Raw genomic sequence first — 57300 nt, forward strand, 5'->3', positions numbered from 1 at the left:
GTCGCGAGTTCGATTCTCGTCACCCGCTTTGAACGGAGATGTTCACACCAAGTTTTTGAACTTGGGCGCGTAGCTCAGGTGGTTAGAGCGCACGCCTGATAAGCGTGAGGTCGGTGGTTCGAGTCCACTCGTGCCCATAATATTTTTGGAGAATTACTCAAGAGGCTGAAGAGGACGGTTTGCTAAATCGTTAGGTCGGGTAACTGGCGCGGGGGTTCGAATCCCCCATTCTCCGTATGTAAGGAGTGTAGCGATAGCTATCTCCTTTTCTGTTATCTGTGAATCTTGTGTGATAGATATTGTATCTATTTTGGAGTAGAGTGAATCATATGAAAAAATCCAAATTTCTTATTATGACTGCTGTTTTGATAATAATAACTTCTGTACTTTTGGTTACTACTCGTTCTTTAGGTGTGGTGAATGCAACTTCTAATGTTGTTTCTATTTTGGATAATATTATTTCAAAACCATTTAATTTTTTGGTGGATGTTAAATCGGATTTGACTGATTTATCACGGACATATAAAGAAAACAAGCAATTAAAAAAAGCTTTATTTAAAGCAGAAGAACAATCTGCTGATTCAGCTTCATTAAAAGATGAAAATGCTCAATTAAGACAGCTATTAGAAATGAAAAATCTTTATGAGTCAAAAAAAACGGTTTCATCTGATGTTATTACGCGTATGCCGGTTTCTTGGTTATCTGAATTAACTGTCAATGCTGGTCGTCAAAATGGGATTCAAAATACAATGCTAGCGGTGGCAAATGGTGGCTTGATTGGTAGTGTGAAAGATGTCGCTTCTCATTCTAGCCGAGTAAATCTTTTAACCAATAATAAAAATGTTGATAATATTTCAGTAAAAATTCAAACGGAGACAAGCACAATTTATGGTGTGATTGTTGGCTACAGTAAAGAAAAATCTGCTTTTATTATCAGTCAGTTAAATAGTTCGGATACCATTAAAAAAGGTGAGAAAGTTGTGACCAGTGGTTTAGGAACGTACAACATTCCTAATATTCCGGTTGGAACAGTCCTTTCTGTTACTGAAAAATCGGACCATTTAACAAAAGAAGTCTTTGTAAAACCAAGTGCGGATTTGTCAGATATTCGTGTGGTGACATTAGTAGGAAATTGATATGAAATTTTTTAAAAGCTACATTTTACCCTTTTTGGCTTTATTTGTTGTGATGTTAGTAGATGGCCATCTTTCAAATCTTTTGACTAATTTATTTCCAAATAATATCCACTTACTAAGTCATCTTTTGCTTATCTTTATTTTGTATATTTCGATAAATCTTTCAGAAAATACTAATTTTATCATGTTGCTGTTAATTGGTTTGTTGTATGATGCATATTATTTTCATATTATCGGCATTTCGACACTATTGTTGCCTTTAGCGGGGATTGTTATTAGTAAATATAATTCTGTTTTGATGTCTAATCGAGTTAGTCGCTTTTTAACAGTTGCCATTTTAGTATTTTTCTTTGAGGTGGCTACGTTCGCTTTGGCAAATGTTACCCATCTAATTCAAATGTCTTTTGCAGATTTTGTCGTTTATACAATTGCTCCGACAATGGTCTCAAATTTACTATTCTTTTTGTTGCTTCAACCAATTTTGGAGAAGATATATTTATGATAAGATTTTATGATGAATTGGAAATAGAAATGTAATAAAGGCGTAACATACTCAGCGCCTTTTTTTGTTATACTTATAATTGTCTTATTGAATAGGAGTATAATCATTTATGAAGAAAAAATTACTTACATCAATCTTATTAAGTACAATGGTTCTTGCACAGGGAGCGTCTCTTGTAAATGTACATGCAGATTCTACTGATGACAAGATTGCTGCACAAGATAGTAAAATTAATAGTTTGAATGATCAACAAAAATCAGCTCAAGCTCAAGTAGATCAAATTCAAGCTCAAGTTTCATCTATTCAATCTCAACAAGAAAAATTGAAAGCTGAAAACGAAAAACTTCAAGCTGAATCAACAAAATTATCGGCTGAAATCGAAACGTTGTCTAAGAATATTGTAGCGCGTAATGAATCATTGGCTAACCAAGCACGTAGTGCTCAAACGAGCGGTACGGCTACAAGCTATATCAATACAATTGTAAATTCAAAATCAATTACAGAAGCTATCTCACGTGTTTCTGCTATGAGCGAAATCGTTTCAGCAAACAACAAAATGTTGGAACAACAAAAACAAGATAAAAAAGCTATTTCTGAAAAACAAGTAGCCAATAATGAAGCGATAAATACTGTTATCGCAAATCAACAAACACTTGCAAATGATGCAAAAACGTTGTCTACTAAGCAAGCTGAACTAAAAGCAGCGCAGTTGAATCTTGCTGCAGAAAAAGCAACTGCTGAAGGTGAAAAGAACTCATTGTTGGCACAAAAAGCAGCAGCACAAAAGGCAGCTGAAGAGGCAGCAGCACAAGAAGCAGCTTATAAAGCACAACAAGCAGCGCAAGAACAAGCTGTAGCTTCTTCTGCTAATACAAGTTTTGCAGCCCAAGTACAAGCTGTAAACAACAATAGTGGTGCAGCAGCTACTCCAACTCAAACAAATGTGACGCAACAAGCAGCAACTACTACTAGAACTGTGAGTCGTCCTACATATAGTTCATCTGCTTCAACTTATCCAGTTGGTCAATGTACATGGGGAGCAAAAACATTAGCTCCGTGGGCTGGTGATTATTGGGGTAATGGAGCTCAATGGGCAGCAAGTGCGGCTGCAGCTGGTTTCCGTACAGGTTCAACACCTCAAGTAGGTGCAATCATTTCATGGAACGATGGTGGTTATGGACACGTTGCTGTTGTAACAGCTGTTCAATCAGCTACAAGTATTCAAGTATCTGAAGCAAACTATGCAGGTAATCAAGCTATTGGAAATTATCGTGGTTGGTTCAATCCAGCTGCTGCAGGACAAGGTTCATTTACTTACATCTATCCAAATTAATGAATAGAAAGATAAAAAGCGCATCTTGCGTTTTTTATTTTTGATTGAAAAATTCACTAAAAAGGGTTACAATGTTAGATGGAGAAATTTGTAACTGATTTACAAAGAAACGAATATATACTGGAGGAAATCATGTCGTTTTCTGATTTAAAGCTCTTTGCTCTTTCGTCTAACCAGGAACTGGCTGAACGCGTTGCTCAAGAGATTGGTATGGAGCTTGGGAAGTCAACTGTGCGCCAATTTTCTGATGGGGAGATTCAAGTAAATATCGAAGAATCTATCCGCGGAAAACATGTTTTTATCTTGCAGTCAACGAGCTCGCCCGTCAATGATAATTTGATGGAAATTTTAATCATGGTGGATGCTTTAAAGCGTGCAAGTGCTGAATCAATCAATGTTGTAATGCCTTATTATGGCTATGCTCGTCAAGACCGAAAGGCACGTGCTCGTGAACCAATTACTTCAAAATTGGTTGCAAATATGTTGCAAGTGGCTGGTGTTGATCGTTTGCTGACAATTGATTTGCATGCGGCTCAAATTCAAGGATTTTTTGATATTCCAGTAGATCATCTTATGGGGGCTCCTCTCATTGCGGATTATTTTGAACGTCGTGGGATGACAGGTAGCGATTATGTAGTTGTTAGTCCTGACCACGGTGGTGTGACGCGCGCTCGTAAATTAGCTGAATTTTTGAAAACACCGATTGCTATTATTGATAAGCGACGTAGTGTAGATAAGATGAATACGAGTGAGGTAATGAATATCATCGGTAAAGTGGAAGGCAAAACTTGTATTTTAATTGACGATATGATTGATACAGCTGGGACAATTTGCCATGCTGCTGATGCGCTTGCTGAGGCAGGTGCGGTAGAAGTTTATGCAAGCTGTACTCATCCAGTACTTTCGGGTCCTGCTATGGATAATATTCAGAAATCAGCGATTAAAAAATTGGTCGTGTTAGATACAATTTATTTGCCGGAAGAGCGTTTAATTGATAAAATTGAACAGATTTCGATTGCTCATCTTTTGGCAGAGGCAATTGTGCGTATTCATGAAAAACGCCCCCTTTCGCCATTATTTGAAACTTTAACGGCTCTTTAATGTAAGAATATCTAGATAGGAATCACTCTGATAGCTGGAGTGATTCTTTTGCTTCAATCAGATGATAAGTGATGAATTTTCTCAATATTATGATATTTTTGCTATGACTTAGGTTTTATAGTATAATAGTTCTATCAGATTTTGGAGGTAAGATATGGATTTGGCGAAACGTTTTAACAAAAATTTAGATAAAATTGAAGTCTCTTTGATTCGGCAATTTGATCAATCTATTTCGAGCATTCCTGGAGTTCTTCGTTTGACATTGGGAGAGCCTGATTTTACAACTCCAGATCATGTAAAAGAGGCTGCAAAAGCGGCGATTGATGCAAATGAGAGCCATTATACAGGCATGAGTGGGTTGTTAGCATTGCGTCAGGCAGCTAGTCAATTTGTGAAAGAAAAATACAATCTTTCTTATGACCCTGAAACAGAAATTTTAGTGACAATTGGAGCGACAGAAGCTCTATCTGCGACATTGACAGCTATCTTAGAAGAAGGAGATAAGGTACTGTTGCCTGCACCTGCTTATCCGGGTTATGAGCCGATTGTCAATCTTGTGGGAGCAGAGATTGTCGAAATTGATACGACAGAAAATGACTTTGTTTTAACACCTGATATGTTAGAAAAAGCGATTTTAGAGCAAGGAAATCAGCTTAAAGCAGTGATTTTAAATTATCCAGCTAATCCGACAGGAGTGACTTATTCACGAGAACAAATGACTGCGTTAGCCGATGTATTGAAAAAGTATGATGTCTTTGTTGTTTGTGATGAAGTGTATTCTGAGTTGACTTATACCGATCAGCCACATGTATCTATTGCAGAATTTTTACCGGAGCAAACGATTGTGATCAATGGTCTGTCTAAATCGCATGCGATGACAGGTTGGCGTCTAGGCTTCACCTTTGCTCCAGCTGCTTTTACGGCTCAATTGATTAAAAGTCACCAATACTTGGTGACAGCTGCAAACACGATGGCTCAATTTGCAGGAGTGGAGGCATTGACAGCAGGTAAAGATGATGCAGAGCCGATGAAAAGGGAATATATTGAGCGTCGTGATTACATTATCGAAAAGATGACGGAGCTGGGCTTTAAGATTATCAAACCAGATGGTGCGTTTTACATTTTTGCCAAGATTCCAGCTGGCTACAATCAAGATTCTTTTGCTTTTTTGAAGGATTTTGCACAAAAAAAAGCAGTTGCTTTCATTCCTGGTGCTGCTTTTGGTCAGTATGGGGAAGGTTATGTACGTCTTTCTTATGCGGCCGGCATGGATACGATAAAAGAAGCAATGAAGCGGCTTAAGGAATATATGGAGGAGTATGCTGAAATCCATCACAAGTAAAGGTTTGGTTCTCTATAATCGGAATTTCCGAGAAAATGATAAACTGGTCAAAATTTTCACAGAGCAAGCTGGTAAGCGAATGTTTTTCGTGAAACATGCTAGAAATTCTAAGTTGAATCCGGTTGTCCAACCATTGGTAGTGGCAGATTTTTTGATGAAAATAAATGATGACGGTTTGAGTTATATTGATGATTATCAAGGGGTCACAGTTTTCCAGCATATCAATCATGATTTGTTTACAATGGCTTATGCGACTTATGTGGTAGCTCTAGCGGACGCTAGTATTCAGGATAATGAAATAGATTCGGCTCTCTTTGCTTTTTTGCAAAAAACGTTGGAGCTGATGGAACAGGGCTTGGATTATGAGGTACTGACCAATATTTTTGAAATTCAAATTTTGTCACGTTTTGGTGTTTCTTTTAATTTCCATGAATGCTGCTTTTGCCACCGTGTAGGGTTGCCGTTTGATTTTTCTTTTACTTATAACGGTGTTTTATGCCCAGAACATTACAACCAAGATGAGAGACGGAGTCATCTGGATCCTAACATTCCTTACTTATTAGACCAATTTCAAGCGGTTCAATATAGTGAACTGGAGACCATTTCTTTGAAGCCTGAATTGAAAAGACAATTGCGAAAAGTGATTGATCAAATTTATGAAGAATATGTTGGGATTCATCTAAAGCCCAAAAAATTTATTGATTCTCTGGGAGACTGGGGAGAAATTTTAAAGAACAAGGAGTCGAAATGAAAAAAATAGCAATTGATGCCATGGGTGGCGATTATGCTCCACAATCTATCGTAGAGGGAGTCAATCAAGCACTGAACGATTTTTCGGATATTGAAGTCATTCTTTATGGAGATGAAGCAAAAATCAAGCAATATTTAAAGGCAACTGAGCGGGTTCGTATTGTTCATACAGATGAAAAAATCAATTCAGATGATGAGCCAACTAAAGCAATTCGCAAGAAGAAAAATGCCAGTATGGTGCTAGCGGCAAAGGCAGTAAAGGATGGAGAAGCTGATGCGATACTTTCTGCCGGAAATACAGGAGCGCTCTTGGCTGCGGGATTTTTCATTGTTGGTCGTATCAAGAATATTGACCGTCCGGGTTTGATGTCCACATTACCAACGACAGATGGCAAAGGCTTTGATATGTTGGATTTGGGGGCTAATGCGGAAAATACAGCTCATCATTTGCATCAGTATGCTATTTTAGGGTCATTTTATGCTGAAAATGTCCGTGGAATCAACCAACCACGTGTAGGGCTTTTAAACAATGGGACAGAAGCAAGTAAGGGGGATCCCTTGCGGAAAGAAGTGTATGATTTGTTAGCAGCGGACGCCTCGCTAAATTTTATTGGAAATGTGGAAGCGCGTGATTTAATGGATCATGTGGCAGACGTTGTGGTAGCGGATGGCTTTACAGGTAATGCTGTGTTGAAAGCCATGGAGGGAACAGCCATGGGGATTATGAGCCAGCTCAAGAAATCCATTTTGGACGGTGGCTGGAAAGCAAAACTAGGTGCAGTGTTGCTGAAAGATAGTCTAAAGTCTTTGAAGAGTAGTTTAAATTATTCTGATGTAGGCGGTGCTGTTTTATTTGGAGTAAAAGCACCTGTTGTTAAAACACATGGAGCGAGCGATGCAAAAGCAGTTTATAGCACGATTCGCCAAATTCGTACGATGTTGGAAACAGATGTTGTCGGAGAAGCAGTAAACGAATTTTCGGGAGAGGCAAAATGACAGAACAAAAAATTTATGAAAAAATTGTAGAAATTATTCAGGAAAGTCGTGGTGAGGAATTTCAAGTTTCTCAAACCCTCAGTTTGAAAGATGACCTGCAAGCAGATTCTGTTGATTTGATGGAATTTATTCTAACTGTGGAGGATAAATTTGGCATTGAAATTTCAGACGAAGATATAGATGAGTTGAAGAATGTGAGTGATGTTGTCGCTTGCGTGCAGAAAAACTTGAACAGAGCATAAAAACGAACATTTTATTGACTAAATAAAGTAAAATATGATAAAACAGCTGAAAATCCAGCTGTTTTTTTTGTGTTTGCGAATATTGTACGGCATTTTCTTGAAAATCTTTTTTGAATATGATAGACTTAAGTCAGAAAAATGTGAAAGGCGAATATTAAAATGACAGGTGATTTGTTATATTCGGGAAAAGCTAAAGATTTATTTTTGACAGATGATGAAAATCTTATTATTGCACATTACAAAGACCAAGCGACCATGCTTAATGGTGCTCGTAAAGAGACGATTAAAGGTAAAGGCGTTCTTAATAATCAAATCTCATCTTTCATTTTTACGAAATTGAATGAAGCAGGTGTGGCAACTCACTTTGTTAAACAATTGTCAGAAACCGAACAATTGAACAAAAAAGTGGATATCATTCCGCTTGAAGTTGTTTTGCGTAATGTCACTGCAGGTTCATTCTCAAAACGCTTTGGTGTTGAAGAAGGAATTAAATTAGATACTCCAATCGTTGAATTTTACTACAAAAATGATGATTTGGATGACCCATTTATCAATGATGAACACGTAAAATTCCTTGGTATTGCAAGTGATGAAGATATTGCTTATATCAAAGCAGAAACACGTCGTATTAATGACCTTTTGAAAGATTGGTTCAGCCAAATTGGTCTGAATTTGATTGATTTCAAATTGGAATTTGGTAAAGACAAAGATGGCAACATTATTCTTGCGGATGAATTTTCACCAGATAACTGCCGTCTTTGGGATGCTGAAGGCCACCACATGGATAAAGATGTTTTTCGTCGTGATTTAGGTAGTTTGACAGATGTTTACGAAGTTGTCCTTGAAAAACTCAAAGGACTTAACTAAAAACTGTGATTTCTAATTAAGTAGAAAGAAGAATTCTAAAAAGGGTAAAAAATGAATAAACGAATTTTCGTTGAGAAAAAATCAAATTTTAACATTAAGGCTCAGGCGCTTGTTAAAGAACTCAAACACAATCTTCAATTAACGAGTTTGACCGATTTGCGTATTATTCAAGTGTATGATGTGTTTGGCTTGGCAGATTCACTTTTTGAGCGTGCTGAAAAGCACATCTTCTCTGAACAGGTAACTGATACTATTTTGGCTGAAAGTGATGTGGTTGCTGAACTTGCTAACTATGCTTTCTTTGCCATCGAATCACTTCCAGGTCAATTTGATCAGCGTGCGGCTTCATCACAAGAAGCATTACTCCTTCTTGGAAGCAGTAATGATGTAACGGTTAATACAGCTCAACTTTATCTTGTTAACAAAGATATTGATACTGCTGAACTTGATGCGGTTAAGAATTATCTTCTTAATCCAGTAGATTCTCGTTTTAAAGATATTACGACAGGAATTGCACCGCAAGCATTTTCAGAGTCGGACAAAACGATTCCAAATCTTGATTTCTTCAAGACTTATACAGCAGCTGAATTTGCTGATTATAAAACTGAGCAAGGTTTGGCAATGGAAGTGGATGACCTTGTCTTCATCCAAGATTATTTCAAATCCATCGGGCGCGTGCCAACGGAAACAGAATTGAAAGTGTTGGATACTTACTGGTCAGACCATTGCCGCCACACAACTTTTGAAACTGAGCTGAAGCATATTGATTTCTCAGCGTCTAAATTCCAAAAACAATTGCAAGCAACTTATGATAAATATATTGCTATGCGTGCTGAACTTGGACGTTCTGAAAAGCCACAAACATTGATGGACATGGCGACAATCTTTGGTCGTTATGAGCGTGCGAATGGTCGTTTGGACGATATGGAAGTGTCAGACGAAATTAACGCATGTTCTGTTGAAATTGAAGTGGATGTGAACGGTGTAAAAGAACCTTGGCTTTTGATGTTCAAGAATGAAACACACAATCACCCAACGGAAATTGAGCCATTTGGTGGTGCGGCGACCTGTATCGGTGGTGCTATTCGCGACCCATTGTCAGGACGTTCTTATGTTTATCAAGCGATGCGTATTTCAGGTGCTGGTGATATTACAACACCAATTTCAGAAACACGTCTTGGTAAATTGCCACAACAAGTGATTTCTAAAACAGCTGCGCATGGTTATTCTTCTTATGGTAATCAGATCGGTCTTGCAACAACGTATGTTAAAGAATATTTCCACCCAGGATTCGTCGCTAAACGTATGGAACTTGGTGCCGTTGTCGGTGCAGCTCCGAAAAGTAATGTTGTCCGTGAAAAACCAGAAGCAGGCGATGTGGTAATCCTTCTTGGCGGTAAAACAGGTCGTGACGGTGTTGGTGGTGCAACTGGTTCATCTAAGGTCCAAACCGTTGAATCTGTTGAAACAGCTGGCGCAGAAGTTCAAAAAGGGAATGCTATTGAAGAACGGAAGATTCAACGTCTTTTCCGCAATGGTAATGTGACGCGTCTTATTAAAAAATCAAACGACTTTGGTGCTGGTGGTGTCTGTGTGGCAATTGGTGAATTAGCTGACGGTCTTGAAATCGACCTTAACAAAGTGCCTTTGAAATACCAAGGGCTTAACGGAACTGAAATTGCCATTTCTGAATCACAAGAACGGATGGCTGTTGTGGTTCGTCCGAAAGATGTTGAGGCTTTCGTGGCAGAATGTCATAAAGAAAATATTGACGCGGTAGTGGTTGCCACAGTTACTGAAAAACCAAATCTTGTTATGACTTGGAATGGTCAAACAATCGTTGATATTGAACGTCGTTTCCTTGATACAAACGGTGTGCGTGTGGTGGTTGATGCAAACGTTGTGGATAAGGATGTTGCCCTTCCTGAGGTGCGTACAACATCAGCAGCAACACTTGAAGCAGACACAGTGAAAGTTCTGTCTGATCTTAACCACGCTAGTCAAAAAGGGTTGCAAACTATCTTTGACAGCTCGGTTGGGCGTTCAACAGTTAATCATCCAATCGGCGGTCGTTATCAAATCACACCAACAGAAAGTTCAGTTCAAAAACTTCCTGTTCAAAACGGTGTAACAACAACAGCATCAGTTATGGCACAAGGGTTCAACCCTTATATTGCGGAGTGGTCACCTTATCATGGTGCAGCTTATGCTGTTATCGAAGCAACAGCGCGTTTGGTGGCAACAGGTGCGAATTGGTCTAAAGCACGTTTCTCTTATCAAGAGTATTTCCAACGTATGGACAAACAAGCTGAACGCTTTGGACAACCAGTTTCAGCTCTTCTTGGTTCAATCGAAGCGCAATTGCAACTTGGTTTGCCATCAATCGGTGGTAAAGACTCCATGTCAGGGACTTTTGAAGAATTGACAGTACCGCCAACATTGGTTGCCTTTGGTGTGACAACAGCAGATAGTCGTAATGTTCTTTCGCCAGAATTTAAAGCAGCTGGTGAATACATTTACTACATTCCAGGGCAAGCTATTTCACAAGAGATTGATTTTGATTTGATTAAAGCTAATTTTGCTAAATTTGAAGCGATTCAAAAAGCACACCATGTCACATCAGCTTCAGCTGTTAAATATGGTGGTGTGATTGAAAGCTTGGCACTTGCAGATTTTGGTAACCATATCGGTGCAAAAGTAGAGCTGGTAGAGCTTGCGACTAGCTTGACAGCACAACTTGGCGGTTTTATCTTTACATCTGCTGAAGAAATTGCTGATGTTGTGAAAATCGGTGAAACAAGATCTGACTTTACACTTGCTGTCAACGGTGTCAACCTTGCAGGAGATAAACTTCTTTCAGCCTTTGAAGGCAAACTCGAAGACGTTTACCCAACTGAATTTGAACAAAGTACAAAACTTGAAGATGTTCCGGCAATTGCTTCAGATGCAGTGATTAAAGCAAGTGAAAAAGTTGCTGAACCATTGGTTTACATCCCAGTATTTCCTGGTACAAATTCAGAATATGATTCAGCAAAAGCTTTTGAACAAGCTGGAGCAAAAGTGAATCTGGTACCATTTGTGACACTTGATGAAGCAGCAATTGAAGCATCTGTTGACACAATGGTTGACAACATCTGTAAAGCAAATATTATTTTCTTTGCAGGAGGTTTCTCAGCCGCTGATGAACCAGACGGTTCTGCTAAATTCATCGTTAACATCTTGTTAAACCAAAAAGTCCGCGCAGCGATTGATAGCTTTATTGAAAAAGGCGGGCTGATTATCGGTATCTGTAATGGATTCCAAGCGCTTGTGAAATCAGGCCTACTTCCATACGGTAACTTTGAAGAAGCGACCGAAACAAGTCCGACACTCTTCTATAATGATGCCAACCAACATGTGGCGAAAATGGTTGAAACACGTATTTCCAATACGAACTCACCTTGGCTTGCCGGTGTCAAAGTTGGTGATATTCATGCAATCCCAGTATCACATGGTGAAGGGAAATTTGTCGTAACAGATGAAGAATTTGCAGAACTCCGTGACAACGGACAAATCTTCAGCCAATACGTGGATTTTGATGGCAAACCAAGCATGGATTCTAAATACAATCCAAACGGCTCTATTAATGCGATTGAAGGGATTACCAGCAAGAACGGTCAAATCATTGGTAAAATGGGACATTCAGAACGTTATGAAGACGGTCTTTTCCAAAATATTCCAGGAAATAAAGACCAACATCTCTTTGCAAGTGCTGTGCGTTACTTTACAGGGGAATAATACTCGTCAAATATCAAAAGAAACTATGATTTCGGATTCTTTTGATAATGATTGAGCATAAAAATGACAGAAAAATAAGAGGAAATGTCAGTGACATACGAAGTTAAATCTCTAAATGAAGAATGTGGTGTTTTTGGGATTTGGGGGCATCCTCAAGCAGCTCAAGTGACTTATTTTGGACTTCACAGTCTTCAACACCGCGGTCAAGAAGGTGCTGGTATCGTCACAAACGATAAGGGCAAACTTCTTCAGCACCGTAATACTGGTCTTCTTTCAGAAGTATTTAAAAATCCTGCTGATTTGGAAAAATTAACAGGAACTGCTGCTATTGGTCACGTTCGCTATGCGACTGCTGGCTCTGCGTCTATTAATAATATTCAACCATTTCTTTACAACTTTACAGACGAGCAATTTGGGCTTTGCCATAATGGTAATTTGACAAATGCAGTATCATTGAAAAAAGAATTGGAAGACCAAGGGGCGATTTTTAATGCCTCATCTGATACTGAAATTCTAATGCATTTGATTCGCCGTAGCCATAATCCTGAATTTATCGGTAAAGTCAAAGAAGCGTTGAACACTGTCAAAGGTGGCTTTGCTTATCTTTTGATGACAGAAGATAAATTGATTGCTGCGCTTGACCCAAATGGTTTTCGTCCCTTGTCAATTGGGCAAATGGCAAATGGTGCTTGGGTAGTATCAAGTGAAACGTGTGCCTTTGAAGTGGTTGGTGCCAAGTGGATTCGAGATGTGAAACCTGGTGAAATGGTTATTATTGATGACAATGGCATTCGGTACGATACCTACACGATGGATACTCAGCTTGCTATCTGTTCAATGGAATACATCTATTTTGCACGACCTGACAGTGATATTTATGGTGTCAATGTTCACACGGCTCGTAAAAATATGGGGAAACGTTTGGCACAGGAATTTCAACATGAAGCTGATATTGTCGTTGGTGTACCGAATTCATCACTTTCAGCAGCGATGGGATTTGCTGAAGAATCAGGTCTCCCAAATGAAATGGGCTTGGTGAAAAATCAGTACACACAACGTACTTTCATTCAACCGACACAAGAGTTGCGTGAGCAAGGTGTTCGCATGAAGCTCTCAGCCGTATCTGGTGTTGTTAAAGGTAAGCGCGTGGTCATGGTTGATGATTCTATCGTGCGTGGAACTACATCACGCCGTATCGTTCGTTTGCTTCGTGAAGCTGGTGCGACAGAAGTTCATGTGGCAATCGGTAGTCCAGAATTGAAATACCCATGTTTCTACGGTATCGATATTCAAAATCGTCGTGAATTGATTTCAGCTAATCATACCAAAGATGAAGTTTGTGAGATTATCGGTGCTGATAGCTTGACTTACTTGTCAATTGACGGTTTGATTGAATCAATCGGTCTTGATACAGATGCGCCTAATGGTGGTTTGTGTGTGGCTTACTTTGACGGTAAGTATCCAACACCACTTTACGATTACGAAGAACCTTACCTCAAAAGCTTAGAAGAAAAAACAAGCTTCTATATTCATGAAGTTAATGAAAATAAATAGAACTGTTTAATAGCTCTGCTGTTTCCCAAAAGGAGAAAAATATTATGACAAAAAAATGCTTATGCTCCACGTCTTACCACTGACTAAAGGCTAAAGCATTTGTCAATGGACGCTTTGTCCTATGGGACCAAAGCTAAAGACCTGACTAGCTTTTTCAGTCAAAAGAATGGTTTAACTGAAAAAACGTCGCAATCTCCAATATGGTTTTTTGACAAAAAAGAGAAGGAAAATTATTATGACAAAAAATGCTTATGCTCAATCTGGTGTTGATGTTGAAGCGGGTTATGAAGTTGTTGTACGTATCAAAAAACACGTTGCGCGTACTGAACGTGCAGGTGTTATGGGAGCTCTTGGTGGCTTTGGTGGGATGTTCGACCTTACAAAAACTGGCGTGAAAGAACCTGTTTTGATTTCAGGAACTGATGGTGTGGGAACAAAACTCATGCTTGCCATTAAATATGATAAACACGATACGATTGGCCAAGACTGTGTAGCCATGTGTGTCAATGACATCATTGCAGCTGGTGCTGAACCACTTTACTTCCTAGATTACATTGCTACTGGTAAAAATGAACCTGTAAAACTTGAACAAGTCGTTGCAGGTGTTGCGGAAGGTTGTGTTCAATCTGGCGCAGCTCTTATCGGTGGTGAAACTGCTGAAATGCCTGGTATGTATGGTGAAGATGATTATGATTTGGCTGGTTTTGCAGTAGGTGTGGCTGAAAAAAACCAAATCATTGACGGGTCAAAAGTTTCTGATGGTGATGTTCTTCTTGGACTTGCTTCCAGTGGGATTCACTCAAATGGTTATTCACTTGTCCGTCGTGTCTTTGCTGATTATACAGGCGAAGAGGTTCTTCCAGAGCTTGAAGGCAAAAAATTAAAAGAAGTGCTGCTTGAACCAACACGTATCTATGTCAAAGCGGTGCTTCCACTTATCAAGGAAGAATTGGTCAATGGTATTGCTCACATCACTGGTGGTGGTTTCATCGAAAATGTCCCACGGATGTTTGCAGATGATTTAGCTGCTGAAATCGAAGAAGATAAAGTTCCTGTTCTTCCAATTTTCAAAGCTCTTGAAAAACACGGTAACATCAAACACGAAGAAATGTTTGAAATCTTTAACATGGGTATTGGTTTGATGTTGGCAGTTAGTCCTGATAAGGTTGAGCGCGTGAAAGAATTGCTTGATGAGCCAGTTTACGAACTTGGTCGTATTGTCAAAAAAGCTGATGCAAGTGTGGTGATGAAATAATGAGCAAAAAAATTGCCGTTTTTGCGAGTGGTAACGGGTCCAATTTTCAAGTCATTGCGGAGCAATTTCCGGTTGAATTTGTCTTTTCAGATCATCGAGATGCCTACGTTTTAGAGCGTGCTGAAAAATTTGGTGTGACAGCTCATGCTTTTGAACTCAAAGAGTTTGATAATAAAGTAGCTTACGAAGAAGCTATTGTTACTTTGCTTGAAAAATATGATATTGATGTGGTTTGCCTAGCTGGTTATATGAAGATTGTTGGTCCGACTTTGCTAGCAGCTTACGAAGGTCGTATCATCAATATTCACCCAGCTTATCTGCCAGAATTTCCAGGGGCTCATGGTATTGATGATGCTTGGGAAGCAGGTGTTGACCAATCTGGTGTTACCATTCACTGGGTTGACAATGGTGTTGACACGGGAAAAGTGATTAAACAAGTTCGTGTGCCTCGTCTGGCTGATGATACCATTGACAGTTTTGAAGCTCGTATTCATGAAGCAGAGTATAAACTCTATCCAGATGTTTTGGAGAGCTTAGGAGTTAAGAAAAAGTAGTCCGTGTATTTGATAGCGTAGTTAGCTATTAGTATGCTGCCTTATAAGAAGATTATGATGATAAAAAAGATTTTGGTGTTTGTATTAACTTTTATTGTCGTTGCCTTTATAGTAAATGTACTATTTGGTAATCTTGAAAATCCGTTACGCCTTTGCTTGGCTTATTCTATCGGGCTTATTGCCAGTATTGCTATTGAGTGGTTTATATTTTACAAAAAGAAGTAGAAAGTAGGACTGAAATGACAAAACGTGCACTAATCAGTGTTTCAGACAAAGCGGGCATTGTTGAATTTGCTCAAGAATTAAAAAAACTTGGTTGGGATATTATCTCAACTGGCGGAACAAAAGTTACGCTTGATAAAGCAGGCGTTGATACTATCGCCATTGATGATGTAACGGGCTTCCCAGAAATGATGGACGGTCGTGTGAAAACACTTCATCCAAATATTTACGGCGGCCTTTTGGCTCGTCGCGACCTTGACAGCCACCTTCAAGCTGCAAAAGATAATCACATTGAATTGATTGACCTTGTTGTGGTTAATCTGTATCCGTTTAAAGAAACAATCTTGAAACCAGATGTGACTTATGCCGATGCAGTTGAAAACATTGATATCGGTGGTCCATCCATGCTTCGATCTGCTGCTAAAAACCATGCTAGTGTTACAGTTGTCGTTGACCCAGCTGACTACGATGTTGTTTTAGATGAATTGACAGCTAATGGTGAAACAAACTTTGAAACGCGTCAGCGCTTGGCAGCCAAAGTTTTCCGTCACACAGCAGCTTACGACGCTTTAATTGCGGAATATTTCACAAAACAAGTCGGAGAAACAAAACCTGAAAAACTCACCCTCACTTATGATTTGAAACAACCCATGCGGTATGGTGAAAACCCTCAACAAGACGCGGATTTCTACCAAAAGGCTTTGCCAACGGACTACTCGATTGCTTCTGCTAAACAATTGAACGGGAAAGAATTGTCCTTTAACAATATCCGTGATGCTGATGCTGCAATCCGCATTATCCGTGATTTCAAAGACCGCCCGACTGTTGTTGCTCTTAAACACATGAATCCATGTGGTATCGGACAAGCTGACGAAATTGAAACAGCTTGGGATTACGCTTATGAAGCTGACCCAGTTTCAATCTTTGGTGGAATTGTTGTGTTGAATCGCCAAGTTGACGCAGCAACTGCTAAGAAAATGCACGCTATTTTCCTTGAAATCATCATTGCACCAAGTTATTCAGAAAAAGCCCTTGAAATCTTGACAACGAAGAAGAAAAACTTGCGGATTCTTCAATTGCCATTTGAAGCTCAAGAAGCTAGCCAAATTGAAAAAGAATACACGGGTGTTGTCGGTGGGCTTTTGGTTCAAAACCAAGATGTTATTGAAGAAAATCCAGCGGATTGGAAGGTTGTAACCAAACGACAACCAAACGACCAAGAAAAAACAGCGCTTGAATTTGCTTGGAAAGCGATCAAATATGTGAAATCGAATGGTATCATCGTGACAAATGACCACATGACACTGGGTGTCGGTCCTGGTCAAACCAATCGTGTGGCTTCTGTTCGTATCGCTCTTGACCAAGCGAAAGACCGTCTTGATGGTGCGGTCCTTGCTAGTGATGCTTTCTTCCCATTTGCGGACAATGTTGAAGAAATTGCTGCTGCAGGTGTGAAAGCAATCATCCAGCCAGGTGGCTCCGTCCGTGACCAAGAGTCTATCGACATGGCTGATAAATACGGCATTGCCATGGTGTTTACAGGCGTACGGCATTTTAGACATTGAAAATAGTATAAAAACCTTGGATTTGTTTTCCAAGGTTTTTAAAGTTGTTCAGAGGAACTTATTTTGGATAAATGTAACTAACTGCTCCTTGTCCAGCTGCATGAGGATTGAACCAGCCACGGAAGTTGCCAATATATTGTTTTCCAGCGTAGTTGGCCTCTTGAATCTGAATGCGTGTGTTTGAGGCTACGTGAGTAACAACTCCAACATGACCGTAGCCACCGTCTGTCCAACAAATAATAGCCCCTACTTGTGGAGTTGTACCGGTTTTAAAACCAGCTCGTCTGGCGCTAGCAGCCCAATCACCACCATTGCCCCAGTAATTGCCAGCCCAAGGCGCAAGAGCTTTGGCGCCCCAAGTACATTGCCCTTTTGGATAAGTCGTTGCTGCGGCATAATTTGGTTGGAAAGAAACAGCAGGTTTCTCTACTTGATAGCTCGTACCAGTTAGTCCAATCATTTGACCGTTGAGATTGCGGTAGACATGTGTATGGAAAAGCCCGCTGCCAGTGTGTTTTTGCGTATCAATTGTGAATTTGTAAATTCCATTTCCAGCTTTAGTAGCAATGTACCACTGAATGTCGTCTTGTCCATTGACTTCAGACCAAGTCGGTAAGGTAATTGTTCCGTCACCGTAGGCATCTGTCACTGTCACCTCATAAAGATAAGTTGAGCGTTTATCGACAGATACTTTGGTTTTAATTTTTTCTGCGGACATAGCAACCGAATCCGTTGCGTAACTATGCTCGCTACCGTCTTTATATTTTACATAAATATGATTGGTGTATGTTCCAGACAAAACTTGATGATTGCGAATATCAAATGCTGCCGTAAATGTTCCGTCACCGTTATTAGTGGCTGTATACCACTTGATATTACTTTGATTGCTCGTGCTCCAAATAGGGACTCGAACAGATTGAATCGGTTTGGACTTTGAAGTTTCACTAACTTTGACGGTATAAGTCCCTTGTTCTTGATTGATATTTTCAACAGAGAAGAATGGTTTTTGCTCTTCTTCAGAAGGCAATTTATCAGCATCAACTTGGGCAGTGATTCCAGCTAAGCCAGTAAACTCTGGTTTGACATAGCTTTCTCCGTAAAGATGAATGTGATAAGTTCCTGTGTCATAGTTGTGTTTTTTTAGCTCAACTCTAACATTGTAGCTTCCATCAGGATTTTTAGTAGCTGCATACCATTGAAGATCATCCTGTCCGTTGCGGTCAGACCAAGCCGGAACGGTTAGTTTGTAGATTGTTTCAGGAACATTTTTGATCTGAATATCCATGATACCAGGCTCAGGAAAGCTAGTCTGAATAGTAGGATTTGGTTTTTCAAGGTTAAAAGTGGTACCATTTAATCCAATCATCTTTCCGTTTTTACTTTCATAAGTATGAACATGGTAAACACCGTATCCTTTATGATTGGATAAGTCAATTTCTGTTGTGTCTTGCCCTGCCGTATACCACTTGATGTCATCTTGTCCTTTTTCGTCAGACCAAACAGCGTGTAAAATATTGGCATTTGTTTGATCTTTGTTTCGAGTAAAGGATATTTGAGCAGTCTTTCCTAAAACGGTTGTAGAAACCGTGCCGCTAGCTGGTTTTTCTACTTTGAAAGTCGTTCCGTTTAAACCAACCATTTTTCCATTGATATTGATATAGGTGTGGACGTGAAAGGTTCCATAACCAGTGTGCTGACGCAAATCAATAGCTGTAGTTGGTGTCTGGGGCGCGGAATACCACTTAATGTCATCTTGCCCATTTTCATCAGACCAAACAGCATGGTAAATGGTGTAAGGAACTTGTGTCTGTGAGCGTGTGTAGTTAATAGAAGCTGTATTTCCAGAAACATTGACGGTAATGTTGCTAGCAAGAGTTGCTGGATTTGAGCTTTTTTGAGCATTATCTGCTTCCGAGGCTTGAGCAGTTAGTTGAGCAGAAAAAACGCCCAAAATAGTGCTAGATAGTAAAAATAATTGACTGTATTTCTTCATAAATCTCCTTTGAATAAATAATTTGGATAGTTCCATTTAGATTATTCGGGAAAAGATGAAAAAATTGAAAACTGAATTGAAAAATTAGAAAATGATAGCGAAATTTCATTGTTATCAAAATATTTTACGATAAATAAAGGTATAAACGAACATTTATGGTATAATTGATATAAATAATTCGCAAAGAGGGCAATCATGAAACTTTTAGTTGTTGGTTCAGGTGGTCGCGAGCATGCGATTGCTAAGAAGTTGTTGGAGTCACCGCAGGTGGAGCAGGTCTTTGTGGCTCCGGGAAATGACGGGATGACCTTCGACGGTCTTAAGTTGCTTTCGATTGGGATTTCTGAGCATGCAGCGCTGATTGACTTTGCTAAAGCAAATGATGTTGCTTGGACTTTCATTGGTCCTGATGATGCGCTAGCGGCAGGTATCGTTGATGATTTTAATCAGGCTGGACTTAAGGCTTTTGGTCCGACTCGGCTGGCTGCGGAGCTGGAGTGGTCCAAGGATTTTGCCAAGTCAATCATGAAAAAATACGGTGTGCCGACAGCACGCTACGAAACTTTTTCAGACTTTGAAAAAGCTAAAACCTATATCGAAAAAGAGGGCGCTCCAATCGTGGTGAAAGCGGACGGCTTGGCCTTGGGGAAAGGTGTGGTAGTCGCTGAAACGGTGGAAGAAGCGGTCGAAGCAGCGCATGAAATGCTTTTAGACAATAAATTCGGCGATTCTGGTGCGCGTGTGGTGATTGAGGAATTTTTGACTGGAGAGGAATTTTCTCTTTTTGCCTTTGTTAATGGTGACAAGTTTTACATCATGCCAACGGCTCAGGACCACAAACGTGCTTATGACGGTGACAAGGGTCCTAATACAGGCGGTATGGGTGCTTATGCGCCCGTGCCACATCTGTCAGCAAGCGTGGTTGAAACTGCGGTTGACACCATTGTCAAGCCAGTGCTGGAGGGGATGATTAAAGAAGGGCGACCTTATGTCGGTGTCCTCTATGCAGGCCTGATCCTGACCGAGGAAGGCCCTAAGGTCATTGAGTTTAATGCTCGCTTTGGTGATCCTGAGACGCAGGTTATTCTGCCACGCCTGACTTCTGACTTGGCGCAGAACATCACGGACATTTTGGAGGGCAAGGAGCCAGATATGACCTGGACGGACAGCGGTGTGACCTTGGGCGTTGTCGTGGCTTCTGAAGGTTATCCACTTACCTACGAAAAAGGTGTAATTTTGCCAGAAAAGACTGACGGTGATATCATCACCTACTATGCGGGCGCCAAGTTTGATGAAAATGGCAAAGCGCTGCTGTCCAATGGCGGTCGTGTCTACATGCTGGTCACCACAGCCGACAGTGTTCAGGCTGCGCAGGAAAAAATTTATGCCCAACTCGACAAACAAGACACGACTGGACTTTTCTACAGAACTGATATTGGGAGCAAGGCTCTTGAAAAATAAAAAATGTATACTAGTTAGTGCCTGTTTGCTTGGAGAAAATTGCAAGTACAATGGAGGCAATAATTATAATCAAGCTGTTATTGACTTTGTTGCGGATAAAGATGTCTTAGCGGTGTGCCCGGAAGTTGCGGGCGGCTTACCAGTTCCAAGAGAGCCAGTAGAGATTTTAAAAGGGCGGCCATGTGATGTTAATGGGAATTTTTATGATAAAGAATTTCAAGTAGGAATTGATCACACATTGTCGAGTTTAGCTGAAAAAAATATTGACTTTGCTATTCTTCAGTCCCGAAGTCCCTCTTGTGGTGTCAACCAGATTTACGATGGTCGTTTTACTGGTCGAAAAATAGAGGGCAGAGGCCTTTTTGCACAAGCATTAAAAAAACGAGGCTACAGAGTTATTGATGCTGAAGATATAATTAAATAAAGTATAGCGCTAGCTCAAGCGACCAAAGGTCGCTATGAAACCATGCCTGCTATCGCTGTGGTATTTTGGGAAAGTTTGTAGCTCAAAGGTCTACAAACCTAGTCAAGAAGATTTTTTAGATGGGATGTTAGCTTTTCCTCGGCTTTTAAGAAAAGATGAGAAGAAAAGCGTAGCATCCGCAAGAAAGTTCACGACGCCTCTACAGCCTAAGGCAGGCTTGAAAAAGGAGAAATTATGCAACCAATTATTTCTATTATCATGGGTTCTAAATCCGACTGGGAAACAATGAAAAAAGCAGCCCAAGTTCTTGAGGACTTCGGTGTTGTTTATGAAAAAAAGGTGGTCTCAGCTCACCGAACGCCAGACCTTATGTTTCGATATGCTGAGGAAGCGCGTGGCCGTGGGATTAAGGTTATCATTGCAGGGGCTGGCGGTGCAGCTCATCTGCCGGGTATGGTAGCAGCTAAAACAACGTTGCCGGTTATCGGTGTGCCTGTCAAATCTCGTGCTTTGAGCGGAGTGGACTCACTTTACTCTATCGTGCAAATGCCTGGCGGCGTGCCTGTGGCAACAATGGCTATCGGCGAAGCGGGTGCGACCAATGCAGCGCTCTTTGCTTTGCGCTTGCTGTCTGTTGAAGATGCCAAAATTGCCCAAGCACTAGCTGATTTTGTAGAAAAACAAGGAAAGATTGCTGAGGAGTCTAGCAATGAACTCAACTAAAACGATTGGAATTATCGGTGGCGGTCAATTAGGACAAATGATGGCGATTGCTGCAATTTATCGAGGTCACAAGGTCATTACGCTAGATCCAGCTGCTAATTGTCCAGCTGCTCGTGTCAGTGAGGTTATTGTTGCTCCTTATGATGACGTGGCGGCTCTTCGTCAATTAGCTGAGCGCTGTGATGTCCTGACTTATGAATTTGAAAATGTGGACGCAGACAGCTTAGATGCGGTGGCTGATTTGGCAGATCTGCCGCAAGGAACGAGGCTGCTACGTATTTCGCAAAACCGAGTACACGAGAAAGAATTTCTCTCAAGCACTGGCGTAGATTTGGCTCCTTATCGAATTATCCGCTCATCAGCAGATCTTGCAGACTATGACTTTTCGACTAAACGCGTGCTGAAAACAGCAACGGGTGGCTACGACGGTCACGGTCAAGTCGTCATTAGAGATGAGGAGAGCTTAGCGACTGCGCATGATTTGGCAGATGAGACTCTTTGTGTGCTAGAGGATTTCGTCCCCTTCACCATGGAAATATCGGTCATCGTGTCAGGAAATGGCAAGGACGTGACAGTTTTCCCAGTTCAGGAAAATATCCACCGTAACAATATCCTTTCTAAAACCATTGTGCCTGCTCGCATTTCTGATAGTCTAGCAGCAAAAGCAAAAACCATGGCAGTGCGAATAGCTGAACAGCTTAATTTATCTGGAACTCTTTGCGTGGAAATGTTTGCGACAGCTGATGACATCATCGTTAATGAAATTGCGCCTCGTCCCCATAACTCAGGGCATTATTCGATTGAAGCCTGCGACTTCTCCCAGTTTGACACCCATATCCTAGGCGTCCTCGGCCAACCTCTCCCAGCCATCAAACTCTATGCCCCAGCTGTCATGCTCAATGTACTCGGCCAGCATGTCGAGGCTGCTGAAAAATATGTCACAGAAAATCCAAGCGTCCACCTCCACATGTATGGTAAAATAGAAGCGAAGCACAACCGTAAGATGGGGCATGTGACTGTGTTTAGTGATGTGCCGGATGAGGTTGGAGAGTTTGGGGAAGGAATTGATTTTTAAGTGAAAGTAGCAATTTTAGGTCTTGGAGTTATCGGGACCATTTATGCTTATGCTTTTCAAAAAGCAGGTCATCAAGTGGAACACGTACTGAGAGACAGTAAGAAAAGTCCAGCACCAAACGTCTTGACAGTTGATTTGCTAGATGGTCGTTATGTTTCCAAAGGTGAAAATAAACAGGATACCTATGCGGTTTATGTGGCGGAAGCTCATTCGGAATATGATTTTATTTTTCTAAGTGTGCGTCATGGTTTTGTAAAAGAAGCCGTGGAAACCTTGCGAAAAAATAATATCAAAGGCACACTTGTTTTCTTCTGTAATTTCTGGGATACTCGAAAAGAGGTCCAAGAGTGGGCAGGGGACTACAACTATATTTTGGCTTTTCCAACTGCTGGAGGTCACATGCAGGAGAATCATTTAGATGGTGTCTTGTTCGACCATTTAATGCTAGAAGATGAGCAAAAAGCACATATTTCTAACTATGTTGATCTGACGGCTTTACTAGCTTCTGCAGATTTGAAGTGGGAAGCTCCTCATGATATGGTCGAGTGGATTTGGATTCACATGGCGATAAACGCAGGTGTTACCTCGACAGTTGCACGTTCGGGGAATCTGGAAAATCCAGAACAGCTGGCTCTGAACTTGATGAATAGTTCTTCGGAATTATCATTAGCTATCAAGGCCATTCGAGAGGCTTTGAAAGTCGTAGAAGCGCGTGGCGTAAATTTGAGGCTTTACAAGGCAGAACTTTTACCATACAAAATCCCGACTTGGATAGCAGGAAAAGCTATGAAAGTCATGTTTGCAAAAAATGAGCTGACCCGAAAGATTATGACCTTGCATAATGATAAGCAGGACATTTTCTACTGTTGTCAAAGTGTTTATCAGACTGGTCAGGAGTTAGGTGTTGAGATGCCCATTCTTGAAGCAAATATGAAGGGAATTTCGATTTAGGAGGTTTTATGATTCAACTCATCGTTAATGCATTTGTTGAAAAAGAGAAGGCTGGAGCAGTCGTCGAAGTCTTGTATGCTAGTAGCAATCACGAAAAGGTGAAAGCTAAGTATGAAGAGCTAGTTGCACAATACCCTGAAAACTATTTAGCAATTTATGATTTACCATTGGATGCCGATCTCAATGAATTACCACACTATCCATCTGTGTTTATTGGAAAAGAGGAGTTTGAGTAAGTTTAAATAGTGATTGATTAATTTTAGAGGAAATCAAAAATAAATGAATATTAATAATAAAATTGATAGTTTGGATTCTGAAGAATCATCTAAAGTCTTTAAAGAATTGTTAAAAGAGTATATTAAGCCAGCTTATGGAGCCATGTCCAAAAGAGATTTTGATATAATATTGTTTATGAAACTTCAAGAGCTAGAGGTAATAGCAAAGACTCCAGAGATTTATGATGTGGTATCTTCTTTAAAAGTTACGCGAGCTAAAGCTAGAAATTTAATTTATGAGTCTAAACTAAGAACTTCTACAGAGAATGATTTAGAGAATGAATTGAAAGAGCTGGTTTCATCACCTATTTTAAAGGATGGAGATAAAGTTAGCCTTGAGATAGGGAACCCATATTTGGCTGATTATCTACGTTCTAAGTTGAGAAGCCTAAATCATATTACAGACGGTTCATTTTCTAATGAACTTTTAAAAATGACAGTAGATGCCTATATAGATTTATTTATTTCGTTGCTCCCAGATGGTAGAGAGGATATTGAGAAAGCTTTAATTAGATCTGGAGCTAAAAAGGACACATCCTTAAAAAGTATTGTAAAATCTATTGTAGAAAAATTAGCTAAGAAAGCACTAGGTGATATTGGTGATGCTGTAATAGATAACGTATCCGATTACTTAAAACCAATTATTGAAGGACAGATAACCAATATCACAAACCGATTCAGAGGTTTCTGGGATACTACTAATTAATATTTATAGTTTTGGTAAGATTACTAATATAACAAGAAAGGAAAAGAAAAAATGATCAACCGTTACTCTCGCCCTGAGATGGCGAACATTTGGAGTGAAGAAAATAAATACCGTGCTTGGCTTGAGGTGGAAATTTTGGCTGACGAGGCCTGGGCTGAGTTGGGAGAAATCCCTAAGGAAGATGTGGCTTTGATTCGCGAGAAGGCGGACTTTGACATCGACCGTATTCTTGAAATTGAGCAGGAGACTCGCCACGATGTGGTGGCCTTTACTCGTGCGGTTTCTGAGACTCTTGGTGAAGAGCGCAAGTGGGTCCACTATGGTTTGACTTCTACTGACGTGGTCGATACTGCCTATGGTTACCTCTACAAACAAGCCAACAATATCATCCGCAAGGATCTTGAAAACTTCCTTAACATCATTGCTGACAAGGCGCGTGAGCACAAGTTTACCATCATGATGGGACGTACTCATGGGGTGCATGCGGAGCCTACGACTTTCGGTCTGAAGCTCGCGACTTGGTACAGTGAAATGAAGCGCAATATCGAGCGTTTTGAACATGCTGCCGCTGGTGTGGAAGCTGGGAAAATTTCAGGTGCGGTTGGAAACTTTGCCAACATTCCGCCATTTGTGGAAAAATATGTCTGTGAGAAATTAGGTATTCGTGCTCAAGAAATTTCAACTCAAGTCTTACCGCGTGACCTGCATGCCGAGTATTTTGCAGTACTGGCAAGCATTGCCACGTCAATCGAGCGCATGGCGACTGAAATCCGCGGTCTGCAAAAATCCGAGCAGCGTGAAGTAGAAGAATTCTTTGCCAAGGGACAAAAAGGTAGCTCTGCTATGCCTCACAAACGCAACCCAATCGGTTCTGAAAACATGACCGGTCTGGCGCGTGTCATTCGCGGTCACATGGTGACGGCTTATGAAAACGTGTCGCTTTGGCATGAACGTGATATTTCGCATTCTTCAGCAGAGCGCATTATCACACCTGACACGACCATTCTGATTGACTACATACTTAATCGCTTCGGCAATATCGTTAAGAATCTGACTGTTTTCCCTGAAAATATGCGCCGCAATATGAACTCAACTTTTGGTCTTATTTATAGTCAGCGCGTTATGCTGAGTCTGATTGAAAAAGGCATGACACGTGAAGAAGCTTATGATTTAGTACAGCCTAAGACGGCTTATTCTTGGGACAATCAAACAGATTTTCGTCCGCTACTAGAAGCTGATGAAGCTGTGACCTCTCGTTTAACACCAGAGGAAATTGACGATATTTTTGACCCAGTTTACTACACTAAGCGTGTGGATGATATTTTCCACCGTATAGGTTTGGATTAAAACAAACTAAAAAATCCAGTAAAATCAGGCTTGATTTCACTGGATTTTTGCTCTCTCACCAAGCAAAAGCATTGGTTGGGGTTTCTAAGGCTCTCAGCCAGAAACTGTCGGAAACACGACAGAGGGTAACAGAAAGTCCGGCCATATCTAGGCTTGTGATGAGGTGACCTGTTTTGACAAAGGGCAGTTTCAAGCCTTCTATATCCAACAGTTGAAGAATGTCATCTGTGAAAACGAGTTCTTCCAATTTTGAAGTGCCGCCTAAGTTATTGATGAGGAGAATAAATTCTTGTCCTTCTTGCCACTTGAATTTCATTTTGATTTTGTTGATGAGCTCAACAGCGAGCAACTCGGAAGATTCAAACGGAACCATCCGATAACCGGGCTCTCCATGGATTCCAATTCCGTAGGAAATTTGACCTTGGGGCAAATCAAAGATAGGCAGCTGCTTGCTTGGTAAGGTGGCAGATTTTGTAGCTACTCCTAGTGTCGCAATGGAGGTGGACAGAGAAAGAGCGAGTTTTTCCAACTCATCCAGACTGGCTCCTTCTTTGGCAGCTTGCCCGAGAATTTTATGTAAAAGAATTGTTCCTGCAACCCCGCGGTGGCGGATTTGGAAATTGCTTTTTTCCACAGAAATATCATCATGAGAAATGATGTATTTGACTGGAATTCCTTCCTTGCGTGCTTGATAAATGGCTTGGGAAAATTCTTTAATATCAGCGTCGAAGTTTTTAATAATGACAAAAACGCCCTTGTCTTGATGCAGAAAACGAATGGTTTCTAAAATATGCTCAGCACAGGGGGGCACAAAAATGGGACCACTAATAGCAGCGGCTAACATACCATCGCCCACATAGCCAAAATGAGCTGGTTCATGACCACTCCCACCGCCTGAAATAATGGGCACAACAGAAGAATCGTGCTGATTATGATAAATGACGGGCAGCTGTTTCAGCTGTGAGAGGTGAGGATACATGCGGGTGATTGCATTAATGTTTTGCTGAATGCTTGAATGAATTGAATTGATAATGTGAACCATATACTTGCCTTAATTTTCTATAGCTGTTTTGATTAGTTGTGTCAAGAGTTGCGCCTGCTGCTGGTAATCTTGCTCAGATAAATCCAGCAGATGTTTGATAGCATTTGCAAGCGCTTGACTGTGATAATGAATGAAAAAATGATACTCCATTTCAGAATGGAAAGGACGGGAATGATATTCTCTGACGAGTTTGGCTACAAGCTGTTGACAATAGGTTTGAAAATAAGAAGAAAAGTCATTTTGGTCAACGATGTCAAATAATTGTGCATAAAAGCTCTTATTGACGCTAAAATAATGCAGTAATTCTTGCAGCAGCTGATAGCCAGAGATATATTCCAGATTATCCGTTACTTGCTCTCGCAACTCCGTCTGAAAAATCCATTCTAATAATTCGTACTTATCCAGAAAATGATTGTAAAACGTTTGCCTGCGAATACCGGCGTCTTCCATAATTTGCCGAACAGAGATTTTTTCAAAAGCTTGTTCGGTCAGTAATTTTTTAAAGGATTTGGCAATCCTTTTTTTCGTGATTAAGGATGTTGCCATCTTCCCTCCTCAGTCTTTTTAGTTCTATTCTTAGTTTATCATGAATGATGCAATAGGAAAACTAAAAAGAGGGACAGATTTTTGATTTTGTCCGTTCCAAAATGGAGCAAAGAATTTTACAATAAAAATAAGAAAAATAAAGCAAAGGAGAAACTCATGAAAAAAATTATCAATCAACCAACGGCTGTTGTGGACGAAATGCTAGACGGTCTGGCTTATATCCACAGTGATTTGGTGCATCGTGTAGAAGGCTTTGATATCATTGCTCGAAATAGCGAAAAATCTGGCAAGGTAGCGATTATCTCAGGTGGCGGGAGTGGTCATGAGCCTGCTCATGCTGGCTTTGTGGGCGATGGTATGTTGTCAGCTGCGATTTGCGGAGCGGTCTTTACTTCCCCAACTCCTGACCAAGTCTTGCAGGCAATCAAAGAAGTAGACGAGGGCGCAGGTGTATTCATGGTTATCAAGAATTATTCTGGCGACATCATGAACTTTGAAATGGCGCAGGATATGGCAGAAATGGAAGGAATTGAGGTGGCAAGTGTTGTTGTCGATGACGATATTGCTGTTGAGGACAGCCTTTACACGCAAGGCCGCCGTGGAGTTGCTGGTACCATTTTGGTTCATAAGATTTTGGGAAATGCTGCGCGTGCTGGAAAATCACTGAGTGAAATCAAGGCCTTGGCTGACGAATTGGTTCCTCATATTCATACGGTTGGGCTGGCTCTCAGTGGAGCAACTGTTCCTGAAGTCGGAAAACCCGGCTTTGTGCTTGCTGATGATGAAATTGAATTTGGAATCGGCATTCATGGAGAACCCGGCTATCGCAAAGAAAAAATGCAGCCGTCTAAAGACTTGGCACAAGAATTGGTGGCGAAATTAAAAGATTCTTTTGAATTCAAAGCAGGAGATAAAATCGGAATCCTTATCAATGGTATGGGGGCAACGCCGCTCATGGAACAATACGTCTTTGCCAACGATGTGGCTGGAATTCTCGCAGCAGCAGGTCTGGAAGTTGTTTACAAGAAATTAGGAAATTACATGACATCTATTGACATGGCAGGCATTTCTCTGACCTTTGTCAAATTGGAACGTGAAGACTGGCTGGAAGCTTTGAACAGTCCAGTTGCAACGATTGCTTGGTAGGAGGTACGATATGGATGCAGCATTAGCAAAGAAATGGATGCTTCTCTTTAATGAAAAAATTCAAGCCAACAAAGACTACTTGTCAGAGTTAGACACGCCCATTGGTGACGGAGACCACGGAGGAAATATGGCGCGTGGCATGGCAGCTGTCGTTGAAAATCTGGAAGGAAAGGATTTTGCCAATTCAGCAGAAGTCTTTCAAGTTGTCTCCATGCAATTGCTTAGCAAGGTTGGCGGGGCTTCTGGCCCCCTTTACGGCTCAGCCTTTATGGGAATAATGAAGGCTGAAAAAGAGGGTACTAGCTTGGCGGATGCTGTTCAAGCAGGGCTTGATATGATTCAAAAGCGAGGAAAGGCTGTTCCGGGTGAAAAAACCATGGTGGATGTCTGGTCTGGTGTGGTGACGGCTCTTCAAAAAGGAGAATTGACCAAAGACACCATTCATACTTTGGTTGAAGCGACGAAAGATATGAAAGCAACGAAGGGTCGGGCTTCTTATGTCGGAGAGCGCTCTATCGGACATATTGACCCCGGTTCGTATTCGTCAGGCTTACTTTTTGAAGCCTTGCTAGAAGTGGAGGAAAAAGCATGACAGAAGTTGGGATTGTCATCGTTTCTCATTCAAAATGGATTGCTCAAGGCCTTGTAGATTTAATTTCAGAAGTTGCTAAAGACGTTGTGCTGACCTATGTAGGTGGTACAGAAGATGGAGGTATTGGTACAAGTTTTGAGCAAGTCCAAACGATTGTAGAAGCCAATGAAGCAGAGAAGATTTTAGCTTTCTTTGATCTTGGATCGGCTCGCATGAATCTGGAGCTAGTAGCAGATTTTTCAGATAAAGACATCATCATTAACAATGTTCCCATTGTTGAAGGAGCTTATACTGCGGCTGCTCTTTTGCAAGCTGGTGCAGATTTGGCAACCATACAAGAACAATTGAAAGAGTTAGAAATTAAGAAATAAAGGAGTTTGATTATGATTCAGTATCTCGGTGAATTTTTAGGAACTTTTATCCTAGTATTGCTTGGCGACGGGGTTGTTGCCGGGAATGTTTTGAGCAAGACAAAAGAGGAAGGAACTGGCTGGGTTGCTATCGTTTTAGGCTGGGGGATTGCTTGTACAGTGGCGGTTTATGTATCTGGATTTTTCAGTCCAGCTCACTTGAATCCAGCGGTCACATTTGCAATGGCTTCTATTGGAGCGATTAGTTGGGGACAGGTTTTTCCGTTCATTCTTGCACAAATGCTGGGTGCCATGGCTGCGGCTTTTGTTCTATGGCTTCACTATTACCCTCATTGGGCTGAAACGAAAGATTCAGGCTTGATTTTAGCCAGCTTTTCAACGGGTCCAGCCATTCGCCACACAGCTTCTAACTTTTTGGGGGAAGCACTGGGAACGGCCATTCTTGTCATCACGATTATGGCAATTGGTCCAAATAAAGTTGCTGCTGGTTTGGGTCCAATCATCGTAGGAACGGTTATTTTTGCAGTCGGTTTCTCACTTGGACCAACGACAGGCTATGCAATCAATCCTGCACGGGATTTGGGCCCGCGTATCATGCATGCTCTTTTACCAATCGCAAATAAAGGGGATTCTGACTGGTCCTATGCTTGGATTCCAGTCCTAGGTCCAATTGTCGGCGGTGTCGTAGGGGCCTTGCTGTATAATATCATTTTGGGTATCGTTTAAAAGCAGTCAAAAAGTAGGTTTCGGCCTACTTTTGCTGTCTCTTCTTGTGCTTCTTGTCTGAATTTTTTATAATAGCTGTATAGAATAGCGAGGATAGAGATGGCAAAGAAGCATTGGCTGAAATTACTTGGAATGTTTTTGATTTTTGGAATAGTTACCTGTCATTCAGTTTTGCTAGATCCAGCTGAGCGAATAGATGAACAAAAAGAGTATCGAGCTATTGTAGCGAAATTTCATCAGATAACCGTGCCTGAACTCAAAGAAAAGCAGGCTCAGAGCGAAAATTTTTATCTCTACATTGGTCGGGGAACTTGTCCACACTGTAGGCGATTTGTGAAACAACTGGAACGAATCAAAACAAAATCTTTTTATTATTTAGATAGTGAGAAAAAGACACCAGAGCTAGTTGCTTTTCGTGAAGTATATAAGATAAAATTTGTTCCTTATTTTGGAAAATTTACTGGTTTTACAGAAGAAAAAGTGCTACAAATCAAGAAAAATATGACTACTAAAGAAATTGAGAATTTTAATAAATAAGAGAAAAACAAGATGACAGTAAATCTTGTTTCAGACTGAAGACAAACTTGCTTTTGTGGTTTGCCTTTTTTGATGTTCCTAATCTTTGCAGTTTTTTTCTTATAGCAAGGATAGAAAAATTGATAAATAAAGAATAATAAAATACTTTTCAAATTGGTCTAGATAGGTTATAATAATCTCAAGATATAAAAAAGAACAACTGGCATTCAGATGTTCTTTACGTAAAAAATAATTAGTGATTTCCACTGCGTGACACGAACTTGATTTTAAAGAAATCGCCACGTTTGTAGGCTTCGCTATACTCTAAAATTTGCCCTGTGCTTTCTAACTGTGTTGTTTTTACTTGGAAGACGGTCGGGAAGTTTGTGTCAATATCCAGTAATGTTGCAACAGCTTCTGGTGTCGGGAAGATAATTTCATTGGTTTCTTCAAAGTGCTCGTCATTCATGTGAATATGATAGTCTTGTTTGAAGCGGTTGTAGATAGAGCTGTAATATTCAAGATTTGGATAATTTGCATTGATATATTGCTCTGGGATATAGGATTGATGATAGATGTAAGGGATATCTTTTGCTTTACGAAGTCGCTCAATTTTATAGTAAAATTGGTGTCCCTTCAAATCTAACTTATCAAGAAATTTCAAGTCGTTTCCGCGCTCGATCGATAAAACGGTCACTTGATCATTTTGGGTAGGAAATATCTCAACGTCAGAAAATTCAACGAGTTTGTGTTTGCGGGCACGTGATACAAATGTTCCTTTTCCTTGCTGGCGAATGATATATCCGTCTTTTGCTAGCTCGTTTAAAGCTCTGACAACAGTAATAGAACTCACATCGTACATTGTGATTAGCTCAGCTTCTGTATAAAATTTATCTCCATTCTCAAATTGACCTGAGATAATCTTGCTTTTGAGTTCGTCTTTAATGTATTGGTATTTAGGGATTGCCATGTTATTCACCTCTCTTTCGCTTCCCTCTCATAAAAAATTTTACCATAATTTTTCTTAAAATGGTTAAATTTATTAAATTTTTCAAAAACTATTGACATTTCATACAAAATATATTATATTAATCAATGTAAACGATTGCAAAAATATTGTATGAAAGAAGGGAATGAATTGGCAAGATTTGAGGTTAGAGAAGAATTTTATCTGAATCAACAGCCTTTTAAAATATTGTCTGGTGCCATTCATTATTTTCGGATTCAGCCAGATGATTGGTATCATTCGCTTTATAATTTGAAAGCTCTAGGCTTTAATACGGTAGAAACCTACATTCCATGGAACGTCCATGAACCTCAGAAAGGGCAGTTTTGCTTTGAGGGGATCTTGGATTTGGAGAAATTTCTTCAAATTGCTCAAGATTTAGGCTTGTATGCCTTGCTTCGTCCGTCACCTTATATTTGTGCAGAATGGGAATTTGGCGGTTTACCTGCTTGGCTCTTAGAAGAAGATATGAGAATTCGTTCTTCTGACCCTGCTTATTTTGCCGCAGTTGCTAACTATTATGATGAATTGCTTCCGCGCTTAGTCCCGCATCTTTTGGAAAATGGCGGCAACATTCTCATGATGCAGGTCGAAAATGAATATGGCTCGTATGGCGAAGATAAGGAATATTTGAGAGCTGTTCGAGATATGATGCTAGAGCGAGGTGTGACTTGTCCGCTCTTTACATCGGACGGGCCTTGGCGAGGCACCTTACGGGCAGGAACGCTTATTGAGGATGATGTATTTGTAACGGGAAATTTCGGCTCTAAAGCTGCTTATAATTTTGCAAATCTGCAAGCTTTCTTTGATGAGCATGGCAAGAAGTGGCCACTCATGTGTATGGAATTTTGGGACGGTTGGTTCAATCGTTGGAAGGAGCCGGTTGTCACGCGAGATCCAGAAGAGTTGGCTGAAGCGGTTCACGAAGTCTTGCAACAAGGCAGTATCAACCTTTATATGTTTCACGGGGGAACCAATTTTGGTTTCATGAATGGCTGTTCAGCGCGAGGCAGCATTGACCTGCCGCAGGTGACATCTTATGATTATGAAGCTCTCCTTGATGAACAAGGAAATCCAACGCCTAAATACTTTGCTATTCAGCAAATGTTAAAAAAATATTATCCAGAGTATCCACAAATGGAGCCTTTGGTAAAAGAATCGTTTGAGTTAAAGGATATTCCGCTCAGTGAGAAAGTTAGTTTATTTGAAACCTTAGAAGATGTAGCGCAGCCAATCGAAAGTCTTTACCCTATGAACATGGAGGAACTGGGGCAAAATGTTGGCTATCTGCTCTATCGTACAGAAGCGGAATGGGATGCGGACGAGGAACGGATTCGTATCATTGATGCGCGTGACCGGATGCAACTTTTTGTCGATGGAAACCGTATCACAACTCAATACCAGACAGAAATTGGTGAAGATATCTTTGTTCCTAGGCAGAAGCAATCCACGCATCAGATTGATATTTTGATGGAAAATATGGGGCGCGTCAATTATGGGCACAAACTGTTGGCAGAGACGCAACACAAGGGCATTCGGACTGGAGTCTGCAAGGATTTGCACTTTATGCTCCATTGGAAACAGTACGTGCTGAATTTCAAGCATCCAGAAAAAATTGATTTCACGAAAGAATGGCATGAAAACCAGCCGGCTTTCTATGCGTTTGATGTCGAATTGAAAGTGCTTAAAGATACGTATATTGATTTGACCCACTTTGGCAAAGGAATTGTCTTTGTCAACGGTGTCAATATTGGGCGCTTCTGGGACGTCGGACCGACCTTATCGCTTTATATTCCACATAGTTTGTTAAAACTCGGACAAAATCGAATTATCATTTTTGAAACCGAAGGGAAATACAGCGAATTTATTCATTTAGTTCACAAACCTACATTTAAAACGATAAAGGGGGTAAATTTATGACAATCGTAGGGAATCGAATCGATGGACGTTTGATTCATGGACAGGTAGCTAATCTTTGGACTACTAAGCTCAATATTTCACGGATTATGGTCGTGGATGATGAAGTAGCAGAAAATGCTATTGAAAAAAGCGGCTTGAAGCTGGCAACACCAGCTGGTGTGAAATTGAGTATTTTGCCAGTCGCAAGAGCAGCTGAAAATATCTTAGCAGGCAAATATGATAGTCAACGTCTGCTCATTGTTGCGAAAAAACCGGACCGCTTTTTGAAATTAGTAGAAGCAGGTGTGCCAATTGAAACACTCAATGTAGGCAATATGTCGCAAACACCTGAAACGCGTTCTATCACACGCTCAATTAACGTGGTAGATGAAGACGTGGTAGTATTTAACAAGTTGCATGAAAAAGGTGTAACTCTAACGGCTCAAATGGTTCCAAATGATCCAGTTGAAGACTTTATGAAATTATTGAAATAAATTTAGGAGGTCATTGTTATGATACAATGGTGGCAAATTCTCTTACTGACGCTATATTCAGCGTATCAAATTTTGGATGAGTTGACGATTAACTCATCAGCTGGCTCCCCTGTTTTTGCAGGTTTTATCACTGGTCTGGTCATGGGAGATTTGAAGACTGGTTTGTTTATTGGTGGTAGTCTCCAACTCGTTGTGCTTGGGGTTGGTACATTCGGTGGTGCCTCTCGGATTGACGCAACTTCTGGTGCGGTTCTTGCAACAGCATTCTCTGTGGCAACAGGTATGAAATCAGAACTCGCTATTTCAGCTATTGCCGTTCCGGTAGCAGCCTTGCTGGTTTATACAGACGTTCTTGGACGTTTCTCTACGACTTACTTTGCACATCGTATTGATGCAGCGGTTGAAAAGTTTGACTACAAAGGCATTGAACGCAATTACTTACTCGGTGCCATTCCGTGGGGACTTTCACGTGCCCTTCCAGTATTTCTGGCTTTGTGGCTCGGTGGAGACGCTGTAAAAGCCTTCTCAGACTGGCTTGCCAATAATGCACAATGGATTGCAGATGGATTGATTCTTGCAGGTAAAATGCTTCCTGGTGTCGGTTTTGCAATTTTGCTTCGTTACCTTCCGGTCAAGAAAAATCTTCATTATCTTGGTTTAGGTTTTGCCATTACAGCTATGTTGAAAGTTGTTTTTGACTATATTTCAACATTGGCAGCTGCTTCAGGAGCTGTCAAACAAATCGCTACAGCTCTTGGGGGTGCAAAATTTGAAGGCCTACCAATGATTGGGATTGCGATTATTGGCTTTGCCTTGGCAACAATCAACTATAAAAATGCGACTAATAAACAAGTCGTGACTGTTGCTGCAGAACAATCAGAAAGTGGGGAAATTGACGATGACGAACTCTAATTACAAATTAACAAAAGAAGATTTTAAACAAATCAACCGTCGTAGTCTCTTTACTTTCCAATGGGGTTGGAACTACGAGCGTATGCAAGCGTCAGGCTATCTTTATATGATTTTGCCGCAATTGCGCAAGATATATGGAGATGGTACGCCAGAATTAAAAGAAATGATGCGGACACATACGCAATTCTTCAACACATCTAACTTTTTCCATACTTTAGTAACAGGGATTGACCTAGCACTTGAAGAAAATGAAGGAGTTGCGGCTAAAGATACCGTTACAGGGATTAAAACTGGTTTAATGGGGCCATTTGCAGCGATTGGCGATGCGATTTTTGGTTCTACTATTCCTGCTATTATGGGTGGTCTGGCTGCTGGACTTGCTGTTGAAGGCAATCCTCTTGGAATTTTCCTTTGGATAGCTGTGACAATCGCAATCAATGTCTTCCGTTGGAAACAATTAGAGTTTGCCCATAAAGAAGGGGTGAAATTAGTTACAACCATGCAGGACAAATTGTCTGCCATCACAGATGCTGCAACAGTTCTTGGTGTTTTCATGGTGGCTGCTTTGATTGCTACGATGATTAACTTTAAGTTTACCTATACACAAAGCTTCGGTGGTGTCACCTTCAATCTTCAAGAAACATTGGATAAAATCTTCCCACGTTTGGTGCCAGCATTGTTTACAGGTTTTGTTTATTGGCTACTTGGTAAGAAAGGTATGAATTCAACAAAAGCAATCTTTATCGTGATTATTATTGCAATTGGTGTTTCTGCATTTTCACACTTTACTCATACACCAATCTTAGGTGTTTAAAAGGAGCTTCTCTATAAATGACAAAACAACTTGTATTGGTCAGTCACGGTCGCTTTTGTGAAGAATTGAAGAAAAGCACCGAAATGATTATGGGGCCACTGGACTTCATTCATACAGTTCCCCTGCTTCCAGAAGAAGGAATAGACGATTTTACTGCTAAATTTTCAGCAACTGTAAAAGATTTAGATGATTATATCGTCTTTGCCGACCTGCTTGGTGGAACGCCTTGCAATGTCGTTAGCCGTCTGATTTTGGAAGGACTCCAAATTGAACTTTATGCAGGGATGAATATGCCAATGGTGATTGAATTTATCAATTCTGCCCTGACTGGCGTTGAAGCAAAATATATCGAAAAAGCGAACAAATACATCGTGAAAGTCAATGATGTATTAGCAGAAATGAACGATGACGAAGATGAATAAAGGAGTGTCTAGCTAATAGTCGCTGAAAAACACGTCCTTGCTTGAATTGCTTCAATGAGCAATCTGTATAACTAAGGGGGCTGGGGCAAGAAAATGGATTTCTTTGAAATCATCATTTTCCCACTCCCTTTCTTTTAGTTAGCATTGCAAAGCAGAAAGGAGAACCATGCTAGATTATACAAAGGAAGACTTGCTTGAATTAGGTGCGGAAATCACCACACGGGAAATCTATCAACAGCCGCAAGTTTGGCAGACAGCTTTTGAAAATTATAAAGCGCAAGCTGATGAGATTGCTGCTTTTCTGAATAATATTGATGAAAAGTATGATTATATCAAGGTTATTTTGACAGGGGCTGGGACATCAGCTTATGTCGGAGAGACCCTTTTGCCTTATTTCAGAAAGATTTACGATGAGCGCAAGTGGAACTTTAATGCCATTGCAACGACAGATGTTGTCGCTAATCCGCTTGCTTATCTGCACAAGGAAGTACCAACTATTTTGGTTTCTTTTGCCCGTAGTGGCAATTCACCAGAGAGTGTTGCGGCAGTTGACTTGGCAAAAGACATAGTTGAGGAACTTTACCAAATCACGATTACATGTGCAGCAGAAGGCAAATTAGCCCAGCAAGCACATGGTGATGAACGCAATTTGCTCTTGCTCCAACCTGCGCCGTCAAATGATGCTGGCTTTGCCATGACATCGAGCTTTACGTCTATGATGTTGACAGCCTTGCTCGTTTTTGCCAAAACAGACTTAGTTACAAAAGAAGAGAAAATTTCTGCTTTGATAGCCTTGAGCCAAGAGATGTTAGACTCAGCAGCAGCCATTCAAAAGATGGTTTCCTTAGATTGTAATCGTGTCATTTATCTGGGAGCAGGTCCTTTCTTTGGCTTGGCGCATGAAGCCCAGCTGAAAATTTTGGAATTGACCGCAGGACAGGTGGCAACGATGTATGAAAGTCCCATCGGTTTTCGCCACGGTCCAAAATCGTTAGTGAATGAAGAAACGGTCGTTGTGGTATTTAGCTCGACAGATACTTATACTAAATTATACGATCTTGACTTAGTACGAGAAGTAGCTGGAGATGAGATTGCCCGCAAGGTAATTTTATTGACAGATCAAAAAGAAAATTTGGAAAATGTTGAACAAGTCATTCTTTCTAGTCAATATCTTGTGGATGATGTTTATCGCGTATTCCCTTATATTGTTTATGGTCAATTATTTGCCTTGTTGACAGCTCTCAAAGTGAAAAATCGTCCAGACACACCGTCTCCGACAGGTACTGTCAACCGTGTCGTGCAAGGCGTTATCATTCATCCATTTGACAAAGAATAGGAAGGAATCCATGGAAAAATTAAGGATTAGTCACGAAAAATTATCACATTTAAAGAATCTTTCAGATGAAAATGGCATTATTGGAGCTTTGGCAATTGACCAGAGAGGTTCATTGAAAAAAATGCTGGCAAGTGGCGCACATGCTGTGTCAGGAGATGAAGCGCTCATTGAATTTAAACAATTGATTTCCAGTCAGTTGACTCCGTATGCAACTTCTATCCTTTTGGATCCAGAATTCGGTGTACCTGCTACCAAATTACGTGCGCCAGAATGCGGTCTTATTGTTGCCTATGAAAAAACAGGTTATGATGCGACAACAGAGGGTCGCTTGCCAGATTTGCTACCAAATTGGTCAGCCAAACGCATTAAAGAGTTAGGTGCTGACGCAGTCAAGGTTTTGATTTACTATGATGTAGATGATAAACCTGAAATCAACGACATCAAGCAAGCCTGGGTAGAGCGCGTGGGAAGTGAATGTGTGGCAGAAAACATTCCTTATTTCCTTGAAATCTTGACGTATGATGCAAAGCGTGATAATGTAGTAGATGCAGATTATGCGAAAGTGAAACCGCAAAAGGTCAATGAAGCCATGAAACTCTTTTCAAATCCGCGCTACAATGTTGATGTTTTGAAAGTGGAAGTACCGGTCAATATGAATTTTGTCGAAGGGTTTACGAAAGGCGGAGTTGAAGCTGTCTACAACCTCGCGGAAGCCAAGACATTTTTCAAAGAGCAGTCTGATGCAACTCATCTACCCTTTATTTTCCTGAGTGCTGGAGTTAGTGCAGAGCTTTTCCAAGAAACGCTGAAAGTAGCACATGAAGCAGGTTCTCAATTTAACGGTGTCCTTTGCGGGCGTGCTACTTGGAAAGACGCAGTTACGGTCTTTGCAGATCAAGGAGCGGATGCAGCTAAAGCTTGGCTGGATGAAACGGGACGTCAAAATATTGAAGACTTGAATCGTGTTTTACGTGAAACAGCTGTTTCGTGGACGGAAAAGCTAGAGATTTAAAAGAGGAAAACATAAATTTGTAATAAAAACAAGGAAAGTTGTATGAAATCTTATCAAGAAGCTATTTTGGGAACATTTCAAGGAAAAGATATGGTTGCTTACACATTTGAAAATGACTTGGGCTATCGTTTGAAAGTCATGACTTATGGTGCGACTGTCTTAGAGTATGTCACTCCGGACAAAAATCTTGAATTTGCAAATATCGTGGTGGGGTTTGATCATTTTGATGCCTATGTAGGCAACAGCCCTAAATATGGTGCAAGCGTCGGACCAGTTGCAGGACGGATTGCAAAAGCACAGTTTGAGCTGAATGGTGAAACCTATCAGTTAGAAGTCAATAATGCAGAAAATTGCAATCATAGTGGCTCTACTGGCTGGGATAGTGCTATTTTTCAAGTTGAGGAAGTCACGAATGAAGGCGTCACTTTTTACACCGAGCGTGTAGATGGCACTGGTGGTTTTCCGGGAAATCTGAAAGTCTGGGTTTCCTATGCTTTAACGGAGATAGGCGAATTAGAAGTTTCTTACCAAGTCCAGACGGACAAGGATACCTTGGTCAATCCAACCAATCACAGTTATTTCAATTTATCGGGCGATTTCAGTCAACCGATTGACAATTGTGTATTGCAGCTAAATACCTTAGGGGTATTTCCAATCGCACCGGACGGTGTGCCTGCTAAAATGTCAGATTCAGAGCGAGATTTTGTCAAAGACTTAATGAAAGGTGTGGCTTTTAAAGATATTTTTGCAGATCAAGATGAGCAGATTCAGATTGTATCAGGTTTAGATCATCCATTTGCTTTAAACAAGCAAGAGGATAGGGCTGGTTCTTTGTACGATCCGAAGTCAGGTCGCTTTTTGACGTTTAAAACAAGTGCGCCATGTCTAGTGACTTATTCAGCAAATTTTGTAGATGATACGGTCATTTTAAATGGACATCCCATGATCCAGCACAACGGCTTAGCTCTGGAAACTCAGGCACTTCCTGATGCGATTCATAGCGACTTGAAAGCAGATGTTATCTTAAAAGCGAGTGAGATTTTTACCAGCACGACCATTTATCATGCAACAAGCAAATGAAAATGAATATTGAAAACGGCAGTACATTTTTCTGTCGTTTTTGATTTAAGACATTTAGTATCATCAAACATCATCATAATCTCATTCCCTTCGATTTCTATTTGTAAAATCTAAGGTCAAACCAACTTACTAATCTGATTTTTTGTTATAATAATAGTTATGAGTAGAATTTTAGATAATGAATTGATGGGAGACGAGGAGCTAGTAGAGCGCACATTGCGTCCCCAGTATTTACGAGAATACATCGGTCAAGACAAGGTCAAGAATCAACTGAAAATTTTCATTGAGGCAGCTAAGTTGCGAGATGAAGCGCTAGATCACACGTTGCTTTTTGGACCTCCAGGGTTGGGAAAGACCACTATGGCTTTTGTCATTGCCAATGAACTGGGAGTCAATCTCAAGCAAACTTCGGGTCCAGTTATTGAGAAAGCGGGCGATTTGGTAGCAATCTTGAACGATTTGGAGCCGGGAGATGTTCTCTTTATTGATGAGATTCATCGCTTGCCTATGTCTGTTGAAGAGGTGCTCTATAACGCTATGGAAGATTTTTACATTGATATTATGATTGGAACGGGTGAGGCGAGCCGTAGTGTTCACTTGGACTTGCCACCGTTTACTTTGATTGGAGCAACAACGCGGGCAGGTATGCTGTCAAATCCTCTACGCGCACGTTTCGGGATTACTGGTCACATGGAATATTATGCAGAAGCAGACTTGACCGAGATTGTGGAGCGAACAGCAGAAATATTTGAAATGGACATCACTCATGAAGCGGCTGAGGAATTAGCATTGCGTAGCCGGGGTACGCCTCGTATTGCCAATCGGCTTCTCAAGCGTGTACGAGATTTTGCTCAGATTATGGGTGACGGACTGATTGATGACCAAATTACTGATCAAGCTCTGACGATGCTTGATGTGGATCAGGAAGGTCTAGATTATGTGGATCAGAAGATTCTCAAGACCATGATTGAAGTGTATGGCGGTGGTCCGGTTGGTCTGGGAACTCTTTCGGTTAATATCGCTGAAGAACGAGAAACAGTTGAAGATATGTATGAGCCTTATCTGATCCAAAAAGGCTTTGTCATGCGGACGAGAACAGGGCGCGTGGCGACCCGCAAGGCTTATGAACATCTAGGTTATGAGTATTTTGAAAAGTAGGATTTATGAAAATAGCAGAGCAGGATATTTTAAATCAATTTACTGCAGATAAAGATTTGATGACGATTTTAACAATGATTCGCAGTTTGCAGCTAAAAGATAGTTGGTTGGCTGCTGGCAGTGTACGAAATTTTATCTGGAATTATTTGTCAAATCAATCGGGATTTGATACAGAGACAGACGTTGATGTAATTTTCTTTGATCCAGCTATTTCTTATGAAGAAACCCTTAAAATCGAGACAAAACTGAAAGAAAACTATCCAAACTATAACTGGGAGCTGAAAAACCAGGTTTATATGCATATTCACAATCCTAATACAGAACCTTATCGAGATTCTAGAGATGCTATGAGCAAGTACCCAGAACGCTGTACAGCAATTGGGCTTCGCTTATTGGACAACGACCAGTTGGAATTCTTTGCTCCCTATGGTTTAGACGATATTCTCCATTTTCGTGTTCAGCCGACTCTGCATTTCCTAGAAGATGCAGACAGGAGACAAATCTATAATATGAGAATACAGAAAAAAGATTGGCAGAAGAAGTGGAACAATCTTCAAATTGAATTTCTTTAAAATTTTTTGGAAAAAAGTAAAATCTTTAAGAAAAATTTAAGTCAGAATCGGTATACTATAATTACAAGTTGAGAAGAACTTAACTTGAACTCCTAAAAACTTTTCTTTTTCATAATAATCTCCCTATAAGAGTCGCCCAATCGGCGGCTTTTTGTGCTTTTAAAAGAATTCAAAAATTCTCAGGGGTTTAAATTCCTATTTTTTTAGATTTTGTTATAATAGTAAAGAGGTCTATGCTATGAAAAAAATTGTGTTTGTTTGCTTGGGAAATATCTGTCGCAGTCCAATGGCAGAATTTGTGATGAAAGATTTGACAGATGGTGTTTATGTTGAAAGTCGTGCGACTTCGGATTGGGAACATGGGAATCCAATCCACTCTGGAACGCAGGCGATTTTTAAGAAATATGCCATTCCTTACGACCAAAGCAAAACTTCTCAACAAATTTCACAGCAGGATTTTGTAGACTTTGATTATATTATAGGAATGGACGAATCCAATTTTCAAGATTTGAGGAAAATCGCACCGGGAAAATATCTGGAGAAAGTATTCCAATTTGAAGAGAAAAGTGTGCCAGATCCGTGGTACACAGGTGATTTTGACGAGACTTACCGGCTTGTTTTGGCAGGTTGTCAGAAATGGATTAAGCGCATAAAGAGCGAAGATTAGTGGAGAGAATGGACACATTAAAAGAATTTTACGAAAAATACAAGATTTATCTCACAAGGCATAACTTGGAATTGCTAGCAGTAACGGTTATTGTCCTATCAGCGATGGTGGCTTTTACATCAGGTATTCCCAGTCAAGGGGCATTGACCTTGGATAAAGGAGCAATCAAATATAATGGCAGTCTCGTCCGTGGTAAAATGAATGGTCAAGGAACCTTGACCTTTAAAAATGGGGATACTTATAAAGGTAATTTTAAGAACGGGACCTTTAATGGGAAGGGAACCTTTACAGCTAAAGCTGGCTGGAAGTACGAAGGCAACTTTGTGAATGGACAGCCTGAGGGGCAAGGCAAATTAACAACAGAAAATAATGTTGTCTACAAGGGAAAGTTTAAACAGGGGATTTATCAAAATGCGCATTAAATGGTTTTCATTAGTGAGGATTACAGGATTACTCCTAGTTCTGCTCTATCATTTCTTCCAGAAAGCTTTTCCTGGCGGTTTTATTGGTGTGGATATTTTCTTCACTTTCTCAGGCTTTTTGATTACGTCTCTTTTAATTGATGAATTTGCCAGAGACAAAGACATTGATGTTAAAGGATTCTTGAGACGTCGCTTTTATCGGATTGTGCCACCGCTTGTCTTTATGATTTTGATTGTCATGCCCTTTACCCTGTTGATTCGGAAGGATTTTGTGGCTGGTATTGGGACGCAAATCGCTGCTGTGCTCGGCTTTGTGACAAATTTTTATGAAATTTTGTCTGGTGGAAATTACGAGAGTCAATTTATCCAACATCTCTTTGTGCACACATGGAGCTTGGCTTTGGAGATGCACTACTATATCTTGTGGGGCTTGGCAACATGGTATTTAGCGAAGAAAAGTAAAACCATTGGGCAATTTCGAGGGATTATCTTTCTCGTTTCGTTCGCTTTCTTCTTGATTAGTTTTCTCTCTATGTTTGTCAGAAGTTTCTTCTCTTCAAACTTTTCTGTGATTTACTTTTCAAGTTTCACGCATATCTTCCCGTTTTTTGCAGGAAGTATTTTAGCGACACTTTCGGGTGTGAGTGATTTGGGAGCACCTTTTCGTAAAATGGAGCAGGCGCTTGATTTGAAAAAGACCTTTTATCTACTTGGTGGTAGTTTTGCAGCTTTGCTGTTATTAACGTTCCTCCTGAGATTTGATAATTTATTGACTTATCTGTTTGGTTTCCTTTTGGCAACGGTATTTTCAGTCGTGATGATTTTGGCAACGCGTGTGCTTCATGATAAAACGTCGCATGTTGATGAGCCGCCTGTTATCACATTTATTGCAGATACGAGCTACGGCGTGTATTTGTTCCATTGGCCGTTTTACATCATCTTTTCCCAATTGATGGGCAATGGATGGGCAGTTCTATTGACAACCGTGCTTTCCTTTGCCTTGGCGACTTTCTCTTTCTATCTGTTAGAGCCGACATTAGCAGGTAGAGAGCCAAAAGTATTTGGCTTGAAGATGGACATCAAGCAAATCACAACGCCTGTATTTTATAGTTTGATTCCATTAACACTGGTCGCTTTGGTCATGATCGTGACTGCTCCGAAAATTGGTGCTTTTGAAGAAAATTTGCTCGTCAATGGGTTAAATCAAGCTGACAGTAAAATGCAGATTACTCGTACCCAAGCTGATAATGTGAGTGCCAGTCAATACAATGTAGCAAAGGGTACGACCGTTATCGGAGATTCGGTAGCTTTGCGAGCAAGTGAATGGCTCAAGCAGGCTATGCCGGAAATTCAAGTGGATGCAGTAGTCAGTCGAAACTTAGAATCGGGCTTGCAAGTCTATCAAACTGATATTTCAAACAAGGTGCTTCTGGAAACAGTGGTCTTAGCCTTGGGAACCAATACGGTTGATAACTACGAAAGTTTGCTCAATCAATTTATTGAGAAACTACCGAAAGGACATCGTTTGGTTTTAGTGACGCCGTATGATGGTCGCACAGCACATAATGCTTCTAGCCTGGCATTCAAAACACGTCAGTATGAATTGGAATTGGCGAAAAAATACGATTATGTCTTTGTAGCAGATTGGTATCAAACTGCTATCCAACACCCAGAAATTTGGTATGGAACTGACTATGTGCACTTTGGCTCGGAGACAACAACAATCACCAAAGGCGGTGAACTCTATGCACAAACCGTCAAACAAGCCATTGATGAAGCTGTGAAAAAAGGAACAGTGAAGAAATAGTAGTAATAATTAGAAGTCATGGATTGCCTTGCGATTCATGACTTTTGTGTGCTTTAAAAAGATAGTAGGGTAGAACGAGGGTGTAGGAATACACAGCAAAAATGCTCTTTTTTACATAACTTTTGTTTTTGGAAATCTTGAAAAAGTATGTGAAATATATAATTTTAAGTTTTAAACTTCACAAACAATGTTTTAAAATATAGTAGAAAACTATATTTTGAAACAAATTCACAATATAAAAGAAAAAGTTTGTGAAGTTTACTTGAAAGTGTTTACAAGAGAAAGAAAATAAGGTATAATAATCTTGTGAAAAAATTAACAAAGGATTTGTAAAAGTCCTGAGAACCATTGGAGGAACACATGGCTGATAAAAAAACATTAACTCCCGAAGAAAAAAAGTTAGCTGCTGAAAAGCATGTCGACGAACTTGTTCAAAAAGGGCTAATTGCTCTAGAAGAAATGAGAAAATTAAATCAAGAACAAGTAGACTACATTGTTGCAAAAGCTTCAGTTGCTGCTCTTGATGCGCACGGTATCTTAGCTGAGCATGCTGTTAAAGAAACAGGTCGCGGTGTCTTTGAAGACAAAGCAACGAAGAACCTCTTTGCCTGTGAGCATGTTGTTAACAATATGCGTGGTGTTAAAACTGTTGGTGTTATTGAAGATAATCCAATTACAGGTTTGACTAAAATTGCTGAACCGGTTGGTGTTATCTGTGGTGTAACTCCTACAACCAACCCAACTTCAACTGCGATTTTTAAATCTTTGATTTCATTGAAAACACGCAATCCAATTGTGTTTGCTTTCCACCCATCTGCTCAAGAATCTTCTGCTCATGCGGCACAAATCGTACGTGATGCAGCGATTGCAGCAGGTGCACCTGAAAACTGTGTTCAATGGATTACACAGCCATCTATGGAAGCAACAACAGCTTTGATGAACCATGAAGGTATTGCAACAATTCTTGCGACTGGTGGGAACGCCATGGTAAAAGCTGCTTATTCATGCGGCAAACCTGCTCTTGGAGTTGGTGCTGGTAACGTTCCAGCTTACGTTGAAAAATCAGCAAATATCCGCCAAGCAGCACATGATATCGTGATGTCCAAATCATTTGATAATGGTATGGTCTGTGCATCTGAGCAAGCTGTGATCATTGATAAAGAAATCTATGATGAATTTGTAACAGAATTCAAATCTTACCATACTTACTTTGTCAACAAGAAAGAAAAAGCGCTTTTGGAAGAATTCTGTTTTGGTGCAAAAGCCAACAGCAAGAACTGCGCTGGTGCAAAATTGAACCCAAATATTGTTGGTAAACCAGCTACATGGATTGCTGAGCAAGCAGGATTTAAAGTACCAGAAGGTACAAATATCTTGGCTGCTGAATGTGCAGAAGTTGGAATTAAAGAACCATTGACTCGTGAAAAATTATCACCTGTTATTGCGGTTTTGAAAGCTGAAGATACTGAAGATGGACTTAAAAAAGCTCGTCAAATGGTTGAATTTAATGGTCTAGGACACTCAGCTGCTATCCATACAAAAGACGAAGCTCTTGCAAAACGTTTCGGTACGGAAATAAAGGCAATGCGTATTATCTGGAACTCTCCATCTACCTTTGGTGGTATCGGTGATGTATACAACGCCTTCATTCCATCATTAACACTTGGATGTGGTTCATACGGACACAACTCAGTTGGTGATAACGTATCAGCTATCAACCTTCTTAACATCAAGAAAGTAGGGAAACGTAGAAATAATATGCAATGGTTTAAAGTTCCTTCAAAAATCTACTTCGAACGTAACTCAATCCAATACCTTCAAACTTGCGAAGGTATCGAACGTGTCATGATTGTTACTGATAAATCAATTGAAAAACTCGGTTTTGTACAACGTGTGATTGACCAATTGAATCTTCGTAAAAACAAAGTCACGATTCAAGTCTTCTCAGATGTTGAACCAGATCCAGATATCACAACAGTTCGTCGTGGTGTTGAAGTAATGCGCTCGTTTGAACCAGACACTATCATTGCCCTTGGTGGTGGTTCACCAATGGATGCGGCTAAAGGTATGTGGATGTTCTATGAACAGCCAGACGTTGACTTCGGTGACCTCGTTCAAAAATTCATGGATATCCGTAAACGCGCCTTCAAATTCCCATCACTTGGTAAGAAAGCACAATATATCGGTATTCCAACAACATCTGGTACAGGTTCAGAAGTAACACCGTTTGCAGTTATCTCTGATAAGGCAAATAATCGTAAATACCCAATCACTGACTACGCTTTGACACCAACTATTGCAATTGTTGACCCTGCTTTGGTAGAATCTGTTCCAGCATTTATTGCTGCTGACACAGGTATGGATGTCTTGACACACGCAACTGAAGCTTATACTTCTAACTTTGCCAATGACTATACAGATGGTATTGCTCTTCAAACCATCAAGTTAGTCTTCAAATACTTGGAAAAATCTGTAAAAACAGCTGACCCAGAAGCACGTGAAAAGATGCACAATGCCTCTACAATGGCTGGTATGGCCTTTGCAAATGCTTTTCTTGGGATGAGTCACTCGATGGCGCATAAGATTGGTGCTGTTCACCACACCATTCACGGACGTACAAATGCTATTTTACTTCCTTATGTTATCCGTTACAATGGAACTCGTCCATCTAAAACTACAACATGGCCTAAGTACAACTACTGGAAAGCTGATGAAAAATTCCAAGACATTGCTCGTATGCTAGGTCTTCCTTGCTCAACGCCAGAAGAAGCGGTTGAAGCGTATGCTAAAGCTGTTTATGACCTTGGTGTAGCGGTTGGTATCAAGATGAACTTTAAAGATCAAGGTATTGATGAAAAAACTTGGAAAGATAGCTTACATGATATTGCCGTTCTTGCTTATGAAGACCAATGTTCACCAGCAAATCCACGCTTGCCAATAGTTACTGACATGGAAGAAATCATGGCTGACGCCTACTATGGCTATGCAGAACGTCCAGGACGTCGTAAATAGATAGTAAAGTTTGTTCTGATTTGAATCGTTCGTCATTGTACAGACAATGTATTCAGATTTTTAGACCTAAATCAGTTTATCAGTCACATCTCCCCGCTTTTGTAGGGAGATTTTTCTATTTGGAGAGAGTGTTCTTTCTCTTGCTTGGTATTGTATGTGTTTTCCTGTAAACTAGTTGTGAAAAAAGGAGGACGGTCATGTTTCAATTGTTAGTGTTTGATATGGACGATGTCATTGTGGATACAGAAAATCTTATACTTCTCTTTGCCCTAAAATATCATAATAGACTGATAAGTTTTGAATCTGTAAATTTGATACTAAAATAATGAAAAGTTGATGTTGCAAAAAGCATTATGAGTGTTATAATATAGCTGTGTAAGCGGTTTCTGAAATAGATGATATTTATAAAAAATAAGGAGGAAATATAATGTCAGTATTTTATGTTCCATCAGTTAATCTTATTGGTTGTGGTGTGATTAATGAAATAGGTGGTCATATCAAAGAGTTGGGGTATAAGAAAGCTCTCTTGGTGACAGACCATTATATTGCAAGTAGTGACATTTTACCTAAGGTAACTGCACCACTTGATAAGGAAGGCATTGAGTATGTCGTTTTTAGTGATGTTGAGCCAAATCCAACTGTTAAAAATGTTGAAGATGGTTTAGCTGTTTTGCGAGATAATAATTGTGATTTTATTATTTCACTTGGTGGTGGTTCGCCACAAGATGCTGCTAGTAGTATTTCAATTCTTGCAACGAATGGCGGGCGTCCGCAAGATTACGAAGGCGTTCACAAATCAAAGGAAAGAGGCTTGCCGGTTGTAGCAATCAATACGACAGCAGGAACATCAGCTGAAATCACGATTAACTATGTTATTACTGACGAAGAGCGTAAAGTAAAAATGGTTATGGTTGATAAGAATAGCCTTGCGCTCCTGTCAGTAAATGATCCAGAATTGATGATTTCAAAACCAAAAGCTTTGACAGCTGCAACAGGTATGGATGCTCTTACACATGCGGTTGAAGCTTTGGTAACACCAGGTGCGTATAATGTGACGAAAAAATTGTCTATTGGTGCCATTGAGTTAATTAAAGAATTTTTACCTCGTGCTGTTGAAAATGGCCATGACATTGAAGCACGCGAAGCTATGGTTAATGCGATTTTCCTAGGTGGTATGGCCTTTAATAATGCTGGGCTAGGTTATGTACACTCTATGGCTCATCAACTTGGAGCAGTTTACAATCTTCCTCACGGTGTTTGTTGTGCCATGCTTTTACCAGTTGTAGAGCGTGAAAATGCAAAACGTGTGCCAGAAGCATTCCGAAATGTTGCAAAAGCTCTTGGTTTGCATACGGAAGGTAAAAGTGATAAAGAATGCGCTGATTATGCCATTTCTGAAATTGAAAAATTATCAGCAACTGTGGGCATTCCGAAAAAATTGACAGAACTGGACATTGAAGAAGAGGAATTTGACTTTGAATACCTTTCTAAAAATGCACTCATTGATGCTTGTGCACCAGGAAATCCATTTATGCCAACCTTAGAAGAAACGATTGCTCTTTACAAAGAGTTGTTTTAAGTGCTGATTTGTCGTAAAAATAAAAAAGCGAGATAGAACTAATATTTGAAAATTTTTAGTTAGTAGTTTCAACTTCGCAAAGTTGTTCAATAGCCTCTCGGGCTGTCAAAGTGGTGAATGAAGAGAAACGCAGTTTTCGTCAAAAATACTCATCTAAGCTTGAAAAATGACTAAGGAGTGGTTTGCTTTGCTGTAACCTTAAAGAAGTATTTAGATATTAGCTACTACGTCAAAAGCTTTTTGCTATTATAAAATAAGGCAGGGATAATATTGTCTCTGCCTTTTATTTGCGTTCGTCTTTTGGAGAATGTCCAAAATAGGTACGATATTTGTCATAAAAGTAAGTTTTATTTGAAAATCCAACACTTTGTGCTGCCTCGTAAATTGGCATACGTGTAGATAGGAGAAGATGTTTAGACGGACGCCAGGACAATACCGAAAAGAACACCAGCACTGAGAAAATTTTAAACTTTTATTCAAAAGCGGCTCTGGATGATACTCTTGAAAAAAGCATTCCCCCTTGCTAATTCTATTATAGGGTCTCCATTCTAGACAATTCTTGGGGGGGAGATAGCATTCGCAGAGATGCAGTCTTTGTATGCCTCAGAGGCAATCCGCAATGATTATAGCGTCATGTTAACAGAGCTATCGTTCTGGTTGAAACTACTTTCAAGATTTAAGAGAAAAGTAATTATTATTAGAAATTAGAACCAAAATCTCAGATATTGTTGAAAGCGCTTCAAAAAATGGTTATAATAACACCGTGAGATTGAAAGCGCTTTAAAAATCGATCTACAATAGCAAAGGAGAAGGCTGTCTATGGCACAAATGACAAAAGACGAGCTGATTGCCAAAATAAAAAATGGCATCATTGTTTCCTGTCAAGCCTTGCCACACGAACCGCTATATACTGAAGCAGGTGGGATTATTCCCCTTTTGGTGAAAGCGGCTGAACAAGGAGGAGCTGTTGGCATTCGAGCTAATAGTGTTCGGGATATTAAGGAAATTAAAGAGGTTACTTCGCTGCCAATCATCGGCATTATCAAGCGAGATTATCCACCTCAAGAGCCGTTTATTACCGCAACGATGCGAGAAATTGATGAACTAGCAGCTCTGGATATTGAAGTAATTGCTTTTGATTGTACAAATCGGGAACGTTTTGACGGTTTAAAGATTGCGGATTTTATCAAGCAAGTGAAGGAAAAATATCCTCATCAATTGCTCATGGCAGATGTGAGCACCTTTGAAGAGGGTGTGGCTGCAGCAGAAGCAGGTGTGGACTTTGTAGGTACAACTTTGTCAGGGTACACCTCTTATAGTCTGCAATGCGAGGGACCGGATTTTGAATTAGTAAAAAATTTATGTGATGCAGGTTTGGATGTCATCGCGGAAGGAAAAATCCATTATCCGAGTGAAGCCAAAACGATTCATGACTTAGGTGTTAGAGGAATTGTAGTAGGTGGTGCCATTACGCGTCCAAAAGAAATTACAGAGCGTTTTGTTGCAGCAGTAAGTGAAAAGTAGGAACAACTCTATCCGTATAGAAGGATAAAATAAAAGGAGAAACAATATGAGGATGAAGAAAATACTTTGTTCGTTAGTTGCAGGAGCTGCTATTTTATCGTTAGCAGCATGTGGAAATTCAGGTGGTTCAAACAAGTCGGCTGATTCAGGAAATTCCTCTGGCAAGACAGAGATTACTTGGTGGGCTTTCCCAGTCTTCACGCAAAAAAAGGCCAGCGATGGTGTTGGTACGTATGAAAAAGAAATTATCAAAGCATTTGAAAAAGCCAATCCAGATATTAAAGTAAAATTAGAAACCATTGACTTCAAATCTGGTCCAGAAAAAATTACAACAGCTATTGAAGCAGGAACAGCACCAGATGTGTTGTTTGACGCACCAGGACGGATTATTCAATATGGTAAAAATGGTAAATTGGCAGAATTGAACGATCTCTTTACTGATGACTTCGTCAAAGATGTCAACAACGATCAAATCATTCAAGCAAGTAAGGCTGGTGATAAAGCTTACATGTATCCAATTAGTTCTGCTCCGTTTTATATGGCATTTAATAAGAAAATGCTGAAAGAAGCTGGTGTAGAAAACCTTGTAAAAGAAGGTTGGACAACAGCTGATTTTGAAAAAGTGTTGAAAGCCTTAAAGGCTAAAGGGTATACTCCTGGCTCGCTCTTCAGTAATGGTCAAGGTGGTGACCAAGGAACACGTGCCTTTATTGCTAATTTGTATAGTGGTTCTGTTACAGATGATAAAGTGACAAAATATACAACAGACAGTCCAAACTTTGTTAAAGGGCTAAATAAAGCAGTTAGTTGGATTAAAGATGGTTTGATGACAAACGGCTCTCAATTCGATGGTGGAGCAGATATTCAAAACTTTGCAAATGGGCAAACTTCTTATACTGTTCTTTGGGCACCTGCGCAAAAAGGCATCCAAGCTAAACTCTTGAAAGCCAGTGGCGTTGAAGTTGTTGAAGTACCATTCCCGTCAGACAATGGCAAACCAGCTCTGGAATACCTTGTAAACGGTTTTGGTATCTTTAACAATAAAGATAAAAAGAAAGTGGAAGCTGCTAAGAAATTTGTCAAATTTATCGCTGATGATAAAAAGTGGGGGCCACAAAATGTTGTTCGTACAGGTGCCTTCCCAGTCCGTTCCTCATTTGGTAAATTGTACGATGACAAACGAATGGAAACAATCAGCACTTGGACAAAATATTACTCACCATACTACAACACTATTGATGGATTTGCTGAAATGAGAACGCTCTGGTTCCCAATGTTGCAATCTGTTTCAAATGGTGACGAAAAAGTTGAATCTGCTTTGAAGACCTTTACAGAAAAAGCAAATGAAACCATTAAAAAAGCTCAAAAATAAGTAATTGAATTCTCCCCTTTTTCTGTCGTCAGTTATGTATAAATAGGAAAAGGGGAATTTCTATAAAAGGATAAAAGCGGGAAAGAACTCAAAAAGCTTTAAAAGAGTTGGTTTCCCTCTAATCTAAACGAGGTGCTTGATGTGAAAGTAAATAAAATAAGAATGAGAGAAACCTTGGTATCCTATGCCTTTTTAGCACCAGTTCTATTATTCTTTATTGTCTTTGTATTAGCGCCGATGGTGATGGGATTTGTAACGAGTTTCTTTAATTATTCTATGACATCCTTTTCATTCGTTGGATTGGACAATTACTCACGAATGTTTAAAGATCCAGTCTTTATCAAATCTCTCATCAATACGGTGATTATTGTGATTGGCTCAGTGCCAATTGTTGTGCTGTTTTCTTTGTTTGTAGCGTCACAGACCTATAGTCAAAATGCGATTGCACGCTCTTTCTACCGTTTTGTCTTCTTCCTGCCGGTGGTAACAGGGAGTGTAGCGGTAACCGTTGTATGGAAATGGATTTACGACCCGCTGTCAGGGATTTTAAACTTTGTACTAAAGTCAGGGCATGTCATCAATCAAAACATTTCCTGGCTAGGAGATAAGCATTGGGCTTTAATGGCGATTATTGTGATTTTGCTGACAACTTCTGTCGGACAACCCATTATTCTCTATATTGCTGCTATGGGAAATATTGACAATTCATTGGTGGAGGCTGCGCGTGTTGACGGAGCGACAGAACTGCAAGTTTTCTGGAAGATTAAATGGCCAAGTCTTTTGCCAACAACTCTGTACATTGCGATCATTACAACAATCAATTCCTTCCAATGTTTTGCCTTGATTCAGCTGTTGACGTCTGGAGGGCCAAACTATTCAACCAGTACCTTGATGTATTACCTGTATGAAAAAGCCTTCAAGTTATCTGAATATGGTTATGCTAATACCATGGGAGTATTTTTAGCTGTCATGATTGCTTTGATTAGTTTTGCTCAGTTCAAGATTCTTGGAAATGACGTCGAATATTAAAGAAAGGAGAGACAAGATGAAACAGAAAAAAATAAGTGCCTTTACGGTTATTTCAACGATTATTCTATTGGTGTTGACCGTTCTCTTTGTTTTCCCTTTCTATTGGATTTTGACCGGAGCCTTTAAGTCTCAACCAGATACGATTGTCATTCCGCCTCAATGGTGGCCTAAAATGCCAACGCTGGAAAATTTTGAGCAGTTAATGGTGCAAAACCCAGCCCTGCAATGGATGTGGAATAGTGTCTTTATCTCACTAGCAACCATGTTTTTGGTCTGCATTACCTCTTCCTTAGCAGGTTATGTTCTAGCCAAAAAGCGTTTTTATGGTCAACGTATTCTTTTTGCGACCTTTATCGCTGCCATGGCTTTGCCTAAGCAAGTTGTGTTGGTTCCTCTGGTTCGTATTGTCAACTTTATGGGAATTCATGATACACTAGCTGCAGTTATTTTGCCTCTTGTTGGTTGGCCTTTTGGGGTTTTCCTCATGAAGCAATTTAGTGAAAATATCCCAACGGAATTGTTGGAATCTGCTAAGATTGATGGCTGTGGTGAAATTCGGACTTTTTGGAATGTAGCTTTTCCAATTGTAAAACCAGGTTTTGCTGCCCTTGCCATTTTTACCTTTATCAACACATGGAATGATTACTTTATGCAATTGGTCATGCTGACATCGCGGCAAAATCTAACGATTTCACTTGGAGTGGCAACGATGCAAGCTGAAATGGCAACGAATTATGGTTTGATTATGGCTGGTGCTGCTATGGCAGCTGTTCCGATTGTAACCGTCTTTCTTGTCTTCCAAAAATCCTTCACACAAGGTATTACCATGGGAGCTGTGAAAGGATAAGGAGGCCGACCAAATGATTTTCGATGAATTAGAAAATCTCGCCCACTACAAAGGTATCCATGAGAATTTAGATTGCGCCATTGATTATCTCCTGACGCACGATGTAAACGATTATGATTCGGGACGGTATGAGATTGACGGAGAAAAAGTATTTCTGTTTGTACAGGAAAATGAATTGTGTTCTGACACGACAGATGAATTTGAATTTCATCACCATTATCTAGACTTGCATTTGCTTTTAGCAGGGCATGAAATCATTCGATATGGCAACAGGGTAAAAGAAGTGAGAAAACCGTATGATAAAAAGAAGGACATTGGCTTTGTGACTTGTGAGCAATCTCTTCCATTTTATTTGGATAAACAGAATTTTGTTCTATTTTTACCCAATGAGCCGCATCAGCCCAATAGGTTTGCTGCTAAAGGTGATAAGGTCAAAAAATGTGTCGTAAAGGTTTTGCTCAACGATTGAAATAACTAACGAGGAGGTAGAGTCATGGAAAAGAGAGGTTCTCAGCTAATACAAAGTATTTTTGATACAGATAATTTCTTTATGAGAATATGTGAGAAAATATTAGATTTGGTGACTGTGAACTTGCTCTTTTTGCTGTCCTGCTTGCCAATTGTTACGATTGGTATTGCAAAGATGAGCTTGTATCAGACTTTGTTTGTCATCAAAGATTCGCGTCGCGTAAAAGTCACAGCAACCTATGTGCAGGCTTTTAGAAAAAACTGGAAAATTGGTTTCAAACTCGGTTTGCTAGAGTTGCTGATTGTAGGTATCAGTCTATTTGACCTCATGCTCTTTTGGCGACAAGAGACGCTACCATTTCAAATGTTAAAAGCAACTTGTATCGGTGTCATCATTTTTACTAGTTTGCTGTTTTTATGTATCTATCCTTTGGCAGTTAAGTTTGAAATGACGATAAAAGATATGTTGCAAACGGGTCTTATCATGGTGAGTTTGCATTTCCCGTGGTTTTTTTTGATGATAGCCTTATTAGCTGCAATCATCTTTTTCCTCTCTAGTTCAGGATTTGTGTTGCTACTAGGCTTTACTCTTTTTGTATTAGTCGGTTTTGCAGCCTTAGGATTTTTGCAATTGCCCATCATGGAAACTATTTTTAATAAGTACAAACGATAAAATCAATCAAATTGGAGAATAAAATATGAGAGATTTAAAAAAATACGAAGGGGTCATTCCGGCCTTTTATGCCTGCTATGATGACCAAGGTGAGATTAGTCCGGAGCGTGTGCGGGCTTTGGTAGAATATTTCCTCAAAAAAGGAGTTCAGGGCTTGTATGTCAATGGCTCGTCGGGGGAGTGTATCTATCAAAGCGTTGCCGATAGGAAATTGATTTTGGAAGAAGTCATGGCGGTGGCAAAAGGGAAACTAACGATTATTGCCCACGTCGCTTGCAACAACACTAAGGATAGTGTGGAATTGGCACGCCATGCAAAAAGTTTGGGAGTAGATGCTATTGCGGCTATTCCGCCGATTTACTTCCGCTTGCCAGAATACTCGGTTGCCCAATATTGGAACGATATTAGCGCAGCTGCGCCACAAATAGACTTCGTGATTTACAATATTCCGCAGTTGGCAGGTGTAGCTCTGACGCCGAGTCTCTATACAGAAATGCTCAAAAATGAATGCGTGATTGGTGTGAAGAACTCTTCCATGCCTGTCCAAGACATTCAAACCTTTGCAGCACTTGGTGGAGAAGACCACCTCGTCTTTAATGGTCCAGATGAACAGTTCTTAGGTGGTCGCCTGATGGGAGCAAGAGCAGGTATCGGCGGAACGTATGGAGCAATGCCAGAGCTTTTCTTAAAGCTCAACCAATTGATTGCCGACAAAGAATTGGAGAGAGCAAAAGAATTACAATTTACCATCAACACTATTATCGGAAAATTAACTGCTGCTCATGGAAATATGTATTCTGTCATCAAGGAAGTCTTGAAAATCAATGAAAATCTGAATATCGGTTCTGTCCGTTCTCCATTAACACCAGTGACAGACGCGGATCGTCCGATTGTAGAAGAAGCAGCTCGCTTGATTCGTGTAGCTAAGGAAACGTTCTTGTAATAAAAAAGAGGTGGATTATGGGGAAATATATTGCCATTGATATTGGTGGAACAAATATCAAATATGGTCTGATTGATGATACCGACACCTTGCTGGAAGCGCATGAAATCCCAACAGAGGCTCATAAGGGCGGTCCAGAAATTTTACACAAGGTAAAGGGAATTGTAGCACGTTATTTAGAACAAATTCCAGTTGCTGGGGTTTGTATCTCCTCAGCCGGAATGGTCGATCCAGATAAAGGAGAAATCTTTTATGCTGGCCCTCAGATTCCAAATTATGCTGGTACTCAGTTCAAGAAAGTGGTAGAAGAAACATTTGCCGTTCCTTGTGAGATTGAAAATGATGTCAATTGTGCTGGCTTGGCGGAAGTTATGTCAGGCAGCGGCAAGGGAGCGAGCATTGCGATTTGTTTGACGATTGGAACGGGTATCGGTGGTTGCTTGCTGGTGGACGGTCAGGTTTTCCACGGTTTTAGTAATTCGGCCTGTGAAGTCGGTTATGTGTATCTGCCAGACGGTGCTTTCCAAGATGTGGCTTCAACGACTGCCATGGTCAACTATGTAGCAGAGCTTCACGGAGAAGATCCTACTATGTGGAATGGACGCCGCATTTTCAAAGAAGCGACCGAAGGAAATGCACGTTGTATCCAAGGAATCGACCGCATGGTCAACTATTTGGGGCAAGGGATTGCGAATATTTGCTATGTGGTCAATCCAGAAGTGGTGATCTTAGGTGGCGGCATTATGGGTCAAGAGGCCATTCTTCGTCCTCGAATTGAGACTGCTATGAAAGCTTGTCTGGTACCAAGTATTGCTGAAAAAACCAAGCTCGCTTTTGCTCATCATCAAAATGCTGCAGGGATGTTTGGAGCTTATTATCACTTTAAAAATAAACATCATTAACGAAAAGCCTTCTATAATGAAAATGAGCAAATCCTTTGGTGAGGAGATGCTCATTTTTATTTGATCCCTTATTTGTGTCGCCTGTAATAGCCGTTTAATTTTTGATTTTCCCAAAAGCTGTTGAAGATTTTTTCCTTCTTTTCCCGGTCAATTTCTAGGAAAAAGGCATAAAGGAGGTCAATCATAAGTAGCATAGGAAACTGTGCTGAGATGCGTAAGATATACTCTGGTTTGCTTTGAATGGCAACAGTGATGATTTC

The 57300-nt window shown here is 40.3% G+C and carries 57 protein-coding genes and 2 tRNA genes (1 of these 59 only partly in view); 53 read left to right on the forward strand and 6 right to left on the reverse strand.

Features of this window, described 5'->3' with window-relative positions:
* Window positions 1-63: 63 nt before the first annotated feature.
* From HMPREF3249_RS02095 to purH, 17 genes are all read left to right on the forward strand, one after another.
* Window positions 64-137: transfer RNA gene (locus HMPREF3249_RS02095), tRNA-Ile, on the forward strand.
* 10 nt (window positions 138-147) lie between these two features.
* Window positions 148-235, forward strand: a tRNA-Ser gene (locus HMPREF3249_RS02100).
* A gap of 94 nt (window positions 236-329) precedes the next feature.
* Window positions 330-1136, forward strand: a complete 807-nt coding sequence (mreC, locus tag HMPREF3249_RS02105) for a rod shape-determining protein MreC (protein ID WP_049533225.1) — start codon at window positions 330-332, stop codon at window positions 1134-1136.
* A gap of 1 nt (window position 1137) precedes the next feature.
* A complete protein-coding gene (gene mreD / locus HMPREF3249_RS02110) occupies window positions 1138-1638 on the forward strand; it encodes a rod shape-determining protein MreD (RefSeq protein WP_049533226.1) in 501 nt (166 codons plus the stop codon).
* A gap of 109 nt (window positions 1639-1747) precedes the next feature.
* Window positions 1748-2971 carry a peptidoglycan hydrolase PcsB gene (gene pcsB, locus HMPREF3249_RS02115; RefSeq protein ID WP_003040856.1) on the forward strand — a complete coding sequence of 408 codons (1224 nt, stop codon included), beginning with the start codon at window positions 1748-1750 and terminating at the stop codon, window positions 2969-2971.
* Window positions 2972-3103: 132 nt separating this feature from the next.
* The gene (locus tag HMPREF3249_RS02120) at window positions 3104-4072 is read left to right on the forward strand and encodes a ribose-phosphate diphosphokinase (protein ID WP_003040848.1); all 969 of its coding nucleotides are present in this window, start codon (window positions 3104-3106) and stop codon (window positions 4070-4072) included.
* A gap of 154 nt (window positions 4073-4226) precedes the next feature.
* The gene (locus HMPREF3249_RS02125) at window positions 4227-5414 is read left to right on the forward strand and encodes a pyridoxal phosphate-dependent aminotransferase (protein WP_049533227.1); all 1188 of its coding nucleotides are present in this window, start codon (window positions 4227-4229) and stop codon (window positions 5412-5414) included.
* Window positions 5392-6165 carry a DNA repair protein RecO gene (gene recO / locus HMPREF3249_RS02130; RefSeq protein ID WP_003040908.1) on the forward strand — a complete coding sequence of 258 codons (774 nt, stop codon included), beginning with the start codon at window positions 5392-5394 and terminating at the stop codon, window positions 6163-6165. Before HMPREF3249_RS02125 ends, recO begins: the two co-directional genes overlap by 23 nt.
* On the forward strand, window positions 6162-7160 hold the full coding sequence (plsX, locus tag HMPREF3249_RS02135) for a phosphate acyltransferase PlsX (RefSeq protein WP_049533228.1): 999 nt from the start codon (window positions 6162-6164) through the stop codon (window positions 7158-7160). The genes recO and plsX overlap by 4 nt, the downstream gene beginning before the upstream one ends.
* Complete coding sequence (locus HMPREF3249_RS02140; RefSeq protein WP_059221425.1) at window positions 7157-7402, forward strand: acyl carrier protein; 246 nt, start codon at window positions 7157-7159, stop codon at window positions 7400-7402. Before plsX ends, HMPREF3249_RS02140 begins: the two co-directional genes overlap by 4 nt.
* A 159-nt stretch (window positions 7403-7561) precedes the next feature.
* Entirely contained in the window at window positions 7562-8269 is a 708-nt protein-coding gene (gene purC, locus HMPREF3249_RS02145; RefSeq protein ID WP_003032064.1) for a phosphoribosylaminoimidazolesuccinocarboxamide synthase, read from the forward strand.
* A gap of 51 nt (window positions 8270-8320) precedes the next feature.
* A complete protein-coding gene (locus HMPREF3249_RS02150; protein WP_059221421.1) occupies window positions 8321-12046 on the forward strand; it encodes a phosphoribosylformylglycinamidine synthase in 3726 nt (1241 codons plus the stop codon).
* Between the two features lie 90 nt (window positions 12047-12136).
* Window positions 12137-13600: an amidophosphoribosyltransferase gene (gene purF, locus HMPREF3249_RS02155; protein WP_049533269.1), complete on the forward strand. Its 1464-nt coding sequence runs from the start codon at window positions 12137-12139 to the stop codon at window positions 13598-13600.
* A gap of 235 nt (window positions 13601-13835) precedes the next feature.
* Window positions 13836-14855, forward strand: coding sequence for a phosphoribosylformylglycinamidine cyclo-ligase (purM, locus tag HMPREF3249_RS02160; RefSeq protein WP_070867464.1), 1020 nt, complete (start codon window positions 13836-13838; stop codon window positions 14853-14855).
* On the forward strand, window positions 14855-15409 hold the full coding sequence (purN, locus tag HMPREF3249_RS02165; protein WP_070867465.1) for a phosphoribosylglycinamide formyltransferase: 555 nt from the start codon (window positions 14855-14857) through the stop codon (window positions 15407-15409). The genes purM and purN overlap by 1 nt, the downstream gene beginning before the upstream one ends.
* Before the next feature lie 57 nt (window positions 15410-15466).
* Entirely contained in the window at window positions 15467-15634 is a 168-nt protein-coding gene (locus HMPREF3249_RS02170; protein ID WP_003036929.1) for a hypothetical protein, read from the forward strand.
* 14 nt (window positions 15635-15648) lie between these two features.
* On the forward strand, window positions 15649-17196 hold the full coding sequence (gene purH / locus HMPREF3249_RS02175; RefSeq protein WP_070867466.1) for a bifunctional phosphoribosylaminoimidazolecarboxamide formyltransferase/IMP cyclohydrolase: 1548 nt from the start codon (window positions 15649-15651) through the stop codon (window positions 17194-17196).
* A 58-nt stretch (window positions 17197-17254) separates the two neighbouring features.
* Here purH and HMPREF3249_RS02180 read toward each other — a convergent pair whose 3' ends face one another.
* Window positions 17255-19189, reverse strand: a complete 1935-nt coding sequence (locus HMPREF3249_RS02180) for a GBS Bsp-like repeat-containing protein (protein ID WP_059221417.1) — start codon at window positions 19187-19189, stop codon at window positions 17255-17257.
* 195 nt (window positions 19190-19384) lie between these two features.
* On the opposite strand from HMPREF3249_RS02180, the gene purD reads away from it, so the two are divergent.
* From purD to purB, 8 genes are all read left to right on the forward strand, one after another.
* Entirely contained in the window at window positions 19385-20650 is a 1266-nt protein-coding gene (gene purD, locus HMPREF3249_RS02185; RefSeq protein ID WP_070867467.1) for a phosphoribosylamine--glycine ligase, read from the forward strand.
* Complete coding sequence (locus HMPREF3249_RS02190; RefSeq protein WP_037618926.1) at window positions 20640-21074, forward strand: 2-thiouracil desulfurase family protein; 435 nt, start codon at window positions 20640-20642, stop codon at window positions 21072-21074. Before purD ends, HMPREF3249_RS02190 begins: the two co-directional genes overlap by 11 nt.
* A 234-nt stretch (window positions 21075-21308) precedes the next feature.
* Complete coding sequence (gene purE, locus HMPREF3249_RS02195) at window positions 21309-21797, forward strand: 5-(carboxyamino)imidazole ribonucleotide mutase (protein ID WP_022525246.1); 489 nt, start codon at window positions 21309-21311, stop codon at window positions 21795-21797.
* The gene (purK, locus tag HMPREF3249_RS02200; protein ID WP_070867468.1) at window positions 21784-22872 is read left to right on the forward strand and encodes a 5-(carboxyamino)imidazole ribonucleotide synthase; all 1089 of its coding nucleotides are present in this window, start codon (window positions 21784-21786) and stop codon (window positions 22870-22872) included. Before purE ends, purK begins: the two co-directional genes overlap by 14 nt.
* Window positions 22873-23823, forward strand: coding sequence for a ketopantoate reductase family protein (locus HMPREF3249_RS02205; protein ID WP_070867469.1), 951 nt, complete (start codon window positions 22873-22875; stop codon window positions 23821-23823).
* Window positions 23824-23831: 8 nt separating this feature from the next.
* Entirely contained in the window at window positions 23832-24059 is a 228-nt protein-coding gene (locus HMPREF3249_RS02210) for a hypothetical protein (RefSeq protein ID WP_049533237.1), read from the forward strand.
* A 43-nt stretch (window positions 24060-24102) separates the two neighbouring features.
* Window positions 24103-24804 carry a hypothetical protein gene (locus tag HMPREF3249_RS02215; RefSeq protein WP_049533238.1) on the forward strand — a complete coding sequence of 234 codons (702 nt, stop codon included), beginning with the start codon at window positions 24103-24105 and terminating at the stop codon, window positions 24802-24804.
* Window positions 24805-24855: 51 nt separating this feature from the next.
* Window positions 24856-26151: an adenylosuccinate lyase gene (gene purB / locus HMPREF3249_RS02220; protein WP_059221413.1), complete on the forward strand. Its 1296-nt coding sequence runs from the start codon at window positions 24856-24858 to the stop codon at window positions 26149-26151.
* A 55-nt stretch (window positions 26152-26206) separates the two neighbouring features.
* Here the strand turns inward: purB and dhaQ are convergent, their stop codons facing one another.
* Window positions 26207-27193: a DhaKLM operon coactivator DhaQ gene (dhaQ, locus tag HMPREF3249_RS02225; RefSeq protein WP_049533240.1), complete on the reverse strand. Its 987-nt coding sequence runs from the start codon at window positions 27191-27193 to the stop codon at window positions 26207-26209.
* Between the two features lie 9 nt (window positions 27194-27202).
* Window positions 27203-27739: a dihydroxyacetone kinase transcriptional activator DhaS gene (dhaS, locus tag HMPREF3249_RS02230; protein ID WP_003027958.1), complete on the reverse strand. Its 537-nt coding sequence runs from the start codon at window positions 27737-27739 to the stop codon at window positions 27203-27205.
* 156 nt (window positions 27740-27895) lie between these two features.
* Between dhaS and dhaK the strand changes: the two genes are divergently transcribed.
* The 5 genes from dhaK (at window position 27896) to HMPREF3249_RS02255 (ending at window position 31111) form a co-directional block, all read left to right on the forward strand.
* The gene (dhaK, locus tag HMPREF3249_RS02235) at window positions 27896-28885 is read left to right on the forward strand and encodes a dihydroxyacetone kinase subunit DhaK (protein WP_059221690.1); all 990 of its coding nucleotides are present in this window, start codon (window positions 27896-27898) and stop codon (window positions 28883-28885) included.
* Window positions 28886-28895: 10 nt separating this feature from the next.
* Window positions 28896-29477 carry a dihydroxyacetone kinase subunit DhaL gene (gene dhaL, locus HMPREF3249_RS02240; RefSeq protein ID WP_059221411.1) on the forward strand — a complete coding sequence of 194 codons (582 nt, stop codon included), beginning with the start codon at window positions 28896-28898 and terminating at the stop codon, window positions 29475-29477.
* Window positions 29474-29848, forward strand: a complete 375-nt coding sequence (gene dhaM / locus HMPREF3249_RS02245) for a dihydroxyacetone kinase phosphoryl donor subunit DhaM (protein WP_003027954.1) — start codon at window positions 29474-29476, stop codon at window positions 29846-29848. The genes dhaL and dhaM overlap by 4 nt, the downstream gene beginning before the upstream one ends.
* Window positions 29849-29860: 12 nt before the next feature.
* Window positions 29861-30574 (forward strand): MIP/aquaporin family protein, encoded by a 714-nt coding sequence (locus HMPREF3249_RS02250; RefSeq protein ID WP_003027953.1) that lies wholly within the window; start codon window positions 29861-29863, stop codon window positions 30572-30574.
* A gap of 99 nt (window positions 30575-30673) precedes the next feature.
* Window positions 30674-31111 carry a DUF6568 family protein gene (locus HMPREF3249_RS02255; protein ID WP_003027952.1) on the forward strand — a complete coding sequence of 146 codons (438 nt, stop codon included), beginning with the start codon at window positions 30674-30676 and terminating at the stop codon, window positions 31109-31111.
* 232 nt (window positions 31112-31343) lie between these two features.
* Here HMPREF3249_RS02255 and HMPREF3249_RS02260 read toward each other — a convergent pair whose 3' ends face one another.
* Window positions 31344-32060, reverse strand: coding sequence for a GntR family transcriptional regulator (locus tag HMPREF3249_RS02260; protein WP_003027950.1), 717 nt, complete (start codon window positions 32058-32060; stop codon window positions 31344-31346).
* A gap of 150 nt (window positions 32061-32210) precedes the next feature.
* Here HMPREF3249_RS02260 and HMPREF3249_RS02265 point away from each other — a divergent pair, with 150 nt between their 5' ends.
* The 15 genes from HMPREF3249_RS02265 to HMPREF3249_RS02335 all read left to right on the forward strand — a co-directional run bounded on the left by HMPREF3249_RS02265 (window position 32211) and on the right by HMPREF3249_RS02335 (window position 49282).
* On the forward strand, window positions 32211-34016 hold the full coding sequence (locus tag HMPREF3249_RS02265; protein ID WP_059221409.1) for a glycoside hydrolase family 35 protein: 1806 nt from the start codon (window positions 32211-32213) through the stop codon (window positions 34014-34016).
* Window positions 34013-34489 carry a PTS sugar transporter subunit IIB gene (locus HMPREF3249_RS02270; protein WP_037618939.1) on the forward strand — a complete coding sequence of 159 codons (477 nt, stop codon included), beginning with the start codon at window positions 34013-34015 and terminating at the stop codon, window positions 34487-34489. Before HMPREF3249_RS02265 ends, HMPREF3249_RS02270 begins: the two co-directional genes overlap by 4 nt.
* Before the next feature lie 18 nt (window positions 34490-34507).
* On the forward strand, window positions 34508-35401 hold the full coding sequence (locus tag HMPREF3249_RS02275; RefSeq protein ID WP_003027207.1) for a PTS mannose/fructose/sorbose/N-acetylgalactosamine transporter subunit IIC: 894 nt from the start codon (window positions 34508-34510) through the stop codon (window positions 35399-35401).
* The gene (locus HMPREF3249_RS02280) at window positions 35388-36215 is read left to right on the forward strand and encodes a PTS system mannose/fructose/sorbose family transporter subunit IID (RefSeq protein WP_003036938.1); all 828 of its coding nucleotides are present in this window, start codon (window positions 35388-35390) and stop codon (window positions 36213-36215) included. Before HMPREF3249_RS02275 ends, HMPREF3249_RS02280 begins: the two co-directional genes overlap by 14 nt.
* A 17-nt stretch (window positions 36216-36232) precedes the next feature.
* A complete protein-coding gene (locus tag HMPREF3249_RS02285; protein WP_003032047.1) occupies window positions 36233-36637 on the forward strand; it encodes a PTS sugar transporter subunit IIA in 405 nt (134 codons plus the stop codon).
* 166 nt (window positions 36638-36803) lie between these two features.
* Complete coding sequence (locus tag HMPREF3249_RS02290; RefSeq protein WP_059221407.1) at window positions 36804-37973, forward strand: SIS domain-containing protein; 1170 nt, start codon at window positions 36804-36806, stop codon at window positions 37971-37973.
* A 10-nt stretch (window positions 37974-37983) separates the two neighbouring features.
* Window positions 37984-38985, forward strand: a complete 1002-nt coding sequence (gene lacD / locus HMPREF3249_RS02295) for a tagatose-bisphosphate aldolase (RefSeq protein ID WP_059221406.1) — start codon at window positions 37984-37986, stop codon at window positions 38983-38985.
* Window positions 38986-39027: 42 nt separating this feature from the next.
* A complete protein-coding gene (locus HMPREF3249_RS02300; protein WP_049533245.1) occupies window positions 39028-40065 on the forward strand; it encodes an aldose epimerase family protein in 1038 nt (345 codons plus the stop codon).
* A gap of 159 nt (window positions 40066-40224) precedes the next feature.
* On the forward strand, window positions 40225-41223 hold the full coding sequence (gene ruvB / locus HMPREF3249_RS02305) for a Holliday junction branch migration DNA helicase RuvB (protein ID WP_049533246.1): 999 nt from the start codon (window positions 40225-40227) through the stop codon (window positions 41221-41223).
* A gap of 5 nt (window positions 41224-41228) precedes the next feature.
* Window positions 41229-41795, forward strand: a complete 567-nt coding sequence (locus tag HMPREF3249_RS02310) for a nucleotidyltransferase family protein (RefSeq protein WP_059221404.1) — start codon at window positions 41229-41231, stop codon at window positions 41793-41795.
* Between the two features lie 238 nt (window positions 41796-42033).
* Window positions 42034-42462 (forward strand): low molecular weight protein-tyrosine-phosphatase, encoded by a 429-nt coding sequence (locus tag HMPREF3249_RS02315; RefSeq protein ID WP_059221402.1) that lies wholly within the window; start codon window positions 42034-42036, stop codon window positions 42460-42462.
* Window positions 42463-42470: 8 nt separating this feature from the next.
* Window positions 42471-42884 (forward strand): MORN repeat-containing protein, encoded by a 414-nt coding sequence (locus tag HMPREF3249_RS02320; protein WP_059221399.1) that lies wholly within the window; start codon window positions 42471-42473, stop codon window positions 42882-42884.
* Entirely contained in the window at window positions 42874-44691 is a 1818-nt protein-coding gene (locus HMPREF3249_RS02325; RefSeq protein ID WP_070867470.1) for an acyltransferase family protein, read from the forward strand. Before HMPREF3249_RS02320 ends, HMPREF3249_RS02325 begins: the two co-directional genes overlap by 11 nt.
* Window positions 44692-45051: 360 nt before the next feature.
* Window positions 45052-47703, forward strand: coding sequence for a bifunctional acetaldehyde-CoA/alcohol dehydrogenase (adhE, locus tag HMPREF3249_RS02330; protein ID WP_070867471.1), 2652 nt, complete (start codon window positions 45052-45054; stop codon window positions 47701-47703).
* 427 nt (window positions 47704-48130) lie between these two features.
* On the forward strand, window positions 48131-49282 hold the full coding sequence (locus HMPREF3249_RS02335) for an iron-containing alcohol dehydrogenase (protein WP_070867472.1): 1152 nt from the start codon (window positions 48131-48133) through the stop codon (window positions 49280-49282).
* A gap of 283 nt (window positions 49283-49565) precedes the next feature.
* Here HMPREF3249_RS02335 and HMPREF3249_RS09145 read toward each other — a convergent pair whose 3' ends face one another.
* On the reverse strand, window positions 49566-49736 hold the full coding sequence (locus tag HMPREF3249_RS09145) for a helix-turn-helix domain-containing protein (protein WP_306807726.1): 171 nt from the start codon (window positions 49734-49736) through the stop codon (window positions 49566-49568).
* A 365-nt stretch (window positions 49737-50101) separates the two neighbouring features.
* Here HMPREF3249_RS09145 and HMPREF3249_RS02340 point away from each other — a divergent pair, with 365 nt between their 5' ends.
* From HMPREF3249_RS02340 to HMPREF3249_RS02375, 8 genes are all read left to right on the forward strand, one after another.
* The gene (locus HMPREF3249_RS02340; protein WP_059221392.1) at window positions 50102-50806 is read left to right on the forward strand and encodes an N-acetylmannosamine-6-phosphate 2-epimerase; all 705 of its coding nucleotides are present in this window, start codon (window positions 50102-50104) and stop codon (window positions 50804-50806) included.
* 46 nt (window positions 50807-50852) lie between these two features.
* On the forward strand, window positions 50853-52178 hold the full coding sequence (locus HMPREF3249_RS02345; RefSeq protein ID WP_059221389.1) for an ABC transporter substrate-binding protein: 1326 nt from the start codon (window positions 50853-50855) through the stop codon (window positions 52176-52178).
* Between the two features lie 141 nt (window positions 52179-52319).
* Window positions 52320-53207, forward strand: a complete 888-nt coding sequence (locus tag HMPREF3249_RS02350) for a carbohydrate ABC transporter permease (RefSeq protein WP_021001175.1) — start codon at window positions 52320-52322, stop codon at window positions 53205-53207.
* Window positions 53208-53223: 16 nt separating this feature from the next.
* A complete protein-coding gene (locus HMPREF3249_RS02355; RefSeq protein ID WP_059221387.1) occupies window positions 53224-54054 on the forward strand; it encodes a carbohydrate ABC transporter permease in 831 nt (276 codons plus the stop codon).
* A 13-nt stretch (window positions 54055-54067) separates the two neighbouring features.
* Window positions 54068-54523 (forward strand): YhcH/YjgK/YiaL family protein, encoded by a 456-nt coding sequence (locus tag HMPREF3249_RS02360; protein ID WP_049533254.1) that lies wholly within the window; start codon window positions 54068-54070, stop codon window positions 54521-54523.
* Window positions 54524-54547: 24 nt separating this feature from the next.
* Entirely contained in the window at window positions 54548-55195 is a 648-nt protein-coding gene (locus HMPREF3249_RS02365) for a YesL family protein (RefSeq protein WP_003028563.1), read from the forward strand.
* Between the two features lie 25 nt (window positions 55196-55220).
* A complete protein-coding gene (locus HMPREF3249_RS02370; protein ID WP_003028564.1) occupies window positions 55221-56138 on the forward strand; it encodes a dihydrodipicolinate synthase family protein in 918 nt (305 codons plus the stop codon).
* A gap of 17 nt (window positions 56139-56155) precedes the next feature.
* Complete coding sequence (locus HMPREF3249_RS02375) at window positions 56156-57040, forward strand: ROK family protein (protein WP_003028565.1); 885 nt, start codon at window positions 56156-56158, stop codon at window positions 57038-57040.
* A 68-nt stretch (window positions 57041-57108) separates the two neighbouring features.
* Here the strand turns inward: HMPREF3249_RS02375 and HMPREF3249_RS02380 are convergent, their stop codons facing one another.
* On the reverse strand, window positions 57109-57300 hold the 3' end of the coding sequence (locus HMPREF3249_RS02380; RefSeq protein WP_003028566.1) for a MurR/RpiR family transcriptional regulator. 654 nt of this gene lie beyond the right edge of the window; the window shows 192 of its 846 coding nt (coding positions 655-846); its start codon lies beyond the right edge, outside the window — the gene reads right to left on this strand; it ends in the stop codon at window positions 57109-57111.

Origin of the sequence: Streptococcus sp. HMSC36C04, from assembly GCF_001839535.1 — a bacterium.
In the GTDB taxonomy this organism is placed as follows: domain Bacteria; phylum Bacillota; class Bacilli; order Lactobacillales; family Streptococcaceae; genus Streptococcus; species Streptococcus hominis.

Excerpts from the sequence above, each read along its gene's own strand:
- mreC (WP_049533225.1), top strand. The coding sequence starts at position 330 with ATGAAAAAATCCAAATTTCTTATTATGACTGCTGTTTTGATAATAATA.
- mreD (WP_049533226.1), top strand. The coding sequence starts at position 1,138 with ATGAAATTTTTTAAAAGCTACATTTTACCCTTTTTGGCTTTATTTGTT.
- pcsB (WP_003040856.1), top strand. The coding sequence starts at position 1,748 with ATGAAGAAAAAATTACTTACATCAATCTTATTAAGTACAATGGTTCTT.
- HMPREF3249_RS02120 (WP_003040848.1), top strand. The coding sequence starts at position 3,104 with ATGTCGTTTTCTGATTTAAAGCTCTTTGCTCTTTCGTCTAACCAGGAA.
- HMPREF3249_RS02125 (WP_049533227.1), top strand. The coding sequence starts at position 4,227 with ATGGATTTGGCGAAACGTTTTAACAAAAATTTAGATAAAATTGAAGTC.
- recO (WP_003040908.1), top strand. The coding sequence starts at position 5,392 with ATGCTGAAATCCATCACAAGTAAAGGTTTGGTTCTCTATAATCGGAAT.
- plsX (WP_049533228.1), top strand. The coding sequence starts at position 6,162 with ATGAAAAAAATAGCAATTGATGCCATGGGTGGCGATTATGCTCCACAA.
- HMPREF3249_RS02140 (WP_059221425.1), top strand. The coding sequence starts at position 7,157 with ATGACAGAACAAAAAATTTATGAAAAAATTGTAGAAATTATTCAGGAA.
- purC (WP_003032064.1), top strand. The coding sequence starts at position 7,562 with ATGACAGGTGATTTGTTATATTCGGGAAAAGCTAAAGATTTATTTTTG.
- HMPREF3249_RS02150 (WP_059221421.1), top strand. The coding sequence starts at position 8,321 with ATGAATAAACGAATTTTCGTTGAGAAAAAATCAAATTTTAACATTAAG.
- purM (WP_070867464.1), top strand. The coding sequence starts at position 13,836 with ATGACAAAAAATGCTTATGCTCAATCTGGTGTTGATGTTGAAGCGGGT.
- purN (WP_070867465.1), top strand. The coding sequence starts at position 14,855 with ATGAGCAAAAAAATTGCCGTTTTTGCGAGTGGTAACGGGTCCAATTTT.
- HMPREF3249_RS02170 (WP_003036929.1), top strand. The coding sequence starts at position 15,467 with ATGATAAAAAAGATTTTGGTGTTTGTATTAACTTTTATTGTCGTTGCC.
- purH (WP_070867466.1), top strand. The coding sequence starts at position 15,649 with ATGACAAAACGTGCACTAATCAGTGTTTCAGACAAAGCGGGCATTGTT.
- HMPREF3249_RS02180 (WP_059221417.1), bottom strand. The coding sequence starts at position 19,189 with ATGAAGAAATACAGTCAATTATTTTTACTATCTAGCACTATTTTGGGC.
- purD (WP_070867467.1), top strand. The coding sequence starts at position 19,385 with ATGAAACTTTTAGTTGTTGGTTCAGGTGGTCGCGAGCATGCGATTGCT.
- purE (WP_022525246.1), top strand. The coding sequence starts at position 21,309 with ATGCAACCAATTATTTCTATTATCATGGGTTCTAAATCCGACTGGGAA.
- purK (WP_070867468.1), top strand. The coding sequence starts at position 21,784 with ATGAACTCAACTAAAACGATTGGAATTATCGGTGGCGGTCAATTAGGA.
- HMPREF3249_RS02210 (WP_049533237.1), top strand. The coding sequence starts at position 23,832 with ATGATTCAACTCATCGTTAATGCATTTGTTGAAAAAGAGAAGGCTGGA.
- HMPREF3249_RS02215 (WP_049533238.1), top strand. The coding sequence starts at position 24,103 with ATGAATATTAATAATAAAATTGATAGTTTGGATTCTGAAGAATCATCT.
- purB (WP_059221413.1), top strand. The coding sequence starts at position 24,856 with ATGATCAACCGTTACTCTCGCCCTGAGATGGCGAACATTTGGAGTGAA.
- dhaQ (WP_049533240.1), bottom strand. The coding sequence starts at position 27,193 with ATGGTTCACATTATCAATTCAATTCATTCAAGCATTCAGCAAAACATT.
- dhaS (WP_003027958.1), bottom strand. The coding sequence starts at position 27,739 with ATGGCAACATCCTTAATCACGAAAAAAAGGATTGCCAAATCCTTTAAA.
- dhaK (WP_059221690.1), top strand. The coding sequence starts at position 27,896 with ATGAAAAAAATTATCAATCAACCAACGGCTGTTGTGGACGAAATGCTA.
- dhaL (WP_059221411.1), top strand. The coding sequence starts at position 28,896 with ATGGATGCAGCATTAGCAAAGAAATGGATGCTTCTCTTTAATGAAAAA.
- dhaM (WP_003027954.1), top strand. The coding sequence starts at position 29,474 with ATGACAGAAGTTGGGATTGTCATCGTTTCTCATTCAAAATGGATTGCT.
- HMPREF3249_RS02250 (WP_003027953.1), top strand. The coding sequence starts at position 29,861 with ATGATTCAGTATCTCGGTGAATTTTTAGGAACTTTTATCCTAGTATTG.
- HMPREF3249_RS02255 (WP_003027952.1), top strand. The coding sequence starts at position 30,674 with ATGGCAAAGAAGCATTGGCTGAAATTACTTGGAATGTTTTTGATTTTT.
- HMPREF3249_RS02260 (WP_003027950.1), bottom strand. The coding sequence starts at position 32,060 with ATGGCAATCCCTAAATACCAATACATTAAAGACGAACTCAAAAGCAAG.
- HMPREF3249_RS02265 (WP_059221409.1), top strand. The coding sequence starts at position 32,211 with ATGAAAGAAGGGAATGAATTGGCAAGATTTGAGGTTAGAGAAGAATTT.
- HMPREF3249_RS02270 (WP_037618939.1), top strand. The coding sequence starts at position 34,013 with ATGACAATCGTAGGGAATCGAATCGATGGACGTTTGATTCATGGACAG.
- HMPREF3249_RS02275 (WP_003027207.1), top strand. The coding sequence starts at position 34,508 with ATGATACAATGGTGGCAAATTCTCTTACTGACGCTATATTCAGCGTAT.
- HMPREF3249_RS02280 (WP_003036938.1), top strand. The coding sequence starts at position 35,388 with ATGACGAACTCTAATTACAAATTAACAAAAGAAGATTTTAAACAAATC.
- HMPREF3249_RS02285 (WP_003032047.1), top strand. The coding sequence starts at position 36,233 with ATGACAAAACAACTTGTATTGGTCAGTCACGGTCGCTTTTGTGAAGAA.
- HMPREF3249_RS02290 (WP_059221407.1), top strand. The coding sequence starts at position 36,804 with ATGCTAGATTATACAAAGGAAGACTTGCTTGAATTAGGTGCGGAAATC.
- lacD (WP_059221406.1), top strand. The coding sequence starts at position 37,984 with ATGGAAAAATTAAGGATTAGTCACGAAAAATTATCACATTTAAAGAAT.
- HMPREF3249_RS02300 (WP_049533245.1), top strand. The coding sequence starts at position 39,028 with ATGAAATCTTATCAAGAAGCTATTTTGGGAACATTTCAAGGAAAAGAT.
- ruvB (WP_049533246.1), top strand. The coding sequence starts at position 40,225 with ATGAGTAGAATTTTAGATAATGAATTGATGGGAGACGAGGAGCTAGTA.
- HMPREF3249_RS02310 (WP_059221404.1), top strand. The coding sequence starts at position 41,229 with ATGAAAATAGCAGAGCAGGATATTTTAAATCAATTTACTGCAGATAAA.
- HMPREF3249_RS02315 (WP_059221402.1), top strand. The coding sequence starts at position 42,034 with ATGAAAAAAATTGTGTTTGTTTGCTTGGGAAATATCTGTCGCAGTCCA.
- HMPREF3249_RS02320 (WP_059221399.1), top strand. The coding sequence starts at position 42,471 with ATGGACACATTAAAAGAATTTTACGAAAAATACAAGATTTATCTCACA.
- HMPREF3249_RS02325 (WP_070867470.1), top strand. The coding sequence starts at position 42,874 with ATGCGCATTAAATGGTTTTCATTAGTGAGGATTACAGGATTACTCCTA.
- adhE (WP_070867471.1), top strand. The coding sequence starts at position 45,052 with ATGGCTGATAAAAAAACATTAACTCCCGAAGAAAAAAAGTTAGCTGCT.
- HMPREF3249_RS02335 (WP_070867472.1), top strand. The coding sequence starts at position 48,131 with ATGTCAGTATTTTATGTTCCATCAGTTAATCTTATTGGTTGTGGTGTG.
- HMPREF3249_RS02340 (WP_059221392.1), top strand. The coding sequence starts at position 50,102 with ATGGCACAAATGACAAAAGACGAGCTGATTGCCAAAATAAAAAATGGC.
- HMPREF3249_RS02345 (WP_059221389.1), top strand. The coding sequence starts at position 50,853 with ATGAGGATGAAGAAAATACTTTGTTCGTTAGTTGCAGGAGCTGCTATT.
- HMPREF3249_RS02355 (WP_059221387.1), top strand. The coding sequence starts at position 53,224 with ATGAAACAGAAAAAAATAAGTGCCTTTACGGTTATTTCAACGATTATT.
- HMPREF3249_RS02360 (WP_049533254.1), top strand. The coding sequence starts at position 54,068 with ATGATTTTCGATGAATTAGAAAATCTCGCCCACTACAAAGGTATCCAT.
- HMPREF3249_RS02365 (WP_003028563.1), top strand. The coding sequence starts at position 54,548 with ATGGAAAAGAGAGGTTCTCAGCTAATACAAAGTATTTTTGATACAGAT.
- HMPREF3249_RS02370 (WP_003028564.1), top strand. The coding sequence starts at position 55,221 with ATGAGAGATTTAAAAAAATACGAAGGGGTCATTCCGGCCTTTTATGCC.
- HMPREF3249_RS02375 (WP_003028565.1), top strand. The coding sequence starts at position 56,156 with ATGGGGAAATATATTGCCATTGATATTGGTGGAACAAATATCAAATAT.